The organism is Luteibacter sp. 621, from assembly GCF_050435445.1.
Lineage (GTDB): Bacteria > Pseudomonadota > Gammaproteobacteria > Xanthomonadales > Rhodanobacteraceae > Luteibacter.
The window spans coordinates 1-57,671 of record NZ_JBNDKI010000023.1; the positions used below are offsets into that span (position 1 = coordinate 1).

Below are 57,671 nucleotides of genomic sequence, written 5' to 3' on the forward strand. Positions count from 1 at the left end.
GCGGGGGGCGCCCCCCCCCCCCCGCCCCCCCCACCCCCCCCCCCCCCCCCCCCCCCCCCCCCGGGGGGGGGGGGGGGGGCGCGCGGGCGCGCGCCCCCCCCCCCCCCCCCCCCCCCCCCGCTCCTACAGGGCGGCACCTCAGCCGATCGCTGCGGCGCCGCCCCTGTTGCGGCGGTTACAGCCAGCGCTTGTAGCGGCGGATGTACAGGGTCTTCACCAGTTGGGTCAGCACGCAGTAGCTCACCAGGGTGAGCGCCAGCCAGCCGAAGTACGCGCCCGGCAACGGCATCATTCCGATTCGTGCGCCCAGAGGCGAGAACGGAATGTAGATGCCGATCACCATGATCAGGCCGGTGAGTGCGAGTACCGGCGCCGACGCCATGCTGCGCAGGAACGGGATGCGCCGCGTGCGGATCATGTGGACCACCAGCGTCTGCGACAGCAGGCCCTCGATGAACCAGCCCGACTGGAACAGCGACTGGTGGGCCACGTCGTTGGCGCCGAACACATGCCACATCAGCCAGAACGTCGTGATATCGAACACCGAGCTCACCGGGCCGATCCAGGCCATGAAACGCCCGATGTCACCCGCATCCCACTTGCGTGGCACGCGCAGGTATTCCTCATCCATGCGATCGAACGGGATAGAAAGCTGCGACAGGTCGTACAGCAGGTTCTGCACCAGGATCTGCAACGGCAGCATGGGCAGGAACGGCAGGAACGCACTAGCCACCAGCACGCTGAACACGTTGCCGAAATTCGAGCTGGCGGTCATCTTGATGTACTTCATGATGTTGCCAAAGGTGACGCGGCCTTCGACCACGCCCTCTTCCAGCACCATCAGGTTCTTTTCCAGCAGGATGATATCCGCCGATTCCTTCGCGATATCGGTGGCGGTATCCACCGAAATGCCCACGTCGGCATCGCGCAGCGCCGGCGCATCGTTGATGCCATCGCCAAGGAAACCGACGGTGTGGCCACGGCGCTGCAGCGCCTTCACCACGCGCGCCTTCTGTACCGGCGACATCTTGGCGAAGATGGTCGTCGTCTCGACCATGGCATCCAGCGCATCGTCATCCAGTTGCTCGATGTCGCGGCCCAGCGCGGTGCCCGCCACGTCAAGGCCCACCTCGGCGCAGATCTTCCTCGTCACTGCCTCGTTATCGCCCGTGATCACCTTCACGGCCACGCCGTGGTGGTTAAGGGCACGGATGGCGGTGGCGGCCGAGTCCTTCGGCGGGTCGAGGAACGCAAGGCAGCCGACAGCAGTGAGACCGGATTCGTCAGCGACGCCATAGGCACGGTCGCCGATCGGATCGCGGCGCACGGCCACGATCAGCACGCGCAGGCCGTCCTCGTTGAGCCGGCGGGTCATGGCGCGGATCTCGGCGCGCTTCTCGTCCGTCATGGGTTCGACGACGCCACCGATCCGTGCTTCGGTGCACGTGGCGAGCATCTCTTCCACCGCGCCCTTGCAGACCAGCAGCTGCTCGTACTCGCCATCGGTCACCACCACCGACATGCGCCGGCGCTGGAAATCGAAGGGGATTTCATCAACGATGCGGAAGCGGTGAGCGATGGTCTCCAGATCGCGGTGGGCGAGCACCGCCTTGTCCATGAGGTTGCGCAGGCCGGTCTGGAAGCGGCTATTGAGGTAGCCCCACTCCAGGGCCTCATCAGAATCATCGCCGGCCAGGTCGACATGGCGCTCGAGCACGATCTTGTCCAACGTGAGCGTGCCGGTCTTGTCGGTGCACAGCACGTCCATGGCGCCGAAGTTCTGGATCGCGTTCAGGCGCTTCACCACGACCTTGCGCTTCGACATGGCGATCGCGCCCTTGCCGAGGTTGGCAGTGACGATCAGCGGCAGCATTTCCGGGGTGAGGCCCACGGCCACGGAAAGGCCGAACATGAAGGCATCCAGCCAGTTGTGCTTATCGAAGCCGTTGATGAAGAAAACGATGGGCACCATCACCGCCATGAAGCGGATCAGCAGCCAGCTCACCGAAGAGATGCCCTTGTCGAAGCTGGTCTGCACGCGCTCGCCCGACAGCGTGCGCGCCAGCGAGCCCAGGTACGTGCGCGCGCCCGTCGCCAACACCACCGCGGTGGCGGTGCCGGAAACGACGTTCGTGCCCATGTAGCAGACCGTGGGCAGGTCGAGCGGGCCACCGGCCTCACCGGCGATGGCTGCATTGGGCGCCGCCTTCTCCACGGGGATCGATTCCCCGGTGAGGATGGCCTGGCTGATGAACAGATCCTTCGCTGCGATCAGGCGAAGGTCGGCCGGGATCATGTCGCCGGCGCCGAGGTGGACGATATCGCCCACCACCAGTTCTTCCACCGGCACTTCGATCCGCTCGGAATGCCCATCCTCCGCACGGCGGGTGACCGATGCGGTATTGCGCACCATCGCCTTCAGCTTCTCGGCCGCCTGCGAGGAACGGTATTCCTGGGTAAACGAGAGGACGACGCTGATGCCTACCATCACCGCGATGATGATGGGGCCGGTGAGGTCATCCGGCTCGGTCACCAGCTGGACCACGGCCAGCACCAGCAACACGATGATGAACGGGTTCTTGAAGGCGTGCAGCAACTGGATCGACCAGTGCGGCGGCTTCTCGTGGCCCACTTCATTAATGCCATCGCGATCGAGGCGCTCGGCGATGGCCTCCTCGTCGAGGCCATCGATGCGGGAATCCAGCGCGCGCAAAAGCTCATCCGCCGGACGGAAGGCGTCAGCGGTCGCGTTGGTGAAGGTTTTGGCGGCGACGGCCGCCTGCGAGGTGTGGATCTTCATGGCTCGCTACCTGTCCGGTACATGGAACCCCGGTGGGCGCGAGCGGCTTGCGGCCGCGGTTAGCCGAAAGCAGGCGCACCGGCCCGGAGCCGACGTACGGAATTCTCGTTGAACGTGATGACAGACCGCGTATGCGGCGTCGTAGTGTCTATGTCGCTTTTCATGGCTGCGGCAGTTTGCCGTCAACCGGTTTCAACGAGCTTTCGGCCGTATCGAGCGAACGCGGGACCGTGATCGTGCGCTTCACCGGCTGGGCGGTGGCACGGCGGCGGGCGAGAGCGAAGGCGAGACGGCGCCCGAACATGCGCGGGCTGGTCTTGTCGAGCTGAAGGTTCATGGCTCAATCCTCGAATAACGGTAGCCAACGGCTACCGACGAGGAGAGCCGGACTTTCCCTAGTAGCGGAAAGCGCCAGCCGACCGGGTGCGGTCGCCGTGGGCGATGTCGATGTCTGACGCCGGGACCCGAAGCGAGCGGATGCCGGCGCGTGTACTAGGGTGAACGTCCATATGCCTGGATAAGCTAAGGAGGGTGCCGCCCGGCACAAGCAGCCCGGGAAGCCGGACAATTGTCGCGCCGCAGCGCGACAGGGTCAAGCCGGAAGTGGCCGGTTTTCGGCGATTCCTGCTTCGTACTCGGCTGCCTCGGCCAGCAGCCATTCACGCAGCCGGCCGAAGCCCACATGCGGCTCGGAGCGCTTGGGGTACACCAGGTAATAGGCCTCGGCCACGCGCATGCGTTCCTTGCAAAGCACGGTCAGCGCGCCGCATTCGATCAGCGAGCGGGCCATGACCAGCCGGCCCAGCGCCACGCCCAGCCCCTCCAGCACCGCGCGCTGCAGGTGCTCGGTGTTATCGAAGCGGGCCACGTAGCGTGAAGGCAGCGGCATGCCGAATTGTTCGGCCCAATCGTTCCAGCGCCCCGACGGATCACCCAGCAAAGGCCAGCCCTTCAGCGAGGTATCCGGCAGGCCACCCATCTTGCGCACCAGCGAGGGGCTGGCGATGGGCACGATGAATTCGCCGAACAGGCGCTCAGCCTTGGTGCGGGGCCACGAGCCCAGCCCGTAACGGAAGGCCCCATCAATGGTCAGCTCGCGGTCGAAATCCACCACGCCCACGGACGAATGCAGGCTGAGCTCCAGTTCCGGGTGCGCGGATACCAGCCGCGGCAGCCGGGGCACCAGCCAACTGGAGGCGACCGATGGCAGCACGCTCAGCGTGATTGAATCCTGGTGACGCCCCTGGAAGCGCCCGAGCGCGTGCTCGATCCCCTCGAAGTGGTGGCCAATGGCCTCGAGCAGGTTGGCGCCATCGGCCGTGAGTGTCACGCCGCGCGGCCCGCGATCGAACAGGGAGCGGCCAAGCCGCTCCTCCAGGTTGCGGATCTGGTGGCTGAGGGCGCTGACGGTGAGGTTCAGCTGCTCGGCGGCGCGCGCGAGCTTGCCCGTCCTGGCGACGAGCACGAACCCCTGGAGCAGACCGAGCGGCAGACGGGACACGTGAATTTCCCTCAAGTCCAGGTTGCAAACATATCGCTTTTTCAAGGCTCGCGAAAAGGCCAACCTTTAGCCCACCACAAGTCGCAGCAAACTGCGGCCTGCCAACCGACCAGGAGGGTGTCATGGCTTCGATCTTCACTGGCCTCGCCTTTATGCACGGCCATATCGTCAATAAGGAACTGGTGCTTGCGCTGGGTGCGCCGGAGCGCAAGGCCGACACGGGTAAAGGCCGTGCGGCAACCGCGGATGCGGCCGCCGCGCCCGTGGCGCGTCCTGCGAGCCACCCTGCCCGGGCAAACCCGGCCACCGGTCCCGCCGTATCCGGGGCCTGCTGCTGAGGCACAGCGTCGCGGTTGACGTGCTTGCCACCTTGCGTGGGCCATGATGGGGTTTTCGCCCATGGAGGCCCACGCATGCAGCTTCGCCCACTCGGCCGCTCCCCCCTCAAGGTCGCTCCCCTCGCCTTCGGCGGCAACGTCTTCGGATGGAGTGCCGATCAGGCACGCTCGTTCGAGTTGCTGGATGCCTTTGTCGACCACGGCTTCAACCTCGTCGATACCGCCGATGTGTATTCCGCCTGGGTGGAAGGCAACGAAGGTGGCGAATCCGAGACCATCATCGGGCGCTGGCTCAAGCAAAGCGGCAAGCGCGACAAGGTGCTGATCGCCACCAAGGTGGCCAAGTGGAAGCGCTATCCCGGCCTGTCGCCCACCAACATCCGCGAAGCCGTGGAAGATTCACTGCGCCGCCTGCAGACAGACCATATCGACCTGTACCAGGCCCACGAAGACGATCCGAAAGTGCCGCTCGAAGAAACCCTGCGTGCTTTCGACGACCTCGTGACCGCGGGCAAGGTCCGCGTCATCGGCGCCTCGAACTACGAGGCACCGCGCCTTGCTGATGCACTCGCAACCAGCAAGGCCAAGGGCCTGGCACGCTACGAGTCGCTACAGCCCGAATACAACCTGATGGACCGTAAGGGCTTCGAAGGCGCGTTGCAGCCGCTGTGCGTGCAGGAAGACGTGGGCGTGATCAGTTATTACTCGCTGGCCAGCGGGTTCCTCAGCGGCAAGTACCGCAGCGAAGCAGACCTGGCCAAGAGCAAGGCGCGTGCGGCCAAGGTAAAGAACTACCTTACCGGTCGCGGCATGCGTGTACTCGCCGCGCTTGACCAGGTTGCGGATGCGCATGGCGCGACACCTGCGCAGGTCTCGCTCGCCTGGGTGATGGCGCAGCCTTCCATCGCCGCGGCGATCGCCAGCGCCACGACGGTGGAACAGCTGGCTGAACTGGCGCGCGCCGCCTCGCTGCAGCTCACCGGCGAACAGTTGGATGCGCTCAAGGCGGCGAGCGACGCCTGATGGGATCAGGCCAATGCTGAGGTCGATCGCTGCCGGCACCTACAGAACACCGCACGACTTGCCCGCATGATGCGTGGGCCGGAAGGAATCCGGCCCCTCACCTCAAGGAAGAGCCCATGCGATCCATCAAGACGCTTTACCGGCGCGCACTACTCGGCGGCACACTGGCCCTGGTGGCGACTGCCGCCCAGGCCGGTAGCAACGCAACCCTGTTGTGCCACTACAAGAAGCTCGGCGACCCGACCGGGGCCGCCACCGGCACCATCGACACAGGACAGGTGCTGCCCGGCAACTGGCAACACGACCGCCTCTTCAGCTGGAGCAACCTGTTCCGTACGCCCGTCGCGCCAGCCAAGCTGAACGCACTGTGCGAGCAGCACCTCAAGGGTACGGCCGATTTTCATCGCCTGATCGGCATGGCGGCCGCCGGTGCGCGAGGCGCAAGCGATTACGCTTACCCCCTCTGGCATGAGGGCGACCTTCGCCCGGGCGAACCGGTGGAACGCATCGTGTCGTTCGGCGACAGCCTTACCGATACCGGGAACATGCACACGGCATCACGCCAGGCGCTGGAGTTCGTGCCCAAGGGCAAAACCTTGCCTTCCGCCTCATGGTTCGCCGGCCGCTTCAGCAACGGCCCCACCTGGGTCGAATACCTCGCATCTCGCAACGGCCTCGCCCTCACCAACTGGGCCGTCGGCGGCGCACAGACCCGTGATGCACAGTTCGGTTTGATCCATGGCATTGGCCGGCAGATCAAGAGCTTCTTCGAGCACATGGATAGCGAGACGGATTACGACCCCTCGCGCACGCTGTTCACCTTCATGGTCGCTGGCAACGACTTCGTCAACGACAGCAAATACGCCACGCAGATCGTCCAGGAGCAGCGCGAATCACTGATGCAGCTTGTGCGGCATGGCGCACGCAAGGTGCTGGTGGTGAACCTGCCGGATGTCACCAGGGCGCCGGTATTCCGCATGGGGCGGAAGGACGCGTCGGATGTACTTACCCGCGTCAACGTGTACAACTCTGCGCTTTCCAGCGTCGTGAGTGGCGTTATCCGCCAGGCCGGCGAAGAAGGGCTCGCCCAGCCGGGCGAACTGCAGATCCGCATCGTCGATGCACGCTCGCGCTTCGACGACGTGCTTGCGCACCCGGAACAGTACAAGTTCAGTAACGCAACCGATTCCTGCCTGAAGATCGATTCGGAAAGCGCGCTTTCCTACATACAGGAACAGATCCCCCGCAAGTACTGCGAGGCCGGCCGCTTCGTCTTTTGGGATACGTTGCACCCGACGACCCGCATGCATGAGCTTATGTCGGGATGGGCGGCGGAGAGTGCGCCGCGAGATTGGGGCCTGAGGTAGCGGCCATCGCGCGTAAGCACGCTCCTACAGCTGGTGCGCCGCCCGGTGGGGGCGTGCTTGCGCGGACAACGACTCGCCCGCAGCGACAAAAACGACCCAAATCAGTGAAGTGAGAACCGTGTCGCATGCATAGCACTTGACCAGTGCGCGATCGGTCACAACCAAAAACGCCCCGATGTATTGCAATGCAACCTGCGCCATGCGAGATTCTCCGCGTCCAGACAGGGGGCTGCCTGGACGGCATGTGGACATTCCAGCATGTGTGTCGCTGCAGCGTATGCCTGCAGGCTTCGCCGTGCCTCGATGCCACACCACACAGGATCCCCCTGAATAGCACGATGAACGCTGCGCCGGCTCAATCCCGCGCGGCACGGAAGGTTCAGGGAGAACGAAGGGTGATATCAGCTCGGTCCATGTGGCAAGCCATGCTTGCCCTCCTCGCTTGTGCCGCCATGGGCTGCGCGCATGCTGAGGTCAACACCGTCTTCTTCGCAGGAGTGGCCTTCACGGGCGATGCAGCGGCCGTCGCCCGCGACTTCCCGCACATCAAGCCTTTGCTCGACGGCGACGGAGCACGCGACGTTAACGGCGCGATACGTCAGCAACTTCGCACCCATCCGACCCCTGTGACCGTCTCGTTCGATTCGCTTGGATCGATCCGCGATGCACGACAATCCACAGCGCTCGCGCTCGCTATCGACCGCGAGACGACATCCGTGGAACAGGTTGGCGCACTTTACAAGGTCAGACTCGAGGTAGCCGCACAGGCTCTTTTCTTCGATTTCAAGGAGAAGCAAGTCCTCGGTGGCATCCCGCTCGTACTCGATCTCGTCGATGTACGCGCAACCAGGCCTGACGACGCAGAGATCTCGGCAAGCTTCCGCCGCCTGTTACTCGATCCTTCATCGACAACCTCGCTCGCCGCCGAATTCGTGGCCGCACTTGGCCGGAGTAGCATACCGAGCGCGGCGAGCCGGCACCTTCGCGTGACGAGCGTGACCCTCGCCGACAAGGCTCTTGAGTACATCCACACAACGTCACCAAGTACAAATGACGACGCGTTGCGAGCCTCGATCGCGCAGGAGTTCGGGAAATATCTCGGCGCCAACCAGCACGTGTCGATACTTCCCTATCGCTCCAACGCCGCCATAGGATCAAGCATGGCGGCACGGTTCGTCGAGGGCGAGTCGTACGACCTGAAGATTCCTGAGGCGGATTATGAAGTTAGCCTCGACATCGCTGGCTTCAAGAAGATCCAGCAGGGCAGCAGCAACGTCAACACGATCTTCATTTACGGCTCCTTCGTCGACATCACGGTACGAGAGCCGCTTTCCGGCAAGGTCTACTTCCAGCAACGCGTCAAACAGGGCGCAACCAAGGACGTGCCGGTAACGCAGGCGAACGTGGACGATTGGGCGGCCACATGGGAGTCCCTGCTTCTCCTCTTCAACAACTTCACCCAGGCGGTGTCGGTACCAGGATCACCATGGACCAAGTCGGCCCTTCCTGAGGGTGCCGCCCCGCGCGCGCAACTGTCCTCACTCGCCGACCTTATCAAGGCATCCCGATGATTCTTCGAAAGCTAGCATTACTTCTCTCCCTCGCCATTTCGTACACCTCACCGGCATTTGCACAATCGGCCGAGTCGAAGGGGCAGGGATCAGTCACTTATGGCTGGCACCTTTCCGCCGATGACCGCCAGACCGCCCTACACAAGGCCAAGGTGAATGCGGTGGAGCGGTACATTGCGGACACCAACGCCGCGCGCTCACGTGTATTCGACCAGCAACGCGAGCGGATCGAAGCACACATTGACGACTATGTTCTGGGAGCGACCGTGCTTTCGGAGGACGATGCGAAATCGAGCAAGACCTACAGCACAGTCGTTCGTGCAGATATCAACAGCACGCGCCTTTTGAACGACCTCGGTGGCGGTTCGGCAAACGCCGCAGCGGTAAGCTCCACCAATCACCAGACGCTGACCTTCCTGTTCATGTCGCGCTCGCAGGCCAGCGTGCAGTCCTTCGATGCCAAGGTTTACAAGCGGGCGGATGCCGACACCTCTTACAAGAAGACAACTCACGAGGGCGAGTCGGTCCGCGCCAGCAGCGTGGGCACGAGCGATGGCGTTGATGAACATGCCAGCGTCGCGATGACCACGGGCGGTAGCACGACGCGTAAGGCGGACAAGGTGGATTGGGCCGTCACACAGAGCGGCGACATCAACACCGCGATGACCGGCATCTTCGCCGATGCGGGCTACGACGTCGTGGAGGCCGATCAGGTCGAAGGGGCAAGTAACGGGCTGCTTAGCATCGCTCGCATTCGCGATGCGTACAGCCACGGCGATGACCTTCCCTCCCAGATGACACGTGATGCGACCCAGGGGGTGCAGCAAGCCGGCATCGGCCTGCTGGCACTTGGGACGCTGGATGTAGGCATGCAGGATACCGACCCCGTCAGTGGTAATACCCGCGTGTATGTCACGGTGACCGGCAAGGTCTACAACGTCAGTGGACGTTTCGCCCGGACGCTCTCATCGGTTGGCCCGGTGCAGTTCGCCGGCCTGGGTCCTGACGCATCCGTCGCGCGAACCAACGCGCTCAAGCTCGCGTCGCAAAAGGCCGCGCAGCAGATGGTCGACGAACTCAACAACAAGGGCATCCATTGATGCCCGCTTCACCAGTCAACACTAAACGACAAGGACTCGCCATGCGTACGATGACCAAGACCACTCTTTCCCTGCTGCTGGCCGCCACCTGTTCCAGCGCCCTGGCCGGCGCATTCCCGATCAAGCTTCCGTTGGGCAAGGATTCGGCCGCAACGAATGCCGCGGCGAACGACGCCGCGGGTGATCCGGAGGTTGCGCAGGACGGCATGGTGAAGACCTTCGTCGCGTCGCAGCTCGAGGTTCTTGCAGCCCAGCACGAGCTGGCCTTGGCGTACGACCTGAAGGACCAGGCCGCGATCCTGGAGTCCGAGCAGACGAGCCTATCGTCGGGCGGCACGCTGGAAGCGAAGGCCCTGCAGACGAGCATGGAGCGCTCGGAAGCGGCAAACGCGGCCATCGCCGAGAGGCAGGCGCAGCAGGCAACGTTGACGGACGAGGGCAAGCAGCACTATGTGAATAGCCTTCCGCACTTTGCCAAGGGCGTGCTCGGCACGCGCCAGCTCGTCAGTGAGGTCGCCCACTTCAGCTCATCGGTAAAGTCGTCGGCAACGGGCGGCGGCATTATGGGCCTCGGTGCGGGCATGACCAAGTTGAAGGCGGGCATGGTGATCGCCAAGGGGACGCCGTCGTACTCGAAGAGTGTGTTCGACATGTTCCGCAAGACGCTCTCCATCAGCCAGAGCAATGGAGTGAAGGCACCCGCCGATGCGACCGCCGCGCTGTCGGGTCTCGCTCCCTGATGTACGGCAAGCACCCGATTCGTTCGGCGCTTATGCGAGGCGGCCTTACGGCCGCCTTCGCTGTCGTCGCGGCATGCCACAAGGACGAACCACCAGCACAGGCTCAAACACCTGCCCCGGCGGCAGCTGCTTCGGTCAAGGCCACCGCACCCACCAGCGCACCCGCTCGACCTGACTTTGGCGGTGTGGCGAGCGAGCACGTTGAGGCGACAGGCGCGGGACCGACTCTAGAAGCCGCCGTGGATAGCGCAATTCGTAGTGCTATCGAGCAGGTCAACGGCAAATCGATGGCCAGCGGCTCGGCATCCCTGGACTACACGGCACAGCTCCACGCCAATGGCCAACAACTCGATGTGCACTCGAGTCAATTTGCCGATTGGCTTTCCAGCCAGTCCCACGGAGTCGTTTCACGGTTTCGCATCCTGTCGCAACAGCAAGTGAACCAGCCCACGGCGACCGACGAGCAGCACCTTGCCGCTTCCCAGGGCGAGAGCTGGAACAAGGGGAGTGTCAAGGCATCAGAAGAAGCCAGCGCTGAAGGCCATGCACGTGCCGAGGCCGGCGATGCCATGGCCAGTGCCGACGGAAAGCAGAGCGCATCGGCGAGCATCACGGGCGAATGGGACCAGCATCAGGGTGCAAGCCAGGTGGACTACACCCGGAAGCACACCGATTTCGCCAGCCATTGGGAAGTGCGTGTTGCCGCCGATGTGGCTACGTATCGGGAGTCCACCTCGGCAAAGCTCACCCGCGTGGTCATTGCAATGCCACGCACAAGGCAGCCTGCCTTCCGTGTTGGTGACATGGACGTCTCAGCCGACGACGTTGGGGCGCAAATACGCAGCTCCCTCAGCGACGGCTTGGTACAGACTCACCGCTTCACCGTGCTTGATCGCGATGCGGGGGCAGAGATTGGGCAGGAGATCGATCTGATCAACTCCGGGCAGGCCAGGCTGGAGGATACAGCGCGCCTGGGGCACCAGCTGGCAACCGACCTGATCGTCATCCCGTCGATCGATCGATTCGAGTATGCGCGGCACGAGCGTCAGCTCCGGCTCAGCGATCGCACCCTGGCAAGCTACGCCGGGGGCGCCGCACTGTCGTTCCGTGTCGTCAACGCGGTGACTGGGCAGGTCGTCATGTCCAAAGCGTTCACCTATACCCTGCCCGACACTGCACCGACCACATTGGGCGCTTCAGCCAATGGCCCAAAGCTCGCCTCCCTGGTGATGGACAGCCTGAGGCATGACATCGTCCAGGCCATCTTGCAGAACACGTTTCCGCTGACGGTTCTCCAGGCTGACGGAAAAGACCTCGTGATTAATCAGGGCGGTGATAACGTGCGCGTCGGTACCACGTACCAGGCCGTCACGATGGGTAAGGAAGTGATCGATCCGCAGTCGGGTCAGTCGCTAGGGCGATCGGACAAGCCGTGCTGCACGGTAGTCATCGATCGCGTCACGTCCACCATGTCATATGGGCACATCGTGGAAGATGGCGTGAATACCAGCGGCTTCGTTCAAGGGTCCATGGAGCTTCGCGAGGAAGTACCCGCTATACCCTCAGGCAAGGCAGTACGAACAGAAGTGGCCTCGCGCGATACGGTCAGGAAGACCTCGCGCCCCGACAAGGCCGCAGATAAGCCGAAAGAAGATCAGAACTGGTAAGACAAAAAAAGGGGCCACTCACGTGGCCCCTTTTTTTCCCACAAGTGGAAAGAAACCTTGTAGGAGCGCGCTTGCGCGCGATGGGTGTTACGGGCGTTAGCGACGCAGCCCGTCGATCACGCCATTGAACGTCGCACTCGGACGCATGGCCGCACTGACCAGCGCCATGTCCGGGTGGTAGTAGCCCTTGATCTCGACAGGCTTGCCCTGGGCGCCATTGAGCTCACCCACGATCTTGCTTTCGTTCTCGGCCAGGGCCTTGGCTACCGGCGCGAACTTCGCTTTCAGGTCGGCATCGTCATCCTGCGCCGCCAGGGCTTCCGCCCAGTACATGGCCAGGTAGAAGTGGCTGCCGCGGTTGTCGATCTCACCGACCTTGCGGGCCGGCGACTTGTTGCTGTCGAGGAAGCGGCCGTTGGCCTGGTCCAGCGTCTTGGCCAGCACGCGGGCGTGCTTGTTGTCGTAGCGCTCGGCCAGGTGCTCGAGGGAGGCGGCCAGGGCAAGGAATTCGCCCAGTGAATCCCAGCGCAGGTAGTCCTCTTCCACGAACTGCTGCACGTGCTTCGGCGCCGAACCACCCGCGCCAGTCTCGAACAGGCCACCACCGGCCATCAGCGGCACGATGGAGAGCATCTTGGCCGAGGTGCCCAGCTCCATGATCGGGAACAGGTCGGTGAGGTAATCGCGCAGGACGTTGCCGGTCACCGAGATGGTGTCCTGACCCTTGCGGATGCGCTCGAGCGAGAACTTCGTGGCTTCTTCCGGTGCAAGGATGCGCAGGTCGAGGCCCGAGGTATCGTGATCCTTGAGGTAACGCTCAACCTTGGCGATCACCTGTGCATCGTGCGCACGGTTCTTATCCAGCCAGAACACCGCCGGGGTGCCCGACAGGCGGGCACGCTGCACGGCCAGCTTCACCCAATCCTGGATCGGCGCATCCTTGGTCTGGCACATGCGCCAGATATCGCCCTGCTCCACCACGTGCTCGAACACGACGCTGCCATCCTCGGCCACGACGCGCACGCTGCCGTCGGCCGGGATCTGGAAGGTCTTGTCGTGCGAGCCGTATTCTTCAGCCTTCTGCGCCATCAGGCCCACGTTGGGCACGCTGCCCATGGTGGCCGGATCGAACGCACCGTTGGCGATGCAATCCTCGATCACGACCGCATAGACACCGGCGTAGCTGCGATCCGGGATCACGGCCTTGGCATCCTGCAGCTTGCCCTCGGCGTTCCACATGCCGCCGCTGTCGCGGATCATCGCCGGCATGGAGGCGTCGATGATGACATCGCTGGGTACGTGCAGGTTGGTGATGCCCTTGTCGGAGTTCACCATGGCCAGTGCCGGGCGGTGGGCATACTCGGCCTTCAGGTCAGCTTCGATCGCTTCGCGGGTGGCGGCATCGAGCTTGCCCAGGCGGGCGTACAGGTCGCCGATACCGTTGTTCGCATCGAACCCCACCTGCTTCAGCGCATCGGCGTGCTTCGCCAGCACATCCTTGTAGAACTCGCGCACGGCAATGCCGAACATGATGGGGTCGGAGACCTTCATCATGGTGGCCTTCAGGTGCAGCGAGAACAGCACACCCTTCGCCTTCGCATCGTCGATCTGCGCGGTGATGAAAGCGGCCAGCTTGTTCTTGCTCATCACGGCGGCATCGACGATTTCGCCGGCCTTTACCGCGACCTTTTCCTTCAGCACCCTGGTGTCGCCGTCCTCGCCCACGAATTCAATGCGCAGGTTGCCGGCGTTGCCGATGGTGGCCGACTTTTCGCTGCCGTAGAAATCGCCGCCATCCATGTGCGCAACATGCGACTTCGAATCGGGCGACCACTTGCCCATGCGATGCGGGTGCTTGCGGGCGTAGTTCTTGACCGAGAGCGGCGCACGGCGATCGGAATTGCCTTCGCGCAGCACGGGATTCACGGCGCTTCCCATGGCCTTGCCATAGCGCGCATTGATGTCCTTGTCGGCGTCGGTGGAGGGTGCGTCCACGTAATCCGGCAGGTCGTAACCCTGACCCTGCAGTTCCTTGATGGCGGCCTTCATCTGCGGCACGGAGGCGCTGATGTTCGGCAGCTTGATGATGTTGGCTTCCGGCGTGGTCGCCAGGTTGCCCAGTTCGGTCAGGTGATCGCCTACGCGCTGTGCGTCGGTAAGGCGCTCGGGGAACTGGGCCAGGATGCGGCCAGCCAGGGAGATATCGCGGGTTTCAACCGCCACGCCCGCCGTACCGGCGAACGCTTCGATGATCGGCAGGAACGACGCGGTGGCCAGGAACGGCGCTTCGTCGGTGAGCGTGTAGATGATCTTGGGCGACTGGGACATGGAAACGAGCCTTTTGCCTGAGGGGACCCGGACGAGCGGGAAACCTCACCATTGTGGCCCGGATGGGGTGGCCCGGCAAAGCCACCCCCGCGCATGACACCTTTGCTGCTGGTGCAACATGGGTTTCGGCGAGCACCCATCGCGGGCCCTCAGGCCTGCGCGGCACGCAGCGCCTTGCGCTCCTTGCGACGGGCCTTGCGCGCCTTCCAGCGGTCCGACAGGCACGCGAAGATGACATACAGCGCCGGGGTGGAAAGCAGCGTCAGGCTCTGCGAGATCAGCAGGCCACCGATCATGGCGATACCCAGCGGGCGGCGCAGCTCCGAGCCCTCGCCCAGGCCGATGGCCAGGGGCAGCGCGGCCAGGATCGCCACCATGGTGGTCATCATGATCGGGCGGAAGCGGACCAGGCAGGCCTCGCGGATGGCGTCCTTCGGGTTCGAGGCATGATCGCGCTGCGCCACGAGCGCGAAGTCGATCATCATGATCGCGTTCTTCTTCACGATACCGATGAGCAGCACCAGGGCAATCATCGCCACCACGGACAACTCGGTATCGGTGATGACCAGCGCCGCCAGGGCGCCTACACCTGCGGCCGGCAGCGTCGAGAGGATCGTCACCGGGTGGATCAGGCTCTCGTAAAGCATACCCATCAACAGGTACACCACGATGATCGCGGCAAGGATCAGCAACGGCATGTCGCTTTGCGACTGCTGGAAGCGGCGGAAATCACTGCCGGCATCCAGCCGGATATCGCCAGGCATGCGCATCCCATCGATGGTCTTCTGAATCACCACCATGGCCTCACCCATGCTCGCACCCGGCGCGAGATTGAAACTCACGCCCATGCTCGTGTACTGGTCCTCGTGCACGATCTGGCTGGGCGCCAGGCCTGGCACCTGCTTGGTCACTGCAGAGATCGGCACCATCGCGCCGTTATCGGAACGGACGTAGATCTGGTTCAGCGCCTCCGGCGTTGCCGCCAGCGTAGGTAGCGCATTCACGATGACGCGGTACTGGTTGATATCCGAATAGATGGTGGAGACCGCGCGCTGGCCGAACGCGTTGTACAACGCACCATCGATGTTGCCGATGGAAACACCAAGGCGCGCCGCGGTATCGCGATCGATCACCATGTTCTGCCGCAACCCCTGCGCATCGATGTCGCTACCGACGTCCTTCAGGATCGGGTTCTTTTTCAACGCTTCCACGAGCTTGGGCAACCACTCCTGCAGCTCGGCCAGGTCGTTGCCTTTCAGCGATACCGAATACTGGCCGCCCTGCGAGGTGCCGCCACCACCACCCGTGGGTAGATCCTGGATGGGGCGCAGGCGCAGGTTGAGGTCCGGGTATTTGTTGGCCTTGGCCGAGAGGCGATCCACCACGTCGAACGTGGTGTCCTTGCGGCCTTCGGCAACGGTCTTCAGTTCAATATTGAAGTTACCGGTCGAGCCGGTACGGCTCGTACCCAGGCGCGAGCCTACCGATTTCACGTCCGGATCTTCCAGCAACATGTCGGTGAGGCGGGCCTGGCGCACCTTCATCTCGCCAAACGACACGGTAGAACTGGAGGTGGCGCGCGCAGCCAGCAGGCCGGTGTCCTGCGGGGGGAAGAAGCCGCCCTTCACCATGCCGAACAGCATGATGGTCGCAGCGATAAGGGCCAGCGGCGTCAGCGCCATGAGCAAGGCATGGCGTAAGGTCCAGTCCAGGCACACACGGTAGAAGGCCAGCAGGCGATCCTGCGCACGCTCCAGCCAGCGGCCCAGGCGCGATTCCGGCTCATCGGACGCGTGCGCGGTAAGGAAATGCGCGCACAGCGAAGGCGTCAGGGTCAGCGATACCAACATCGACACCACGATGGCAGCGATGAGCGTGATCGTGAACTCCTTGAAGAACATCCCGATGATGCCGGGCGCCAGCAACAACGGGATGAACACCGCGATCAGCGAGCCGGTGATCGAGACGATGGTGAAGCCGATTTCGCGGGCACCGAGCAGCGCCGCTTCAAATCGCGGTATGCCCTCATCCATGTGGCGGATGACGTTTTCAATCACCACAATGGCGTCGTCGACCACGAAGCCGATGGCGATGACGAGCGCCAGCAGCGTGAGGTTGTTCAGCGTATAGCCAAACGCGTACATCACGATGAAGCCACCCGCCAGCGAAAGCGGCACCGCCAGGCCTGCGATCACCGTGGGTGCCAGGCGGCGCAGGAACAGCGCCATGGTCATGATCACCATGCACAGGCTGATCATCAGCGTGGCCTGCACCTCATGCAGCGAGGCGCGGATCGTCGGGGTGCCGTCGAAGAACGAATGCAGGCGCACACCGTTGGGCAACCAGGCCTGCATCGTGGGCATCATGCCCTTGATGCGGTCCACGGTCTCGATGACGTTGGCATCCGGCTTGCGGTACACGTACATCAGGATGCCGGGCTTACCGTTGAACCAGGCGGCCTGGTAGGCATCCTGCTGGCCGTCGTACACCTTGGCCACGTCAGAGAGGTGGATGGGCGTGCCGTTGTTCACGCCAATCACCAGCTTCGCGAACTCATCGGCGTGGTGCAGCGAATCGTTGGCGATGACGGCCATGGTCGTCTTGCCATTGGACAGGAAGCCCTGGGGCGAAGTGACGTTGGCGGCCGTGAGTGCATTACGCAGCTGGTCGGGCGACAGACCCATGGCGTTCAGTGCGCGCAAGTTCACATCCACGCGAATGGCCGGCGTAGCACTGCCCGCGATATCGACCGAGGCGATACCTTCCTGCTGGCGCAAGCGCTGGGCAAGGATCGAATCAGCGACGTTATACAGATCGGTCGGCGCCACCGTATCGGAAGTGAGCGCGAGCACCACCACCGGGTCGTCGTTCGGGTTGGCCTTCTGGTACGACGGCGCGTTGAGCAGGCCCGTGGGCAAATCCGGCTGGGCGGCATTGATCGCGGACTGCACATCGCGGGCCGCGGCATCGATATTGGTACCGTTCTGGAAGAACAGCAGCACGAACGCGCTACCCTCCGAACTGTTCGAGCGCATGCTCTCCACGCCCGGCACCTGGCCCAGGTGTCGCTCCAGCGGCGCCGCCACCGTAGAAGCCATGGTGCTGGCATCCGCGCCGCTTTGCTGGGCCTGCACGAAGATGGCCGGGAACTGGATATTGGGCAGCGCCGCGACGCCCAGCAGCGAATAGCAGATCAAGCCGACCACGAACACACCGATCGCAAGCAGCGAGGTGCCGATGGGACGGCGAATGAACGGGCCGGAAATATTCATCGAGCGAAGGGCTTTACCTGGCAGGAATGGGCGTCGCGGAATCCGTTCCTAACGCTTGACCCGGAAAAAGGTTTCGCCGGGCGGTGATCCGTCCGGCGAAAAGAGAGTGAGCCATGGTGTCCAGGCCCGGCCTGCATCAGTCCGCAGGCCGCACTTGGGCGTGGTGCGCCAGGGCGCGTTGTCGCTTGCGCTCAGCCAACCAATCGGAGAACCGTTCCATGTACAGGTAGATCACCGGGGTGGTGTACAGGGTGACCAGCTGCGAGAGCAGCAGGCCGCCCACGATCGATACGCCCAGCGGCTTGCGCAGTTCCGAACCGATACCGTTGCCCAGTGCCAGCGGCAGCGCACCCAGCAACGCCGCGGCGGTGGTCATCATGATCGGGCGGAAACGCAGCAGGCATGCGCGGCGGATCGCATCGGTCGCATTCATGCCGGTGCGCTTCGCCTCGATCGCGAAGTCAATCATCATGATTGCGTTTTTCTTAACGATACCGATCAGCAACACGATGCCCACGATGCCATCAACCGAAAGCGTCATGCCGCACATCAGCAGCGCGAGCAGCGCGCCCACGCCGGCCGGCGGCAGGGTCGAGATGATCGTCAACGGGTGGATGTAGCTCTCATAGAGCACGCCCAGCACGATGTAGATCACGATGATCGAGGCCAGCAGCAGGAGCACCTCGTCACCCACCGACGAGGAGAACTCCGCGGCCTTGCCGATGAACTGCCCGCGCACCTGCGGCGGGAAGTTCAGCGTCTGCTCCACCTCGTGGATAGCCGCCACCGCCTCGGAGAGCGAGTAGCCCTGCGCCAGGTTGAACGAGATCGTCACCGCCGGCAGCTGCTGCAGGTGGCTCACCACCAACGGTGCCGTAGTGACCTGGGCGCTGGCCAGCGAGGCGATGGGGATCGTGCCGCCGGCGCCGATCTGGAAGCCGACGTTACCGGTGTTGCCAATACCCGCCGGCGTGGCCGAGTTGCTCGAAGCAAGCTGGCCGAAGCTGGTGGCATTCGAACCCGTAAGCGCGCCGTTGCCGTTGCTCTTCACCGTCAGCTTGTTGAGCAGGTCGGCGCTGTTGCGGAACTCAGGCGAAACCTCCAGCACCACGCGGTACTGGTTGAGCTGGGTGAAGATGGTGGAGATCTGGCGCTGGCCGAAGGCGTCGTACAGGGTATCGTCGATCGTCTGCACCGGCACGCCCAGGCGGCTGGCGGTGTCGCGATCGATCGTGAGCTTCAGCGCGGTGCCCTGGTCGGCCAGGTTGTTGTCCACATCCGCCAGCTCCTTGCGCTTGCGCAGTGCCGCGGTCATCTGCTGCGCGTAGCCCGCGACCTCGGTGGAGTTCACATCCGACAGCGAGTACTGGTATTCCGTCGCCGACACCTGGCTATCCAGGGTCACGTCCTGCACCGGCTTCAGGTACAGCGCCACGCCGGCGATGTGGGAAGCGGCCTGCTGCAAGCGCGGCAGCACCTCGTCGAGGCCATCGCGGTTTCCGCGATCCTTCAGCACCAGCGAAATCTGGCCCTGGTTGAGCGTGGGGTTGACCGAGCCCGCACCGATGAAGGCTGCGACACCAGAGACCGCAGGGTCCTTGGCCAGTGCATCGGCCACGGCCTTGGTGCGCTGTTCCATCTGCGGGAATGCGACGTTCTGATCGGCCTGGACGACGGCGGTGACCAGACCCGTATCCTGCTCGGGCAGCAGGCCCTTGGGAATAACGATATAGAGCACCACGGTGAGCGCCACGCTCAGCGCGGCAATCGTCATGGTCAGCGGCCGGTGCGCCAGCACCCAATCCAGGCTGCTGCCATAGCCTTCCACGATGCGCGACCACGCGGTGTGCTTGCCCGATGCCGTGGCGTGCTCATGCGCGTCATCGGCATCCGGCAGCTGGTCGGCCTTCAGCAGGTACGCGCACATCATGGGGGTGAGCGTCAGCGAAACCAGCATGGAGATGGCCACCGCGATGGTGAGCACCCAGGCGAATTCGTGGAACAGGCGGCCGGTCACGCCCGGCATCAGCAGCAGCGGCAGGAACACGGCGATCAGCGAGACGGTCAGCGACAGCACCGTGAAGCCGATTTCCTTGGCACCCACTTCGGCGGCCGTCTTCGCATCCTGGCCCTGCTCGATGTAGCGCACGATGTTTTCGATCATCACGATCGCATCGTCCACCACGAAACCCGTGGCCACCGCCAACGCCATGAGCGACAGGTTATCCAGCGACATGCCGGCAAAGGCCATGACGCCAAACGTGCCCATGAGCGAGAGCGGCACCGCCACGGACGGGATGACCGTCGCCCACAAGCGGCGCAGGAAAACGAAGATGACCGCCACCACGAGGCAGATGGTGAGGATGAGCGTGAACTGCACATCCTCCACCGAGGCACGGATGGTGATGGTGCGGTCGGAGAACACCTTCAGGTGCACGTCGGCCGGCAGCACCTTCTGCAGGTCGGGAATCGTCTGGCGGATCGACTGCACCGTCTGCACGATGTTCGCGCCAGGCTGGCGGCGGATATCGAGCAGCACCGCCGGCTTGCCGTTGGCCCACGCGGCGAGCTGGTCGTTCTCCACGCCATCGATGACGTTCGCGACATCCTTCAGGCGCACCGGCGAATCGTTGGTGTAGCTGATGATGGTGTCTTTGTAATCGGCGGCCGTGGCCAGCTGGTCGTTGGTGCCGATGCTGTAGGACTGGGTCTTGCCGTTCAGCGTGCCCTTGGGCGCGTTCACGTTCGCCTGGGTCAGCGAACTGCGCACGTCTTCCATGGTCAGGCCAAGGTTGGCCAGCTGCGCGGGGTTGACCTGGATACGCACCGCAGGTCGCACATTGCCCGCGATGGAGACCAGGCCCACGCCCTGAACCTGGGCGAGCTTCTGCGCGATGATCGAGTCCGCGTAGTTATTCACATCGCGCAGCTGCACCGTATCGGAGGTGAGCATCAGCGTCATGATCGGCGCATCGGCCGGGTTCACGCGGTTATAGACAGGCGGGTAAGGCAGGTTGTTCGGCAGCGTGCCGCGGGCCTGGTTGATCGCCGCCTGCACGTCCTGCGCCGCGATATCGATATCGCGATCCATGTTGAACTGAAGCACGATCGTCGACAGGCCCGCCGACGAGTCGGAACTCATCATGTTCAGGCCGGAGATCTGGCCGAAGTTGCGCTCCAGCGGCGTGGTGATAAGCGCGGCCATGGTGCTGGCCGAAGCACCGGGATACTGGGTGGTCACGACGAGGCTGGGCGCGTCGATTTCAGGCAGCGCCGATACCGGCAACTGCCGGTAGCCGAGAATGCCGAGCAGCAGCACGGCCACCATCAGGAGCGAGGTGGCGATGGGCCGGCGAATGAAGAGTGTCGAGAAACCCACGGTTCAGTCCTGGTGTCTGGGCCAGCAATGGCCCGTTGGCGGCGCGCCCCTCATGGATGCGCCGCGCGTGTCGAAGTTAGCCGCCGCGGCGGCCGCCGCCCGGGTGGGCCTTCTTGTCCTTCGACTTCGACAGTTCTTCAGCCGTCGGCGCGGCCGGCACCTGGCCCGGGGCCAGCGGCTGCACCTTGGAACCCGGCTTCAGGCGGAACTGGCCTTCGGTAACGACCTTATCGCCCAGCTTCAGGCCGGTGATCATGACGTGGCTATCGCCCACTTCCGAGGCCGTCTGCACCGATTCCATCTTGACCGTGTTATCGCCCTGTACGAGGTACACGTAATCGCCATCGGGGCCACGCTGCACCGCCTGGGCCGGAATGACGAGGCCATTCTTCACGGTGCGCACCTTCAGGCGCGCATTCACGAACTGACCCGGCCACAGCTCGGTCTTCTGGTTATCGAACAGGCCACGAAGGCGGAACGTGCCGGTGGTGGTATCGATGGTGTTGTTGATGACCTCCAGGTGGCCGCTGGTCACCACGTGCGCGTCGATGCGGTCAAGCGCATCGACGACGAGCGGCGAGCCCGGGTTCTCGGCCATACCCGTGCGCACCATGTCGAGGTTCTTCTCCGGCAGGGTGAACGTGACATAGATCGGGTGCACCTCGGTCAGCGTCACGATGGACGTGGAGGTGGTGACGATATTGCCCACGTCGACGCCGCGGATGCCGGCAAGGCCGGTGATCGGGGCGATGACCTTGGTAAAGCCGAGCTGCACCTGGGCTGCCCGGATCGATGCCTGGTCGGCGACGACGGTCGCGTTGGACTGGTCCAGGGTGTTCTTCAGGTTATCCAGGTCCTGTTTGGATACGTACTGCTGGCCACCCTTGCTCACGAGGTTCTGCGAACGCTCCAGGTTGTTCTTGGCGGTGGCGGCCAGTGCCTGGTCCTGCTTCAGCTTGGCCAGGGCCTGGTCGTACTGCGACTGGATGGTGCGCGGATCGATCTCCGCCAGCACGTCACCCTGCTTCACCTCCTGGCCCTCGGTGAAGTTCAGCTTCATGAGCTGACCGCCCACCTGCGGGCTCACCGTGACCTGGTTGCGCGCCTGAACCGTACCCGTGGCGCTGAGGTACACCGGCACATCCTGGGCCGCGACAGGCACCACCGTCACCGGGACCGGCGGCTGATCCTTACCCTGCCCGTCGCCATTGGCCTGGGCGGATGCGTCCTGCGCATTTGCACCACCCTTGTGCATACGGGGAAGGACGACGACGACGGCAATCACCACAACGACGATGACCGCCAGCGCGATTTTCCAAAAACGCGACATGTAAAGCTCCCAATGAGAATCCGGTCGATGGCGCCGCACTGCGACCAGGTGCGCCTCGCGCCGCGGGCTTTATACCCTGAAAACGTGAAGGTTCGGCGGCGACAATATAGGTGTACGGGAACGGGATTGAACAATGCCGGTTGACAGGGGTACACCATGACTGACGGCATGCTACCCATGGCTTCCGGCCCCGTTTGAGGCCATCCGCAGGCAGCCGTGGGGCAGGCCGCTGACGAATGCGAAGGTTCCGTTATACTCGGGCGGTTCGATCGCTGTAAGGCAGCAGGCAAGCCGGAGCCCGGGGAGGGGGACGGCATACCCAACATCGATGGGAGTCAATGCGTGAGTGGTTCTCCGAGCAAGTCCGACCAGAACTTCGTCCGTCAATTCTCGTGGCTTACGGCCGGCTTAAGTATTCTCGCCCTTGTGCTGATGGTGCTCGCTTACGCCATCTACTCGAATATTCCCAAGGAGCAGGACCCCGCCGTGGCCAAGCGCACGGAGGCCCGGATCGCTCCGGTGGGTGCCGTTTACGCGGGTGACACCGGCCGGGCGGCCATGCTCGCCGCGCAGGAAGCCGCCGCCAAGGCAGCCGCCTCGCAGGTGGCCTACGGTGGCAGCACCGATGGCAAGACCATTTACGACAACCTCTGCCACAGCTGCCATACCGCGGGCGTGGCCGGGGCACCGAAGCTGGGCGACAAGGGCGCGTGGGCTGCCCGTATCGCTGAGGGAACGGCCACGCTGATCAAGCACGCGATCGAGGGCTATACAGGCCCCGACGGCAACCACATGCCCCCGAAGGGTGGTAACCCGGCGTTGACCGATGAGCAGGTCACCAACACCGTGAAGTGGATGACCGACCAGGCCAAATAAGGCTGCGGGCGGCCCACCGCCCGCTCCAGCGCTGAATTCCGACGGGCGCTGATCCGGCTTGCGCTGACCGGGCTGACCGGGCTGACCGGGCTGACCGGGCTGACGCTGACACTGTAGGAGCGTGCTTGCACGCGAAAAGCCAACGGAGCGATGAAGCGGGGGCTTACCAAGCTAGCGGCCCGCCACCCACTCCTGCGCAAACGCCTGAAGCTGCGGGAAAAACCGCCCAAACACCTCACGCAGGGCGGCGTCGTGCTCCACCAGCAGCGGCACGGACTCCGCCACCGGGTTGGCCCGCGACAAGCGCCGCGAGAGCCCGCCCAGTGCCGCCGCCACCCGTTCCAGCTGCGCGTACCCAGCCGGTAAGTCATTGGCATCCATATAAGAAAGAAACCGCTTCAGCCCATCGGGCAGAAGCGGCCCGGCGGCGTGCAGTTCCTCGCGCAGACCGGTGGAAAACCCGGAAAGGGGCGTCGCGCTGTAGCGGGCGAAGTCCCGGGCCAGGCAATGGTCGAACCACACATCCAGGAAGATGCCTGCGTAACGGCGGAACGGGGCCGGAAACAGCTCCCGGGCCGCACGGACATCCGGATGGGTATCCGTATAGCCGTCGATTGCCCGGTGCAGGTAGATGCCATCGCGCACCCGCTCCGGTAGCGACGCATCCGGCGTGCCGCGGACAAAATCCCCCATGACCCCGCCCAGGCGCAGGCCAGCATCGTTCCCCGCCAACAGGGCATGGGCAAGAACGTTCACGCGGCGGCCCGGGCACGACCGACACAACCAGCGGTTATCATGGCGGGCATGACTGATCTTCTACCTACAGCGCCGGACACTTTCCCGGACGAAACGCTGAGCTTCGCGCTGGCCGGGCCCGCAGGCAAGCTCGAATGCGAGGCCAAGGCCGCGACCGAGGGCCGCAGGGAGGCCATCGCGGTCATCTGCCACCCGCTCTCCACAGATGGCGGCAGCATGCACAACAAGGTGGTCACCATGGTCGAGCGCTCGCTGCGCGAGTCCGGCGTGGATACCGTGATTTTCAACTTCCGCAGTGTGGGCCGCTCCGAGGGGGCCTTCGATAGTGGCCACGGTGAGAGCGACGACCTGGCCGCCGTGGTGACCTGGGCGCGCAAGGTGCGGCCAGGCGCGAAACTGTGGCTGGCCGGCTTCTCGTTCGGCAGCTACGTGACCCTGCGCAACGCCGTGACGCTGGGCGCCGATGCCCTGATCAGCATCGCCCCGCCCGCCGCCGGTCGCGGCTGGGATTTCTCGCCCATCGAGCTGCCATCGTGCCCGTGGCTGGTGGTGATGGGTGATGCGGATGAAATCGTGGAACCGCAGGCCGTGTACGACTGGGTGGAGAGCCTCCCGGAAGACAAGCGGCCCGTGCTGGTGAAGATGGAAGAGACCAGCCACTTCTTCCACCGCCGCCTCATGGACCTGCGCGGCGTGATCAAGAACGCGGTCAGGCTATGGCCGCCGGCACCGGCGCCTGTTGACGCATGAGCTGCACGGAACTGACCCCCGGCGAGCGCTACCGGGATGGCGTCACGGGCCATCGGTGGGAATCCGATCCGGCCCAGCTGGCGGTGATCGCGCAATTCGATCGCCTGCATGGCGAGCTGTGCAAACCGGTCGAGGCCCAGGGCAATGGCCTGTTCGGCCGGCTCAAATCGATGCTCGGCGGCGATGCGCCCCGGGAGCCGGTACGGGGGCTCTACCTGTGGGGCAGCGTGGGCCGGGGCAAGACGTTCCTGATGGACCTGTTCGTATCCAGCCTCTCGCCTGGACTTGCACTGCGCCGGCACTTCCACCGCTTCATGCAGGAAACACACGCCACACTACGCGAACTCGGTGAGCGGCAGAACCCGCTGGATGAGGTCGCAGCGCGCATCGCGGCGAAGCACCGCGTGCTGTGCCTGGATGAGTTCATGGTGACCGATATCGGCGATGCCATGATCCTCGCCGGATTGCTCGATGGCCTTTTCTCGCGTGGCGTCACGCTGGTCACCACGTCGAACACGGTGCCGGCGAACCTTTACAAGGACGGCCTGCAACGCGCGCGTTTCCTCCCGGCCATCGCCGCGCTGGAAAAGCATTGCGTCGTGCACGAAATCGCCTCGCCACGCGACTGGCGCCTGCGCACCTTAAGCCAGGCATCGGTGTACCTGGTGCCCCCCGGCCCGGAAGCCGAACGCTCGCTTGCGAAAATCTTCACCACGCAGGCGCAGGGCGACACGGAAGATGGCGGTACGCTCAACGTAAATGGCCGTGAGATTCCGGTGCGCCGACGCGCCGCGAACGTGATCTGGTTTGATTTCGCCGCGTTGTGTGAAGGCCCGCGCGCCGTGCCCGACTACATCGAGCTGGCTCGAACCTACCCGACGGTCATCGTCTCTGGCGTACCTCAGTTCAACGATTTCACCGAGAACGAGGCCAAGCGTTTCGTCCTGCTGGTAGACGAGTTCTACGATCGCCACGTAAAGTTGGCGCTATCGGCCGCGGCGCCCATCACCGAGCTTTACGATGGCAAGCGTGTCCGCGCCGAATTTGGCCGGACCGAGTCGCGCCTGATCGAGATGCAGAGCGAGGACTACCTGGGGCGCGAGCACCACCCCTAAGTTGACGTGGGCGCGACCGTCTGTCGCGAACATGTCACGAGACCGATGCTTTCCGGGCGGGAATGCCGCGCCACTTCAAACGAGAAACGCCCATGAAACATTGCGAACTGGTTCCCGGTAAGGGTATCCGCCACGGCGATCACGACATCTTTTTCGGCCTGCGGCGCAACGCGGTGCGCAAGGTGCTCGGCAAGCCGGTGCCCAACGACTCGATGTGGAACGACGAGGATGAATACGAGGTCGATGGCGACGAGTGGCTTCGCCTGCGCTACCTCGACGACACGCTGTGCGATATCGAAGTGCTCGGTGGCTCGCTGGCGCACGACGGGGTGGAGCTGAAGCACACCGACATCCGCACACTCAAGGCGGGGCTCAACAACTGCGGCATCGCTGTCGATGACCTCACCGAGTGGCTCAGTGAAGGCCGCGACTGTGTCGACCTGCAGATCGTGGTCGCCACCGGCGATGATATCGGTGAGCCCGGTGGTGACAAGATCGCGTGGGTGATCACCAGCGTCGATTTCAAGGTCGAATAAATGACCGCACGCCGCCATGGGTTCCGGCTCGCGGCGGCGCTCTCCGTCGCCGCCATGCTGGCAGGCTGCGCCAGTGGCCCGCAGGTGGCACCGCAGCGCAGCCCGCTCGCACACTGGTCGCCTTCGCCCAACTTCAACGCGCGCAAGGCACAGCTAATCGTGCTGCACCACACGTCCATTGGCGATACCGAGGCGGCGCTACGCGTCCTGAAAACGCATAACAGCCAGGGCCCGGTAAGCGCACATTACCTGGTGGAAATGGATGGCCGCATCGACCAGCTGGTGGATGAGGGCGACCGCGCCTGGCAGGCAGGCGCATCGCGCTGGGCAGGGATGACGGATCTCAACTCGTCGTCCATCGGCATCGAAATCGATAACGACGGGCACTCGCCCTTCACGCAAGCGCAGATCGATGCGTTGATCCGCCTGCTGGCCGATATCACCACGCGCCTGGGCATACCGCGTACCGCGATCGTGGGCCACGGCGATATCGCGCCAGGCCGCAAGGATGATCCCAGCGTTCAGTTCCCGTGGGACCGCCTGGCCAGTTACGGCTTCGGGTTGTGGTTCGATGCACCGCTCACGCCCGCACCGCCCGGCTTCGATACCCTCGCAGCCATGCGCCTGGTGGGTTACGACGTCTCCGTGCCGCGCGATGCGATCATCGCCTTCCATCGCCACTACCGGGCGATGGAAACCGAGTCGCTCGACAGCACCGATGCCGCCATCCTCTACTCGCTACAGCGCAAGCTGATGGCGCCGCGTCAGTAAGCAAACGTCCGGAAGGCGTCTATCGTCCGCTCGACACCTTCATCGTCGATGTCCAGATGCGTGACCAGCCGGATCGACGGGAGGTAGCCGATGCTGAGCCGGATGCCCTTCGCGGCCGTGTGCTTCGCCAGGTCCTGCAGGCGCGCGGCAGGGACATCTACGAACACCATATTCGTGTGGCAGCCCTGCAGGGTAAGGCCTTCGATCGAACCCAGTGCCTCGGCCAGCCGTTTCGCGCGGGCATGATCGTCGGCCAGGCGCTCCACGTGGTGATCCAGCGCGTGCATGGCCGCCGCGGCCAGCATGCCCGCCTGGCGCCAGCCACCACCGGCGACCTTGCGCCAGCGGCGCGCGCGGTCGATCAGCTTCACATCGCCCAGCAGCACGGAGCCGACCGGCGCGCCCAGGCCTTTTGAAAGGCATACGGAAACGCTATCGAAACCGGCTGCGACCTCGCGCGCCGGGCGACCGTAGGCGATGGCGGCGTTGTAGAGGCGCGCTCCATCGAGATGGAATCCTAGGCCTCTTCGCGTTGCGACCTCGCGGGCGGCGGCCAGGTAGTCGAACGGCAGCGCGCGACCATGCCACGTGTTTTCCAGCGCCAGCAGCTTTGACCGCGCGAAGTGCGGATCAACCGGCTTAATGGCCGCCTCGACCTTGTCCAGCGGCAGCGTGCCATCGGCGGCCTGCGGGATGGGTTGCGGCTGGATGGAACCGAGCACCGCCGCACCACCGCCTTCGAAACGGTACGTGTGGGCATCAGCTCCCACGATGTACTCGTCGCCGCGCTCGCAGTGGCTCATCAGCGCCAGCAGGTTGCTCTGCGTACCGGTGGGCACGAACAGCGCTGCCGCGAAGCCCAGGTCCGCCGCCAGCCTGTCCTGCAGGGCGTTCACGGTGGGATCTTCGCCGTAGACGTCGTCACCAACGGGGGCGCGCAGCATCGCTTCGCGCATGGCATCGGTGGGCTGGGTGACGGTATCGCTGCGCAGGTCGATCGTTCGCATGGGGTGCCGTGTCGCGTTGGGGGGCCAGCGGTGGATGGTACGCCAGCCCGTTCACGATTCCGTAGCCCAAACCACGCCATGCTTATACGCATGATCACGATCGTCATGGGCGTATCCGGCAGTGGCAAGAGCACCGTAGGGGGCGACCTGGCGGCGCACCTGGGCCTGCCCTTTATTGATGGCGACAGCCTGCACCCGGCCGCCAACCGGGAAAAAATGGCGCAGGGCATCCCGCTGAACGATGCCGACCGCCAACCATGGCTCGAAGCCATCGTCGCGGTAATGAACGAGCACCGCGAACGCCATCAGTCGCTGGTGATCGCCTGCTCAGCGTTGAAGCGCCGCTATCGCGATTTCTTGCGGGGCAGCCTGCGCGATGTCCGTTTCGTCTACCTGCACGGCACGCGCGAGTTGCTTGAAGAACGCCTGCGCGAGCGCAGTGCGCACTTCTTCAACCCCGTGCTGCTGGATAGCCAACTGGCCACGCTGGAGGAACCCACGCACACCGAGGCGGCGTGGGTGGAAATCACCGACCCGCCTGCACGCATCGTGGAGAAAGTGATCCGCGCGGGATGTGCCGAGGCGCGTCAGGCAGCTCGGTAATCCGAGGGTGGCTTGCCCAGCGCACGGCGGAACATCGTGGAAAAGCTGGTAGCGCTCTCATAACCAAGGTCCAGGGCGACCTCGGTGACGGCTTCATTCGCGGCAAGGCGCGGCAAGGCGGCCAGCAGGCACGCCTGCTGCCGCCATTGCGCGAAACTCATGCCCGTTTCCCGGCGAAACAGCCGGGTGAAGCTGCGCCGGTGCATCCCGAGGCGATCGGCCCAGGCATCGATACCTTCGACGACATTGGGGTGCTCGAGAAACCGCGCGCAGAGTGCAGCAAGGCCGGGATCGCTGGGTAACGGCAGATCGAGGGGAACGCGAGGCGCACGCCCTATCTCTTCGACGAGCAAGGCCATGAGCAAGCCATCCCGACCGCTGGTGTCGTATTCACGGGGCACGTGGACGGCCTCGACCAACAGCGCACGCAGCAACGGCGAGACGGCGATGACGCGACACGCCGCGCCGGCGGCGCCGGTGACCTCAGGTTCGATGTAAACGCTCCGCGTGTTCACGGCCCCGATCATCCGCACCGCATGCGGTATCTCCGAGGGAATCCACACGGCGCGTTCGGGTGGCGCGATCCACGCGCCGAACGGCGTGGTGACAGCGACCGTGCCCTTCGAGGCATACAGGAGTTGGCCGCGCCGGTGCTGGTGGGTCGGCAGTTCGAACGATGCCGGATAGGCATTGCCGCGCGATACCACCGGCCGGGGCGTGGCCTCAAAAACCGCTGCGTCGCTGGCTGACATGGGCGCTGTCCCAAACTCAAAGGCTTCTGACCCGCATTCTAGCGCGGGACACCCCTTGGCGTGGTTTCATAAGCCACCCCACCCCAGGACCGCACGATGCAAGCCCCGGCCAACACGGCGGCGCAGGCGACCAGCCCTGCCGCCCCTACCGTCTACGGCGTGATCTTCGCCATCAGCTTCTGCCATCTGCTGAACGACATGATGCAGTCGTTGCTTCCGGCCATCTACCCCGGCCTGAAGAGCGATTTCCAGCTCGACTTCGGCCAGATCGGCTTGATCACCCTGACCTACCAGATCACCGCCTCGATCCTGCAGCCGCTGATTGGCCTCTACGCCGATCGCCGCCCCACGCCCCTCGCGCTGCCAGGCGGCACACTGTTCTCGCTGGCCGGCCTGCTGGTGCTATCGCAGGCACATGCCTACCCCGTACTGCTGGGTGGCGCGGCGCTGCTGGGCATGGGCTCCTCGGTGTTCCACCCGGAATCGTCGCGCGTGGCGCGCATGGCATCGGGCGGCAAGCACGGCCTGGCCCAGTCGCTGTTCCAGGTAGGCGGCAATGCCGGGCAGGCCCTCGGGCCCCTGGCCGCGGCGATCGTCGTGGTGCGCTGGGGCCAGTCGAGCCTGGGCTTCTTCGCCCTGCTCGCCCTGCTCTCGTGCGCCATTCTGTGGAACGTCAGCCAGTGGTATCGCTACCATGGCCTGCCGCGCCTGAAGGCATCGCATGCCGCGCATGCGCACAGTGCACCGCCGGCGCGCGATGCCACCCGCGGCATCCTGGTACTGCTTGCACTGATCTTTTCCAAGTACGTGTACCTGTCCAGCCTGACCAGCTATTTCACCTTCTACCTGATCCACAAGTTCAGCGTGTCGGTGGAAACCGCGCAGTTGCACCTGTTCGTGTTCCTCGGTGCGGTCGCCGTGGGCACGATCCTGGGCGGCCCGGTGGGCGACCGCATTGGCCGCAAGCGGGTCATCTGGTTCTCCATCCTGGGCACGCTGCCGTTCACGTTGCTGCTGCCGCATGCCAGCCTGTTCTGGACGGCGCCGCTCACGGTGGCCATCGGCTTGATCCTCGCTTCGGCCTTCCCTGCGATCGTGGTGTTCGCGCAGGAACTGGTACCCGGCAAGGTCGGCATGATCTCCGGCCTGTTCTTTGGCTTCTCGTTCGGCATGGGCGGCATTGGCGCCGCGGTGCTGGGTGAGCTAGCCGACCATTACGGCATTGAGGCGGTGTACCAGATCTGTGCGTTCCTGCCGCTGATCGGGCTGCTGGCGGCGTTTTTGCCGAATCCTAAAAAGTAGCGTTGTCCCGAGCGTGAATCGCGCGCAAGTGCGCTCCTACAGGAGGAGCGCACTTGCGTCGCGCCGCTTTTATTTGGGCAACGCGTACGCGATCACCCAATCGCCCTGCTTCGTGCCCAGCGAACCATGGCCACCCGCCACCACCAGCACATACTGGCGGCCCGTGCTGTCCGCGTAGCTCATGGGTGTCGCCTGGCCGCCAGCGGGCAAGCGCGCTTCCCAAAGCTTGCGGCCGGTACGTACATCGTAGGCACGCACGTAGTCATCCAGCGTCCCGCTCAGGAAGGTCACGCCACCGGCGGTCGTCACCATGCCGCCCATGCTGGGCACACCCAGCGGCATCGGGATCGGCAGCGGAGCGCTGTCCACGATCGTGCCGTTACGGTGCTTCCACAACGTCTTGCCCGTGCGCAGGTCCACGCCCGCCACATAACCCCACGGCGGCGCCTGGCACGGAATCCCCAATGGGGACAGGAACGCGGAGAGCTCGATGGCATAGGGGATACCTTCGGCCTTCTTGATGCCCTCTGTCTCGCTCTTGGGCGCAGTCACCTCCATGTGCGCCAGTTGCTCCTTGGGAATGAGCTTCGACTGGAACGCCATGTAACTGGGGTTGGCCAGCAGTAACTGGCGTGTGGGATCGACAGACACGCCACCCCAGTCGAACACGCCGAAGTTACCGGGGAACACGAGCGAACCCTGCAGCGATGGTGGGGTATGCATGCCCTCGTAGCGCAACGAGCGGAAGCGTACGCGGCACCAGAGCATGTCGAACGGCGTGGTGCCCCACATATCCGCTTCGCGAACATCGGGCGGCGCCATGTTCAGATCGGACATGGGCTGCGTAGGTGATGTGTGATCGCCGGCCACGGCGCCCTGCGGACGCGGCACCTCGCGAATGGGAATGATCGGCGTGCCATCGCGGCGATCGAGCACGTACAGGCTGCCCTGCTTGGTCGACGCGATGATCGCGGGTTTCACGCCGTTATCGGTGGTGAGATCGACGAGCGTGGGCTGGCCGCCCACATCCATGTCCCACAGATCGTGATGGGTGAACTGGTAGTTCCACTTTACTTTGCCCGTGGCGATATCGAGCGCGACCAGGCCCGCGCCGAATTTCTCCGAGGTTGGCGTACGGCGGCCCGCGAATTGATCCGGGGTCTGGTTGCCCATCGGCAGGTACACCATGCCCAGGTTCTCATCCACGCTAAACAGCGACCACATGTTGGGCGAGTTGCGGGTGTAGGTCTCGCCTGGCGCGATGGGCGCCGTGTCGTCAGGGCGGCCCGGATCCCAGTTCCATACCAGGTGGCCATCATGCACATCGTAGGCGCGGATGACGCCGGACGGCTCGTTGGTCGATTCGTTATCGGTGACATGCCCCCCGATAATGACCAGGTCTTTCGTCACTGCCGGCGGTGAGGTCGAGTAGTAGCCGCCCGGGGTGAACGGCCCGATGTTGGCACGAAGGTCCACCGTGCCCTTGTTACCGAAGTCATCGCAGACCTGGCCGTTATCAGCGTTGATCGCGATAAGCCGCGCGTCAGCGGTGGGCAGGAACAGGCGGCGCGGGCAGGTGCCGGCCGCAAGCACGTTAGCGGGCAGCGGTGCCGTGGAAGCGGGTGCCGGTACACCCGGAGCGGTCGTAGCGGGTGCCGGGATCAATGCCGCCGCGTAACGCGCATCGTCGTGATAGGAGACGCCGCGGCACGTCATGTGTTCCCAGTGCTTGAAGCCCACCGGGCTCTGGATCTTCGGATCGAACTCCCACTTCTTCGCACCGGTCGCGGCGTCCACGGCGATGACACGGCTGTGCGGCGTGCAAAGGTAAACGGTATCGCCGATCTTCAGCGGCGTGTTTTCCGCCGTCGTCTCCGTCGGGTCATCCGGGCCGGGCAAGTCACCGGTCTGGATCTTCCACGCCACCTGCAGCTGCCCGACGTTCTCGGGGGTGATCTGCTTGAGCGGCGAGTAGCGCTGGCCCCAGGGCGAGCTGCCGTAATCGGTCCAGTCACCATCAGCGCGCGCGGCACGGTCGCCTTGGGGGCCGGAGATATCGGCCATCGGTAGTTCGCCGACCAGATCGGGCTCGGGCCGGAACACGCCGACCAGCCCGATTACCGCCACGACAAGCAGGCCCAGGAACAGGAAGCCGCCACCTGTTCCTCGCGCCGTATCAAGGTATGGGTCACGGCCGAGGCCACGGCGCGGCCATGGCAGGAGGAGCCAAAGGCCAAGCACGAACCAGACGTCCAGGCGCGGCAACAGCAGCCACCAGGAAAAGCCGACCTCCCACACTGCCCAGGCGGCGGTGCCGAGCAGGAACAGCGTGTAAAGCGGCACGGCGAAGCGCACGCGGACGAGCAGCAAGAGCGCAACCAGCAGAAGCAACACGCCCGACGCGAGGTAGTAGACCGAGCCGCCCTCGTTAAAGAGCCGGATGCCGCCGATGAGCATGCCCGCGCCGCATACGGCAAAGACGAACGCCGAGAACAGCGTGGCCGGGTGAAACCTTCTTATCCTTCTCACGTGTCTGACCTCGCAACGGACGGCACCCACCCCGCCTCGTAGACTGTGATCGGGCGCGTGAAGCCGTGGTGCAGGTGACCGTGGGTCAGGCCTGCGCCAAACCGGCCAGCTCGGCCTCCATGGCCTGGCGCATCAGGTATTTCTGCACCTTTCCCGTCACCGTCATGGGGAAGCTATCGACGAAGCGCACGTAATGCGGGACCTTGAAGTAGGCGAGATGTCGCCGGCAATAGTCCTGGATGGCAGCCTCGGTGGCCGTGGCACCGTCGCGCAGGCGCACCCACGCACAGACCTGTTCGCCGAATTTCTCGTCGGGCACGCCGAACACCTGCACGTCCTGGATATCGGGATGGCCATACAGGAACTCCTCGATCTCACGCGGGTAGATGTTCTCGCCGCCGCGGATGATCATGTCCTTCAGGCGACCCACGATCGTGCAATACCCCTCGTCATCAATGACCGCCAGGTCGCCGGTATGCATCCAGCGTGCATCATCGAGCGCCATACGCGTATTGGCTTCATCGTTCCAGTAGCCACGCATGACCGAATAGCCGCGGGTGAGCAGCTCGCCCGTGCTGCCACGGGGCACCACGCGGCCACTTTCATCCACGATTTTCACTTCAACGTGCGGATGGATACGACCCACGGTGGAAACACGACGCTCCAGCGGATCATCCGCCACGGTCTGGAAGCTGACCGGGCTCGTTTCGGTCATGCCATAGGCGATGGTGACTTCCGCCATGTGCATATCGCGCACGACGCGTCGCATCACCTCGATAGGGCAAGGCGATCCGGCCATGATGCCCGTGCGCAGGCTGCTGAGATCGAACTCGCGGAAGCGCGGATGCTCCAACTCCGCGATAAACATGGTCGGCACGCCGTGCAGGCCCGTACAGCGTTCCTCGGCAACGGTCTCCAGCGTGGCCAACGCGTCAAAGCCCTCGCCGGGAATGACCATGCAGGCGCCATGCGTCACGCAGGCCAGGTTGCCCAGCACCATGCCAAAGCAGTGATAGAACGGCACCGGGATACAAAGCCGGTCCTGTTCGGTGAGGTGCATGGCCTCGCCAATGAAGAACCCATTGTTCACGATGTTGTGATGGGTGAGCGTCGCGCCTTTTGGGGCACCGGTAGTACCCGAGGTGAACTGGATATTCACCGGGTCATCGAAGGAGAGTTCGGCTTCGATCGCGGCAAGCCGTGCCTTCGCATTTGCATCCGCGGTGATATCGGCCCAGCGCAACGTACCGGGCGCCGCGGCATCATCCAGAAGGATGACGTGGCGCAGATCAGGGAGCGCGGCGGCGCGCAGGCCGCCGGGCGACGACGCCGGCAGCTCGGGGGCGAGGCCCTGGAGGATGTCGAGATAACGCGAGGTCTTGAACGCCCGGGGCAGGATCAGCGCGCGGCAACCGACCTTGTTCAGCGAGTACGCCAGTTCGTGCGAGCGGTACGCCGGGTTGATATTGACGAGGATCAACCCGGCTTTCGGTGCGGCGAACTGGGCCACGACCCATTCCGCCCGGTTGGGCGCCCAGATGCCTATCCGGTCGCCCGGATCCAGGCCCAGCGCCAGCAGCCCGGCGGCCACGCGCTCCACCTCGGCGTGGAACTCGCGGTAGCTCCAGCGGATGTTTTGCTGGCGTACCACCAACGCCGGCCGCTCCGGCCATGCCGCAACGATGCGATCGAGCAGTGCCCCGACTGTTTCGCCGATCAGCGGGGTGGCGCTGGCGCCGTTGACGTAACTGGGGGCGGTGGCGGTCATGGAACATCCCGGGACGGTGTTAGCCCGAGGATATGCCATCGCGCGCAACCAGTGCGGCGATCACCTGATCCAGCGACGTCTCGCCTTTAACCGCGCCCACCCTGAAATCGATCCATCCTTCATTAAACCCATCGATCATGCGCATGCGTGGCGCGGGGTTCTTCATACCCTGCTCGCGGAATCGGCCTTCCCACGCGTCACGCGGTACAGCGCGGGCAACCACGTCGCGGTGCAGCGTCCTTGCGAGCGATGCGGCGACATCATCGGGGCTGACCCGAACCGGGCCCTCCAGCTCCACGACCCGCACGCCTTCCCAGCGCTCACGCAATAGCTTCGCGGCAAGGCGGCCGATGTCGCGGGTGGCGACCATGGCGATGCGGCGATCGAGCGGCTGCAGGTAGCTATCGATCACCCCGGTGTCGCGCGCCTGGACAATGTCCCACTGCGCGTTCTCCATGAACCATGCCGCACGCAGGAAGGCGACAGGCATGGGCAGTTCGCCGAGCGCCTGCTCCATCCGGCCGAGTTGCGAGAGCAGGTTCTCATGCGGTGCATCCGCGCCAATGGTGGAAAGCACGACGACGCGATCAGGGCGGCTCGCCAGCAACGCATCCCTGATCGAGGTGATGGTGCGGTTCGATTCAGGGAAGCCCGGCGAAGGATCGAACAGCGGCGGCAACAGGATGAAGACCGCTTCGGCACCTTCAAACGCGCGAGTCAGTGCCGGCGTGTCATCGAGTTCCGCGATGGCCGCATGCACGAAGCGACTGGCCTTGGCGGTATCGCGCACGATGGCGCGGAAGGGTGCTTCGGTGGCACGCAGGGCCTCGGCAAGCGAGGCCCCGACCTGGCCGGTGATACCGGTGATGGCGTACATGGGTGGCTCCGTCGGTTCATGGGGACGGAGCACAGCGTAGGGACGGCAGCGCCGTGACTGAAGCGACTCAGTCGCAGCTCATCACTGACTAAAGATCACCAATGGCGATCAGGCGAACTCCGCCCAGGCATCCGCAGCCTCGGTGGCCTTCGTTTCACCAAAGCGCAGATCCTGCGCGGCCGGGGCACGGGCCTCGACCGGCTTGCCACCATCCACGGTAAAGAAGGCGACCTGCTCGCGCAGCGACTGGGCCTGGTCCTGCATGGATTTCGCCGCGGCCGCGGCCTCTTCCACCAGTGCAGCGTTTTCCTGGGTGACCTGGTCGATCTGCGCGATGGCGACGTTCACCTGGTCCACGCCCGCCGATTGCTCGGCGCTGGCCGCCGCGATCTCGGCGACGATATCCGTCACCTTCTTCACGCTGCCGACGATGTCGCGCAGGGCACCGGCCGAGCGCTCCACGAGCTCCGAACCTGCCTCGACACGCTCGCTGCTTTCCACGATCAGCGCCTTGATCTCCTTCGAGGCTGAAGCGCTGGACTGCGCCAGGCGGCGCACTTCGCTGGCCACCACGGCGAAGCCGCGGCCCTGCTCACCGGCACGCGCGGCTTCGACGGCCGCATTCAGCGCCAGCAGGTTGGTCTGGAAAGCGATCTCATCGATCATGCCCACGATATCAGCGATGCGACGGCTGGAATCACCGATGTCGTGCATGGCGCTCATGGCCTGCGCCATCACTTCGCCGCCCTTCTCCGCTTCGCCGCGCGCGTGGCGCGACAGGCGATCGGCGGCGGTGGCGTTCTCCGCATTCTGCTTCACCGTCGCGGTCATCTCCTCCATGGAGGCGGCGGTCTCCTCCAGGCTGGAGGCCTGTTCCTGCGTACGGTGGGAAAGATCGTCATTGCCGCGGGCAATTTCACCGGCCGTGGTGGAGACCACGTGGGCACCCTGTTGCACTTCCGCAACTATCGCGGCCAACGTGCCGCGCATGCGTTCCAGCGCACCGAGCAGGCTATCCGCAACCACCGGCTCGCCCTGCTCCTGGCGCAGGTCGCCTCCGGCGATACGGCTGGCGATGCGGTGCGCTTCGCGCGGCTCGCCACCAATGGTGGCGCGGATGCTGCGCATGGAGAACCACACCACGAACAGCGCCAGTGCAGCGATCAGGCCGGATTTCGCCAGGTCCTTTTCCAGCTGCAGGCGGAACGCCGCATCGATATCGGTGAAGTACGCACCGGAAATGAAGTGCAGGTCCCACGGCTTGTACAGCTGCGAATAGCTGATCTTGTCGCGGAGTTCCTTCGTCTTCGGCATGACCTGCGTGTAGCGGGTCAGGCCGTGCCCGTCCTTCGCATCCGCCTCCAGCATGGCCACATAGTGGTGGAAGCCGTTGCCATCCACGTCGTCGCGGATATTCTGGCCGACCTCGTCGTGGCGCAGGGGATGCATGCGCATGGCCAGCGAGGAATCGAAGGCGAATACATATCCGCTGCCGTTGGCCCAACGCATGGATTCAATATCGCGCAAGGCATTGACGCGTGCTTCCGCATCGCTCATCTCGCCCTTTTCGGCGCGGGCGTGGTACGCCTCGGCAATGGCACTGGCCGCTGCCACGTGCTGCCCAAGGGTATCCTCCAGCCCAAGCATCTGGGCACGGCGGCTTTCGATACCGGACATCACCGACTGGCCCACCAGGCCCAGCACTACGATGGACATCACCATCCACACCCGCGTGTTCAGCGTGGTGCGGCCAAACCAGTTCGTTACAGCCGACATACTGCGTACACCCTCGAAAAAGATCCCCGTGGGCGCCTTATCGGCAAAAACATGCGCGGCTTTATGACAACCGGATGAATCTCATCGGCCGTGATCTGCTAAGGCAACGCAAGGTGGTATCGGCCGCTCGCCAGCACCCGGTGCGCATGCCCGGGCAGGCCCACGTCGGCCTCCGTGCCTACAGGCACCAGCACGTCCGCCTCGATGCCTTCCGGACTTTTGCGCCACGCCACCGATGCTTCGCCATAAGGGGTCATGACCGCGGCGGAGGCATGCTCGAGGCTCCCGGTGAGCGCGGGCTGCACCGCGAAGCGACGCCAGCCCGCCTCCAGCGGCCTCAGCCCGGCCACATCTTCAAACAGCCAGTCGTCCACGGTGCCAAGGAAATAGTGGCCCCGCGACCGTGACGCGAGCTTCCAGTGCTCCCAAAGGCTGGTGGCCCCGTTGGCTCGCCAGAAACCCCAGCTGGGGAACGTCACCTGAGTGGCGATCGCCCACGCTTCGTCGGCATGGCCGGTGGCGGTCAGCACGGGCAGGATCAGCTTCGTCGCGAGTGCGCCCGTGTCGAGATGATCGCCGCGCGCCCGGGCATCGGCGGCCACGCCCGCGGCGACGCGCTGGCGCAGGTCGTCGGGAACCAGGCCGAACGCGAGTGCCAGCAGATTGTGCGCCTGGCGATAGCCCTGGTCGCCCTCACCACGGTAGGTGGCCGTTGCACCGTCAAGGAAGCGCGCGTTGAAGGCGGCCCGTACCTCGTCGGCCATGCGGTCGAAACGCGCGGCCTCGTCAGGGTGGCCGGTCAGGCGCTGCATATCGGCGACCACGCGCTCCATGCGGTAAAGGTAGGCCGTGGCCGCCACCCGCTTGTCTTCCGGTGCGTTCTCGCCCGAAGGATCCGTTTCAGGGCTCACCCAGTCACCGAGCTCCGTGTTCGCTATGCCACCTGGCGAGCGCGCATGTTCCATGGCGACGTAGCGCGCCATGCCTTCGAGGTGCTCATCGATGGGCGCGCGATCACCCGTCGCCATGTAGATCGACCACGGCACCAGCACGTACGCCGAGTGCCAGGTTGGCGCATGCACATCCAGCGCCCAGCCCGCGTTGGGCGCGGTGACGAGTGGCGCGCCGTCGGTCCCGCGCGTGTCGGCGATATCACGGACCCATTTGGTGAGCAACGCGCCGGCATCGACATTACGCAGGAACATGTCGGCACCGAGCATGCCATCGCCCGTCCACCCGTTCTTCTCGTACATGGGCGTATCGGTGGGGATGCCATGCAGGTTGTTGAGCAGGGTGTCTACCGTGGCGCGGTGGATCCAGTTGAGCAGGTCGTTAGAGCTGTCGAAGCGGCCGGTGATCGCAACGTCGGTGTGCACGATGCTGGCTTTCACCGCCGCGAGGTCGGGCTTACCCGGCCAGCCATCCACCTGCACGTAGCGAAAGCCCTTGTAGGAGAACCGGGCATGCCACTGCGTACGCCCCTCGCCGAGCGTCAGGTGATCGGTCTGGAATCCGTGCTTGAAGTAGTGGTGTTCGTCACGCGCATCGACCGTGCCGTCGGGAAGCAGCTTCTCGCCGTAACGCGCGGTAATCGTCGTCCCGGCCGGGCCCGTCACATCAAAGTCGGCCCAGCCTGCGATAACCCGCGGGAACGCGAACACGAACGTACCGGGCTTCGGTTCGGTGATCTCGACCGCATTGAGCACCTGGGTTACCCAGATGGGTTGCTCCGTCTGCGCCACCAGGCGGCCGGCCGGCGCCGGTAGCTCGGTCGCGGGCGCCCACGCGGTGGGCACTGCCTTCTGCGCGTCGTAGTCTTCGCCACCGTACAGGTCATCCAGGCGCGTGGGGCCATCGGCAAGCTGCCACTGCGTATCGGTCGGGACCCGCTCGATGTGGCCATCGCCGTAGCGGATAACCAGCACCGCACGTACCCGCGGCTGGCCGTGCCAGGGCGCGCGCTCCCAATGCCATACGTTCGGGTTGGTCATGCCGTAGAAGCCACGGCCCAGTTCAGCGGCCAGCTCGTGCTCACCTGGAGCCAACGCAACATCAGTCGCGGTGACTTCCACACGCTTCGCATAATCCGTAAAGCCAGGCGAGAGCACGGCATCGCTGGCCGGTTTGCCATCCACCTGCATGGCCGCGTAGCCACCCGCTGCCACGTACAACGTGGCCCGTGCGACATCGGCACCGACATGGAACGTGCGCCGCAACAGGGGCGCGGGAAGGCTTGCCGCGTCAGCCTTGCCAATCCAGCGTGCGCCGGCCCAGCCGGCTTCATCCAGCGCCGTGCCGAATGACGACGCGCCGGTGGCCGTACCCTCAGAGGTCTTCACCTCCACGCGCCAGTCGTAACGTTCGCCGGGTACCAGCGCAGGGCCCGCATACACCACGTCGAACGATTGGGCCGAGCGGATCTCGCCGCTGTCCCACACGCGCTTGCCGCCCCGGCTTACCTGAAGGCGGTAGCCGATCTGCGCGGTGCCATTCTTTTCGGCATGGATCACCCACGAGAACCGCGGTGTCGCTGCATCGACATAGAGGGGAGTATCGGTCCGCTCCACCTGCAACCGTTCGAGCGCGGCGGCGTGGGCAAAAGCAGGAGCGAACAGCAGGGCAAGGACCAGGGCGCGTGGGGACAAGGCGTGGAATCCGTAAGGCGGGGCACGAAGCTTTGAGCATACCCGCACACATCGGCCTAACGCGTGCGGGGCTACACAGTACCCACCCCAAGCCAACCGGAGCCACCGTCATGAAGACCCGTATCGCCGGCCTCGCCCTGGGCCTCGCCATCGCCAGCACCGCTGCCACCGCCGGGCAACTCGACAAGCTCGGTAGTCTCGGCGGCCTCGCCGGTGGTGGTGGCAGCCTCACGTCGGGCAGCGCCGGCAATGCCGCAGGCATCATCCAGTACTGCATCAACAACAATTACCTGGGCGGCAATTCAGGGGCCGCCGGTGTGAAGGACAAGCTGCTCGGGAGCCTTACGGGGGACCAGCATGCGGCCGGTACCGACGCGGGCGGCGCATCGGGCACCGATATGCTGGGCAAGCTGAGCGCCAAGCCCAAGGACAGTACCAAGAGCACCGCCGCGGGATCGCAGGACAAGGGCTACCTGGATGGCGCCAAGGGCCTGCTCACCACGGGCGATGGCAAGCAGGTGAACCTTACCGGCGGCGATAGCGGCAACAGCAGTGACATGAAGGGCCAGCTGGTGCACAAGGCCTGCGATGCGGTCTTGAAGCAGGGCAAGAAGATGGCGGGAGTGTAGACGGCCTTTCAGGCCCGCGTGATGCGCCCGATCGCATCGGTGAGATCCGCCACGCCGTAAGGCTTGACGATCACCGCCGTACGGCCGTCGCGCACCACGCCGTTCGCGGTCTGGTCGCCCGTGGCGAACAACACCGGCAGCTCCGGCTGCGCTTCGCGCATGCGTTGGGCCACTTCCACGCCGGACATGCCCGGCAGACCCACGTCGGCCAGCAATACATCGATCACCTCGCTGGCGTGCACGCGGATCGCCTCATTGCCGTCGCCGGCTTCGAACACCGTATGTCCGCGGCTTTCCAGCATCTCCGCAATACTCATGCGGATCAGTACGTCGTCTTCCACCACCAGCACGCGCAGGGTTTTCGGTGCATTCGGTACAGGTGCCGCGGCCGCGAGCGTTGCGCCCGCCGGTTGCGGGTTGGCATGCCGGCGCTGGGCCAGCACGTGGCGCACGCGGCGGGCCAGGGCTTCACGCGTATACGGCTTGCTCAGCAACTCGACGCCTTCATCCAGGCGGCCACCATGGACAATGGCGTTTTCGGTGTAGCCCGAGGTAAACAACACGGCCAGCCCAGGCTGACGCTCCGCAGCCTTGCGTGCCAGTTCGGGGCTGCGCATAGGGCCGGGCATCACCACATCGGTGAACAGCAGATCCACCGCGATCCCGCTGTCGATGATGGAAAGCGCGCTTTCGGCATCACGTGCCTTGAGCACGCGATAGCCGAGGTCGACAAGCATCACCACCACGGTCTCGCGCACATCATCGTCATCTTCCGCGACAAGGATGGTTTCATTGCCGCCACGTACGCCGCCCTCGTCCGTCCCGACCGGCCGGTCTTCGCCCTGCATGGAACGCGGCAGGTAAATCTTTACCGTCGTGCCGTGTCCCGGCTCGCTGTAGATCTTCACATGGCCGCCAGACTGTTTGACGAAGCCGTAAACCATCGACAGGCCCAGGCCGGTGCCCTGGCCCTCCGGCTTGGTGGTGAAGAACGGCTCGAACACCTGCGCCAGCACATCCGGTGCAATGCCCGTGCCGGTGTCGGTGACCGCCAACATGACGTACTGGCCCGGTTTCAGATCGCCGTGGGCCCGGGCGTAGGCCTCGTCGAGCAACGTGTTGCCTGCCTCGATCGTGAGCCTGCCCTGCCCACCCATCGCGTCGCGCGCATTGATGGCCAGGTTAAGCAGCGCGTTCTCGACATTGCCCACGTCCACCTGGGTGTTCCAGAGCCCACCAGCGATCACCGTCTCCACTTCGATCGCCTCACCGAGCGACCGGCGCAACAGGTCATCCATCTCGCGGACGAACCGGCCGATGTTCACCACTTTGGGGGCCAGCGGCTGGCGCCGGCCGAATGCCAGGAGCTGTGCGGCCAGGCGCGAGCCGCGGTCCACGCCGGCCATGGCGTTCGCCACGCGGCGCTCGGCACGTGCATTGCCGGCGACATCGGTGGCAAGCAGCTGCAGGTTGCCGCTGATCACCTGCAGCAGGTTATTGAAGTCGTGCGCCACGCCACCGGTGAGCTTCCCGATCGCGTCCATCTTCTGTGCCTGGCGCAGCTGGTCCTGGGTGATGTCGGCCGAGCCGTCACCACCCGGCCCCATCCAGGCCTGGTCGGCATTGCCAGGGCGGAACGTGGCGAGGATGACCGCCTCACCCACCGCCGGGCTGCTCCAGGTTTCCAGTGACACGCGCCACGGCAGGTTGTCGGACGCAGCAACCTCAAGGTCACGAATGCCGCGCGCACCGATCGCCGCAAGCACGGCCTCGATGGCTTCGCGGCCCGCCGGGCTCCAGAACGCGAGGAACGAGTGCCCGCGCAGGCGTTCGCGCGCCCACGCATTTGCGTGCAGCATCGTTCCCGAGGGCGAAAGCGCCACCAGGCCAAAGGGCACCGCATCAAGCGATTGGTTGAGCAGTGCGTGGTCTTGCAGCGTGAACGTCGATGGCATCGAACCGCGTGGTCCTTAGGATGGTGGCTTGGAACGGGCCCGAATCTTAGCCTCGGGCCGCAATCGCTTATGTGTAGACGCTCTTCACATGCCAGGACAGGTATTGATCAAGGCGTGATCAGGGGCTTCGCCAGCGCATTCACGCAACCCATTGAGCAGGAAGCGCATTGGAAAAAATACCCTATATCTTGTGTTGACCTGCCCTGGTCCCAGCTATATCGTGTGTCCCGTTGGTGTCCGAGGCGGCGCGACTGCCCGTCGGACTTAAAAGGGAATCCGGTGTAAATCCGGAACTGCCCCGCAGCGGTAAGTGGAAACGACCCCGTTCAAAGCACTGGCCCTTCGGGGGCTGGGAAGCGACGGGTAGGCAGGGCGGCATGCCGCCCTACGTCCACGAAGTCCGAAGACCTGCCAGCAGCCATGCCCGAAGGGCATGGTTCGTGGTGACGGCTTCCGCGGGGAGGCACGTCGCGGACCGAAGCCCCACGCGCGGCTTCGTCCCCGGCTTTCCCGTCCTTGCCTACCCACATCAAGCCCCGTCCGAGGGAACGGGAGTCTGGACCAGGCCCTGGGGCACGCCAAGCATGACGACGATGGATTCCGCAGCGCGCGAGCGCACCGAGACGGCCGATGCGGCCGCCACCCCCACTACCAGCACCGACAAGGCCCCCGCAGCGGGCTACCGCCAGGACGCCCCACCGGCGTTCGCCCTTACCCCGCCACACAACCCCGGCCAGATGCGCGTGACGAAGCGCAACGGTGGCCAGGAAACCGTGGATGTGAACAAGATCGTGCGCGCGGTGACGCGCAGCGCCGATGGCCTGTTCGCGGTCGATCCCATGCGCGTGGCGCTGAAGACGATCGGCGGCCTGTACGACGGCGCCACCACCCAGGAGCTCGACCAGCTTTCCATCCGCACCTCCGCGGCGCTCACCGCCGAGGAGCCGGAATACGGCCAGCTCGCCGCGCGCCTGCTCTCCGCCTTCATCGACAAGGAAGTGAGCGGCCAGGAGATCCAGTCGTTCTCGCAATCGATCAACATCGGCGGTGAGCTTGGCATCCTCAACGAGCGCCTGCGCGCGTTCGTGACCGCCAACGCACGCAAGCTCAACGATGCGATCGACCTGAACGCCTCGCGCCGCTTCGAATACTTCGGCCTGCGCACGGTGTACGACCGTTACCTGCTGCGCCACCCGACCAAGCGCCACGTCATCGAGACCCCGCAGTATTTCTTCATGCGCATCGCCTGCGCACTCGGCGGCAACGATGTGGCCGAGACGCTGGAGCTGTACCGCATGCTCTCGTCGCTCGAGTACCTGGCCAGCTCGCCCACGCTGTTCAACGCCGGCACGGCGCACGAGCAGCTGTCGTCGTGCTTCCTGCTCGATTCGCCGCAGGATGACCTGGCATCGATCTATTCGAAGTATGGCGACGTGGCCCAGCTCTCGAAGTTCGCTGGTGGTATTGGCCTGGCCTACTCGCGCATCCGTTCGCGCGGCTCGCTCATCCGCGGCACCAACGGCCACTCCAACGGCCTGGTGCCCTGGCTGAAGACCCTCGATGCCTCGGTCGCCGCGGTGAACCAGGGTGGCAAACGCAAGGGCGCCGCCTGCGTGTACCTGGAAAGCTGGCACGCGGATATCGAGGAATTCCTCGAATTGCGCGAAAACACCGGTGACGACGCCCGCCGCACCCATAACCTGAACTTGGCCAACTGGGTGCCCGACCTGTTCATGCGCCGCGTCGAGACCGATGGCGACTGGTCGCTGTTCGATCCAAAGATCGTGCCGCACTTCGTCGATACCTGGGGCGCCACGTTCGAGGCCGCGTACGAAAAGGCCGAGGCCGAGGGCCTGGCCAGCAAGCAGGTGAAGGCGCGCGAGCTATACGCCCGCATGCTGCGTTCGCTGGCGCAGACCGGCAACGGCTGGATGACCTTCAAGGATCGCTCCAACGCCACCAGCAACCAGACGGCAAAGCCCGAGAACGTCATCCACCTCTCGAACCTGTGCACCGAGATTCTCGAGGTGACCAACGAGGGCGAGACCGCGGTGTGCAACCTGGGTTCGGTGAACCTCGCCCGCCACGTCGTGGATGGTGCGTTTGATTTCGAGAAGCTGGCCAGCACCGTGCGCACCGCCGTGCGCCAGCTCAACCGCGTGATCGACCTGAATTTCTACCCGATCGATACCGCGCGCACCGCGAACATGAAGTGGCGCCCGGTGGGCCTGGGCGTGATGGGCCTGCAGGATGTGTTCTTCAAGCTGCGCCTGCGCTTTGATTCGGATGAAGCCCGCGAGCTGTCCACGCGCATCTCGGAAGAGATCTACTTCCACGCGCTGTCGCAGTCCAACGAGATCGCCGAGCGCGACGGTGCCCACCCGGGCTTCGACGAGAGCCGCGCCGCCAACGGCGAGCTCCAGTTCGATTACTGGCCCGCCGCTACGCCGAACGGCAAGGATGGCCGTTGGGCCGAGCTGCGCGAGAAGGTGAAGACGCACGGCCTGCGCAACTCGCTGCTCATCGCCATCGCGCCGACCGCCACCATCGCGTCCATCGCCGGTTGCTACGAGTGCATCGAGCCGCAGGTCTCCAACCTGTTCAAGCGCGAAACGCTCTCGGGCGATTTCCTGGTGGTGAACCGCCACCTGGTCGAAGAGCTGAAGACGCTGGGCCTGTGGACCGCCGATATCCGCGACCAGATCAAGCTGGCCGAAGGTTCGGTGCAAGGTATCAACGTCATCCCGGCCGAGTTGCGCGCGATCTACCGCACCGTATGGGAGCTGCCGCAGAAGGCCCTGATCGACCTGGCCGCCGCCCGCGGTGCCTATATCGACCAGAGCCAGTCGCTGAACCTGTTCATGGAAAACCCGAACATCGGCCAGCTCTCGTCCATGTACATGTACGCGTGGAAGTCCGGCGTCAAGACCACCTACTACCTGCGCTCGCGCCCCGCTACCCGCATTGCGAAGACGACGGTGAGCGCCGCTGCTGCCGCACCGGTCGCGCCGGTGGTGAACACGCAGGAACAGGCCGAAGCCGCGGTGTTCTGCTCGCTCGAGAACCCCGAGTATTGCGAAGCCTGCCAGTAACACACCACCTGGCGCCGCGCGCTCACGCGCTGGCGCTTGCCCTGTAGGAGCGCGCTTGCGCGCGATGGGGGATTGCCGCGAGCGCCCATCGCGCGCAAGCGCGCTCCTACAGTCGATCACCGAATAACAAGAGGCACCTTATGTCCGCTCATCCCATCACCCGTGACGCGCACCTGCTCGATCCGGGCTTCGAACTGACGCTGCGCCCCATGCGTTACCCGAAGTTCTACGAGATGTACCGCGCAGCCATCCGCAATACGTGGACGGTGGAAGAAGTGGATTTCTCGCTCGATGTCACCGATCTCAAATCGAAGATGTCCGATGCGGATCGCCACCTGATCCACCGCCTGGTCGCGTTCTTCGCCACGGGCGACACCATCGTCTCGAACAACCTGGTGCTGAACCTTTACCAGCACGTGAACTCCCCCGAAGCGCGCATGTTCCTGTCGCGCCAACTGTATGAAGAAGCGCTGCACGTGCAGTTCTACCTCACGCTGCTCGATACCTACATCCCGGATCCATCGGAGCGGAACAAGGCGTTCGCGGCGATCGAGAACATTCCCTCGATCCGCCAGAAGGGCGAGTTCTGCTTCAAGTGGATCGACTCGATCCAGGATATCCACCGCCTGGAAACGCGCGAACACCGCCGCCAGTTCCTGCTGAACCTGATCTGCTTTGCCGCGTGCATCGAAGGCCTGTTCTTCTTCGCCGCGTTCGCCTACGTGTACTACCTGCGCTCACGCGGCCTGCTGCACGGGCTGGCCTCAGGTACCAACTGGGTGTTCCGCGACGAATCCGGGCACATGGCCTTCGCCTTCGACGTGGTCCGCACGGTCCGCGAAGAAGAGCCGGATCTCTTCGATGATGAGATGCGCCGCCAGGTCGAGGAAATGCTGGAAGACGCGATCGCCTGCGAAACCCAGTTCGCCGCCGACGTGCTTTCGGGCGGTGTGGCTGGCCTGTCGGTGAACGACATGCGCCAGTACCTCGAATACTGCGCCGACCAGCGCCTGGTCCAGCTCGACATGCCGAAGAAGTACGGCGCAAAGAACCCGTTTGACTTCATGGACTTGCAGGACGTTCAGGAACTCACCAATTTCTTCGAACGCCGCGTTTCGTCGTACCAGGTGGGCGTCCAGGGCGAAGTCGCCTTCGACCAGTCGTTCTGACGGTCAGACGAAACCGGCTGTTGTAGGAGCGCGCTTGCGCGCGATCGGGCCCGCCGCAAGCATCCATCGCGCGCAAGCGCGCTCCTACACAAACCGGGCCCAGCCAAAATTTGCTGCAATGCAGTAAAATGGGGACATCATGAACAAGACCGCCACCATGCTCCCCATTGCCCGCCCGACCGAGGCCCGTGTCCTCGAGATCGTCTTCCCGGACCACACCAACCACCTGGGCACGCTGTTCGGCGGCCAGGCGCTGGCGTGGATGGATAAGGCGGCCTTCCTCGCGGCTTCGCGTTACTCGCGCAAGATCGTGGTCACCGCCCGCTCCGAGCAGGTCGATTTCCACGTGCCGGTCCGCAAGGGCCAGATGGTCGAGCTCATCGCCATCGTGGTCTCCGTGGGCCGCACCTCCATGAACGTGGACGTGGCCATGTACACCGAAGACCTGATCACCGGCGAGCGTGAGCTGTGCACCCGCGGCACGTTCGTCATGATCGCGCTGGACGAGAACCACAAGCCCACCGCGGTCGAGTCGCTGCCCGCTCAGGGCTAAGTCGTCGCAAGATCTTTTGTGGCCGAAGGGCTGGTGCGTTGCCGCACCGGCCCTTCCTGCATGTGGGGCCCGGATTCGCTGCGCCGCCGCAGCCACGCTGGACAAAGGTCGTGTTGCGCACGGGGCGACAACGTGGTTTTACATCGCGGTATCCGTCGCCAAAAACCGGAGCACCGCCATGACCAGGCTCGAACAGCAGCACCTCGCCGTGCAGGTTCCCTTCAAGCAGCGCTACGGCAACTATATCGGCGGGCAATGGGCCGCGCCGAAGAGTGGCCAGTACTTCGAGAACATCACGCCCATTACCGGCAAGGCGTTCTGCGAAATCCCCCGCTCCGATGCCGCTGATATCGATGCGGCCCTGGATGCGGCGCACGCCGCCAAGGACGCCTGGGGCCGCACCGCCGTCGCCGAGCGCGCGCGTATCCTGAACCTGATCGCCGACCGCATGGAGCAGAATCTCGAGCTGCTTGCGCACGCGGAAACCTGGGATAACGGCAAGCCCATCCGCGAGACCATGGCCGCCGACCTGCCGTTAGCCATCGACCACTTCCGCTACTTCGCCGGATGCATTCGCGCGCAGGAAGGCTCGATCGGCGAGATCGACGACGACACCGTGGCCTACCAGTTCCATGAGCCGCTGGGCGTCGTGGGGCAGATCATTCCGTGGAACTTCCCGCTGCTCATGGCGGCTTGGAAGATGGCGCCCGCCCTCGCCGCCGGCAACTGCATCGTATTAAAGCCTGCCGAACAGACCCCAGCCAGCATCCTGGTCTGGGCCGAACTGGTCGGCGACCTGCTCCCGCCCGGCGTACTGAACATCGTGAACGGTTTCGGCCTGGAAGCCGGCAAGCCGCTGGCCTCGTCCAACCGGATCGCCAAGATCGCCTTCACCGGGGAAACCACGACCGGCCGGCTGATCATGCAGTACGCCAGTCAGAACCTCATTCCGGTCACGCTTGAGCTGGGCGGCAAGTCGCCAAACATCTTCTTCGCGGATGTCGCGGCCGAAGACGACGATTTCTTTGACAAGGCGATTGAAGGTTTCGTCATGTTCGCGCTGAACCAGGGCGAGGTTTGCACCTGTCCCAGCCGCGCACTGATCCACGAATCCATCTACGACCGCTTCATGGAGCGTGCGCTCAAACGCGTCGACGCCATCAAGGTCGGCAATCCGCTGGATCCATCCACCATGATCGGTGCGCAGGCTTCCAGCGAGCAGTTGGAAAAGATCCTTTCGTACATCGATATCGGCAGGCAGGAGGGCGCCGAAGTGCTGATCGGTGGTGAACGCAATGCACTCGAGGGTGAGCTGGCCGAAGGCTATTACGTGAAGCCAACCGTGTTCCGTAGCCATAACCGCATGCGCATTTTCCAGGAAGAAATCTTCGGCCCGGTCGTTTCGGTCACCACGTTCAAGACCGACGAAGAAGCGCTGTCGATCGCCAACGACACGCTGTACGGCCTGGGTGCCGGTGTGTGGACGCGCGACGGTAACCGCGCGTACCGTTTCGGCCGCCACATCAAAGCCGGGCGCGTGTGGACCAACTGCTATCACGCCTACCCCGCGCACGCGGCATTCGGCGGTTACAAGCAGAGCGGCATCGGCCGCGAAACCCACCGCATGATGCTCGATCATTACCAGCAGACAAAGAACCTGCTGGTGAGTTACTCGCCGAAGAAGCTCGGGTTTTTCTGAGCGAAGGAGATAGCGACCGTGACAGACGTCGAGAAGGTCATTGCGACGCCAGCGGCGGTCGCTCTCATCGAAAAGCTGCGCGCCCGCCACGGCGCGCTGCTTTTCCATCAGTCCGGTGGTTGCTGCGATGGCTCATCGCCCATGTGCTACCCGCGGGATGATTTCATCGTGGGCGATCGCGACGTGCTGCTGGGCACGATCGGCGACGCCCCGTTCTACATGAGCCCCTCGCAATACGAATACTGGAAGCACACGCAGCTCATCATCGATGTGGTGCCGGGGCGCGGTGGCATGTTCTCCCTGGAGAACGGTGAAGGCGTCCGCTTCCTCACCCGCTCACGCCTGTTCACCGATGGCGAGGTCGAGGCGCTGGTAGCCGCCGGCCGCTTCTAAGCTGCCCGGTCTCCCCCGCCCTATATCTGACAGGCTCGTGCAGGAGCGCGCTTGCGCGCGATAAGGGCCGCGGCAACACCCATCGCGCGCCAGCGCGCTCCTACAGGGACCTGTCATCCAGCCGTAACAACGCAAAAGAGGGTTGACTTAGAGCGCACTCTAAGCCGTACGCTTCCCTCATGCCCACATCCCTGACCATCGCCGAGGCGGCTCTCGCCACCGGCCTGACCACCTATACGCTGCGTTATTACGAGCAGATCGGCCTGATCGACCCGGTACCCCGCCGGGGCGGCCAGCGGATCTACGGTGAGAACGACATGCGCCTCATCCAGTTCGTGCTGCGGCTGCGCGGCACGGGCATGCCCATGCGCGATATCCAGGAGTACGTACGCCTGCGCCGCCTGGGGGAAACCCAGGAAAGCATCGTAGGCCGGGGCGACCTGCTCGAGCGTCACGCCGCGCACCTGCGCGATGAGCTGGTATCGCTCACCGAAACCATCGCGCGGCTGGACGAGAAGATCGCCCTGTACCGCTCCATCTACGGTGCCGACGGCGCGCCTACGCCCGTAAAGAGCGACGCAGCCGGTGGCCCCGGTGACACCATCCCCACCCCCCGGAGGAAGCAAGCATGATCACCCGCAAACTTGGGTCAAACGGCCCCGATGTCTCGGCACAAGGCCTTGGCTGCATGGGCATGAGCGAGTTCTACGGCCCGGGCGATGACGCACAGAACGTCGCCACGCTGGAGCGCGCACTGGAACTCGGCATCACCTTCTGGGATACCTCCGACGCTTACGGCCCGCACACCAACGAAGAACTGATTGGGCGCGTGTTGCAGGGGCGCCGCGACAAGGTGTTCCTGGCTACGAAGTTCGGCATCGTGCGCGACCCGAGCAACCCCGCCGCGCGTGGCGTCAGCGGCCGCCCGGAGTACGTGCGCCAGTCGGTGGAAGGCAGCCTGCGCCGCCTGAAGACCGATTACATCGATCTGTACTACCAGCACCGCGTGGACCGCACCGTGCCGATCGAAGAGACCGTGGGTGCCATGGCCGAGCTGGTGAAGGAAGGCAAGGTGCGCCAACTGGGCCTGTCCGAAGCCTCCGCCGCCAGCATTGCCCGTGCGGCCAAGGTGCACCCGATCTCCGCGCTGCAAAGCGAGTATTCGCTGTGGACGCGCGACCCGGAAACCACCGGCACGCTGGCAGCCTGCCGCGAACACGGCATCGCGTTCGTGGCGTACAGCCCGCTGGGCCGCGGCTTCCTCACCGGCGCAATCACCAAGCCGGATGATTTTGCCGAGGACGACTACCGCCGCTACAACCCGCGCTTCACCGGCGAGAATTTCACGAAGAACCTGGCGATCGTGGAGAAGGTGAAGAGGTTCGCCGCCGACAAGGGCTGCACGCCCGGCCAGCTGGCCCTGGCCTGGGTGCTGGCGAAGGGGCAGGACATCCTGCCGATCCCGGGCACCAAGCGGGTGAAATACCTGGAAGAGAACGCGGCCGCCATGGATGTGAAGCTCAGCGACAGCGAGATCGCCGAGATCGATGCCGTGTTCCCGCCGGATTCGGCGGTGGGCGACCGCTACCAGACAAACATGATGGGTTCGATCAACGCCTGACCCGCGGCCGTATAATGGCGGTTTGTCCCACCCGGCAAACCGCCATGTCGTCCCCCGATCACTCGCCGCTGGGCAAGGCCACCACGTACGCTGACCGCTACGATGCCAGCCTGCTCTTCCCCATTCCCCGCCAGGCCAAGCGCGATGAGATCGGCGTGGATGGCGCCGCGTTGCCTTTCCACGGCATGGACATCTGGAACGGCTACGAGCTGAGCTGGCTGGATCCACGCGGCAAGCCCATGGTGGCGGTGGCGGAATTCCGCTTCCCGGCGACCACGCCCGACATCATCGAATCCAAGTCGTTCAAGCTGTACCTGAACAGCTTTGCCCAGGAGACGATCGCCAGCCGCGATGCGCTGCGCGACGCCCTGGTGCGCGATCTCTCGGCGGCGTCGGGCGGCCCGGTACGCGTGGTGCTGCATGCACCCGAAGAGCTGAACGGCGTGCCGCTGCACGAGCCGGAAGGCGTACTCCTGGATGACCAGGACCTCGATTTCGACAGCTATGGTCCGCCCCGGGCGGATTTCCTGAGCACCCACGAGGGTGATGCCCGCGAGGTGCTGGTTTCGCACCTGCTGCGCTCGAACTGCCCGGTCACCGGCCAGCCGGACTGGGGCAGTGTGCAGATCAGCTACACCGGGGCACCGATCGACCGCGCCGGCCTGCTGCGCTACCTGGTCTCGTTCCGTCGTCACACCGAATTCCACGAGCAGTGCGTCGAACGGATCTTCATGGATCTGCGCGAACGCTGCGCCCCGCGCGAGCTGGCCGTCTACGCCCGCTACACCCGCCGCGGGGGCCTGGATATCAACCCGTTCCGTAGCACCGATGCGGCCGCCGAGCCGGGTAATCCGCGCGGCGCCCGCCAATGATGAACCGTGCATTCATGCACTCTTCATTGGTCTTGCCTTTAGTTGTGTAGCCTGTAACCTGCCGCGGCCGAGGGTTTTGCCTCGACCCGACCATGCATTCGCCCTGTTCTATTTCCGGAATCCAGACATGAAGCTTTCCTTCCGCACGCCTGTCCTCGCCACGGCCACCCTCGCCGGCCTCCTGGTCCTCACCGCTTGCGGCAAGAAGGAAGAGCAGACCAACGCCCCGGCCGCCGCCTCGACGGCTGCTGCGCCGGCCGCCGCTCCGGCTGCCGCCAGCACGGCCCCGGCTGCGCCGGCCGCTGCCACCACCGCCGCCGCTGCCCCGGCCGCCCCGTCGGCCGCCCCGGCCCCGGCTGCCGCCCCGGCCGCCGCTGAATCGCTGAAGATCGGCTCGGTCACCCTGGGCAGCGCCGTGGGCGCCGACAAGAAGGTCGCCAAGGCCAAGACCGCCTTCGCGCCGAACGAAAAGACCATCTACGCCTCGGTCGCCACCGAAGGCACCACCGCCGGCGCCACGCTGAACGCCAAGTGGACCTTCCAGGATGGCGAAACCACCACCACCGTGAGCGACATCAGCCAGTCGATCAGCACGGATGGCCCGGCCGTCACCACGTTCAAGATCCAGAACCCGAACGAGTGGCCGGAAGGCAAGTACAAGGTTTCCATCTCGCTGAATGGCCAGCCGGCCGGCGACACGTCGTTCGACGTCAAGAAGAAGTAAGCAAGCGCCCCACACGAGAGGCAAAGAGGGCGCGGCTTTTGCCGCGCCCTTTTTTTGAGCGTTTTCGCTGCGTCGATCGCGTGCGAGCACGCTCCTACACACGACCTGCGCAGGCTCTTGTAGGAGCGCGCTTGCGCGCGATTCAGCGCACAGGCCGGTCGAGCAACCGGTTCAACAACGGATAGCTCAACGCCTCCGGCTCGGCCTTTCCCATAAATGCCGCCGCCCCTTTCGCGGCACCCGCGTAGGCATCCAGCGCCAGCGCAATACCCGCGCTCAGCCGGCGCGCGCCGGCGTCATAAAGCTCGGCATGCGAAGGGAGCCCCGGCACCAGCATCACGTTCAACGGCATCTCACCCAGTGAGCTCGCCACACGGCGGATTTCATCCACCTTCGCGATGCCGGGCGCGAATAGCCCATCCGCCCCTGCTTCACGGAACAACCCGGCGCGACGCACGACTTCCCCTACCGCCTCATCGCCACTGGCGATCCCGCGCAGGTAAATATCCGTGCGCGCATTGATGTACAGGTCGCGGCCGCCGAGCGCGGCGCGAATCGCCCGAAGCTTCGCCGTGAGTTCGGAAGGATCACGCCCCGCGTCTTCGATGTTGATGCCAGCCACACCCGCATCGACCAGCGAGGCAACAAACCGCCCTACCTCGTCGGGGTCCGTTGAACCGCCTTCTTCGATATCCGCACTGAGCGGCACGGCCAGCACGCGTGCGATGCGCGCCGTAGCCGCCAGGATCTCGCTGGCCGGCAGCTTGTCCCCATCGGGCCAGCCACAGGCCCACGCAACGCCGGCGCTCGTCGTCGCCACGGCGGGCGCGCCGGCGTGCTGGATCGCGATGGCGCTGCCGGCGTCCCAGGCGTTGGGGAGTACTAGCAGGGCACCCGTGCGGTGCAGGTCTCGGAAGCGCGAAGCACTCATGGCAGAGCATCCCTCGTGGAAGAGGGGCCAACGATCCTCCCCTGCCCCGGCGGCTGCAACGCCCGGCCAGGCAAAGGCCTTGTGACTACCTTGCAGAAATCGCTGGCGCGCCCAGTGCGTGTCACGACACGCCCATTCAGGCACCCGCAAGCTTACGGCTCGTGTAGGAGCGCGCTTGCGCGCGATAGGCCCCCCATCAGCCGAAAACCCTAAGTAAACCTACGGTTCGGTTCAGCCCCCGCGCAGCTATGTGAGCAATCCGCCAATACGCGGTGAGCCGTGACCTCACCGTGTGAAGACGGCTCTTTCAGGATCCCAATGCTCGAATGGCACCCAACCTGACGCGGCCAATGCCGTGCGGGCGTTGGCCAGTGAAGGCCGGCACTTTTGATCCGCTTCCCGCACCTCTCGAGGAGAACCCACATGCTTTATTGGGCCGTCGTCTTTTTCATCGTTGCCATTGTTGCTGCCATCTTCGGCTTTGGCGGTATCGCCGCCGGTGCTGCCAGCATCGCCAAGATCCTGTTCGTCGTGTTCCTGATCCTGTTCATCCTGTCGCTGCTGTTCGGCGGCCTGCGCCGCGGGCCTCGCTTGTAACGCGCTGTAACGCACACGCCCCATGGAACGCCCCGGCCACGCGCCGGGGCGTTTCTCTATCTACCGGAGTGGAAGCCATGCGCCTTGTTGCCTGTGCCGCCGTTGCCCTGCTTGCCGTGGCTGCCCACGCCCAACAGCCCGCAAAGATCTCCACGGCCGACACCGATTTCATCCGGCGTGCGAGCAGCGCGGGCCTGACCGAGATCGCCCTGGGCAAGCTCGCCGCGGAACAGGCATCCAGCGATTCGGTGAAGAAGTTCGCTGCGCGCATGGTCGAGGACCACACCCGCACCAACGAGGAGTTGGGCAAGTTGGCAGGCAGCAAGGGCGTGCAGGTAGCGCTCGCCCCGGAACCCGCGCAACAACAGGAAATCGACACGCTGAAGCATCTGGAAGGAGCGAAGTTCGATCGTGCCTATTCCGATGCCATGGTGCGCGACCACAAGCTCGCGACGGGGCTCTACCAGTTGGAGGCAGACAAGGGCGAGGACCCGGAGATTCGGGATTTTGCCCGCAAGCAGCTACCGGTGCTGAAGAAGCACGAGGACCTGGCGGACGACCTTCCGCCGTTCTGAGCAACCGCGGGCGACCGGCGTACACTTCGCCTTTTCGCCATCGGACGAACCGCCATGGGTGTGCCTTCGCTCTCGACGCTGGATGCCTTACCTCGTATCGATCTGCTGGATGGACCCACACCGATCCAGCGGCTGGAGCGCATCGAGCGGGCGCTGGCGCTGCCCGAGCGCGGCATTCGCCTTTACGCGAAGCGCGACGATCTCATGTCGCTGGGCGGCGGCGGGAACAAGCTACGCAAGCTGGAGTATCACATGGGCGGCGCGCTCGCCGAGGGCGTGGATACGGTGGTCAGCGTGGGCGGCGTGCAATCGAACCATGCGCGCCTTACCGCTGCCACATGCGCACGCCTTGGCCTCGCGTGCGAGCTGATCCTTGCGCGCATGGTGCCGCGCGATGGCGACGACTACGAGAAGAACGGCAACGTGCTACTCGATGAGCTTTTCGGCGCGAAGCCGGCGATCCTTCCGCGCGGAGAGAACGCGCTCGATCACGCGAACGCGCGCGCCGAAACGCTGCGCGCAGCCGGCCACAACGTGCTTGTGCTGCCCACCGGTGGTTCAACCCCGCTGGGGGCGTTGGGCTACGCCCGCTGCGCCCGTGAGATCGCGCGGCAGGAAGAAGCTCGCGGCAGCCGTTTCGATCGGGTCATCGTGCCCAACGGTAGCGCGGGGACGCAGGCGGGGCTGGTGGCCGGCTATGCGGCGATGGGAAGGGATACACGCACGATCCGCGCTTATGCCGTGCTCGCTACCGAGGAGCGCGCAAGGGAGGCGGCACGCGACCTGGCAAATGCGGCCCTTGGCCTGCTCGGCAACGAAGGCTCGCTCACGTCGGGCGATATCGAGGTCGATGGCAGTGAGCTGGGTGACGGTTACGGCGTGCCCACCGATGCCATGTTGGCCGCAGTCCGGCTTATGGCATCGCAGGAAGGCGTGTTGCTGGATCAGGTGTATTCGGGCAAGGCGTTTGCGGGGTTGCTGCGCGATTTACGCAGTGGCGTGGTTCGCGAGGGTGAGGATGTGTTGTTCGTGGTGACGGGTGGGACGCCGGGGTTGTTTGCGTATCGTGAGGTGTTTGGGTAATCGTGGATCGCGCGCAAGCGCGCTCCTACACAAGACCTGCGATCCATGATGCCTCAGGGTAAGGTCACCCGCGCGATCAACCCACCACCCGCGCGGTTCGCCAAGCGTAAATCGCCACCAATCGAGCGCATCAGCTGCACGGCGATCGCCAGGCCCAGGCCTGCGCCACCGGTATCACGGCTACGCGAACCCTCCAGCCGGTGGAAGGGCTGGGTGACGTTCTCCAGCTCGGATTCGGGAATACCCGGCCCGCGATCCGCCACGGTAATCGACAACACGCCCTCCGCGCTCCGGCAACTCGCCACCTCCGCAGTGCCGCCATACTTGATCGCGTTATCAATCAGGTTGGTCAACACGCGGCGCAGCGCACGCGGCCGCACCATGGCGGCACCATGCGCCAGCTCGTCCAGCACAACCGGCTGGCCCACGTCCTGGTAATCGAACACCAGGCTTTCGATAAAGGCCGCTGGGTCCATCTTCACCGGCGCTTCGTCGCCACCGTGCGCGCTACGCGCGTAGGCAACACCTTCGCGCACCAGGTGCTCCATCTCTGCCAGGTCATCCAGCAGGCGCTCGCGCTCCGGGGCGTCATCAAGCGATTCCACGCGTAAACGCATACGTGTGATCGGTGTCTGCAAATCATGAGAGATGGAAGCCAGGATATGCAGGCGCTCCTTCAGGTAACGGCCAATGCGATCCTGCATGGCGTTAAACGCCACCGCAGCCTTCGCGACTTCGGTGGGGCCCTCTTCGCTCATGTGGCTCGGGTCCGCGGTGGGCGACATGGATGCCGCGGCACTGGCGAGCTTCGCCAGCGGTCGCGTGGCGAGCCTTACCGCCAGCCACGTGGCGGCAAGCAGCACCACCATCTGCAACAGGAAGACGAACGGAAGCCAGTCGGCCATGGCCGGTGGATGGGGGTTCACCTCGAGGGTAAGCGGTGCGCCGTCGCGCAGCGTGAGGTGCACCTGGTAGCGCTCGGGCTTCATCGACACCGTTTGTGCGTGCACGCCGTAGGCCGCCCCCACCTCGCGGGTGATGCGCTGGGTGACGTCACGCGAGCGCTCGGTGGTGAGCGGCTGCCCGGGCTCACCGGGGCCCAGGATGAAGAAGTAGTTGTCGCGCCGAAGGCGTGGCAGCCACCGGGCGCGCTCATTCGCTGGCAACCGATCCAGGATGGCGACCGATGTGCCGACCTCATGTTCAAGCGTATTGAGCATGACCGTCGTCGCACTCTGGTAGCGCTCGATGGCCGAGAGTCCGAACGAAACACCATAGGCCAGCAACAGCCCGGAGAAG

Annotated in this window: 45 protein-coding genes and 1 riboswitch (1 of these 46 running past the window's edge); of the genes, 27 read left to right on the forward strand and 18 right to left on the reverse strand. The window is 64.7% G+C overall.

Translation table 11 applies throughout. The annotated features are described in order from the left end of the window. Positions 1–175 precede the first annotated feature (175 nt). The 3 genes from mgtA to ABIE56_RS19405 all read right to left on the reverse strand — a co-directional run bounded on the left by mgtA (position 176) and on the right by ABIE56_RS19405 (position 4,301). A complete protein-coding gene (gene mgtA / locus ABIE56_RS19395) occupies positions 176–2,800 on the reverse strand; it encodes a magnesium-translocating P-type ATPase (protein ID WP_429245450.1) in 2,625 nt (874 codons plus the stop codon). A gap of 160 nt (positions 2,801–2,960) precedes the next feature. Further along, entirely contained in the window at positions 2,961–3,137 is a 177-nt protein-coding gene (locus ABIE56_RS19400) for a hypothetical protein (protein WP_429245451.1), read from the reverse strand. 255 nt (positions 3,138–3,392) lie between these two features. Beyond that, positions 3,393–4,301: a LysR substrate-binding domain-containing protein gene (locus ABIE56_RS19405; protein WP_429245452.1), complete on the reverse strand. Its 909-nt coding sequence runs from the start codon at positions 4,299–4,301 to the stop codon at positions 3,393–3,395. 122 nt (positions 4,302–4,423) lie between these two features. Here ABIE56_RS19405 and ABIE56_RS19410 point away from each other — a divergent pair, with 122 nt between their 5' ends. The 7 genes from ABIE56_RS19410 (at position 4,424) to ABIE56_RS19440 (ending at position 12,107) form a co-directional block, all read left to right on the forward strand. Continuing rightward, positions 4,424–4,639 (forward strand): hypothetical protein, encoded by a 216-nt coding sequence (locus ABIE56_RS19410; RefSeq protein ID WP_429245453.1) that lies wholly within the window; start codon positions 4,424–4,426, stop codon positions 4,637–4,639. Between the two features lie 75 nt (positions 4,640–4,714). Then, positions 4,715–5,662, forward strand: a complete 948-nt coding sequence (locus ABIE56_RS19415; protein ID WP_429245454.1) for an aldo/keto reductase — start codon at positions 4,715–4,717, stop codon at positions 5,660–5,662. A gap of 116 nt (positions 5,663–5,778) precedes the next feature. Next, positions 5,779–7,029: an SGNH/GDSL hydrolase family protein gene (locus tag ABIE56_RS19420; protein WP_429245455.1), complete on the forward strand. Its 1,251-nt coding sequence runs from the start codon at positions 5,779–5,781 to the stop codon at positions 7,027–7,029. A gap of 425 nt (positions 7,030–7,454) precedes the next feature. Next, positions 7,455–8,600 (forward strand): hypothetical protein, encoded by a 1,146-nt coding sequence (locus ABIE56_RS19425; RefSeq protein ID WP_429245456.1) that lies wholly within the window; start codon positions 7,455–7,457, stop codon positions 8,598–8,600. After that, positions 8,597–9,700, forward strand: a complete 1,104-nt coding sequence (locus ABIE56_RS19430) for a hypothetical protein (protein ID WP_429245457.1) — start codon at positions 8,597–8,599, stop codon at positions 9,698–9,700. The genes ABIE56_RS19425 and ABIE56_RS19430 overlap by 4 nt, the downstream gene beginning before the upstream one ends. Positions 9,701–9,741: 41 nt before the next feature. Beyond that, the gene (locus ABIE56_RS19435) at positions 9,742–10,440 is read left to right on the forward strand and encodes a hypothetical protein (RefSeq protein ID WP_429245458.1); all 699 of its coding nucleotides are present in this window, start codon (positions 9,742–9,744) and stop codon (positions 10,438–10,440) included. Positions 10,441–10,679: 239 nt separating this feature from the next. Continuing rightward, positions 10,680–12,107, forward strand: a complete 1,428-nt coding sequence (locus tag ABIE56_RS19440) for a CsgG/HfaB family protein (RefSeq protein WP_429245459.1) — start codon at positions 10,680–10,682, stop codon at positions 12,105–12,107. 96 nt (positions 12,108–12,203) lie between these two features. Here the strand turns inward: ABIE56_RS19440 and ABIE56_RS19445 are convergent, their stop codons facing one another. From ABIE56_RS19445 to ABIE56_RS19460, 4 genes are all read right to left on the reverse strand, one after another. After that, positions 12,204–14,435 (reverse strand): NADP-dependent isocitrate dehydrogenase, encoded by a 2,232-nt coding sequence (locus ABIE56_RS19445; RefSeq protein ID WP_429245460.1) that lies wholly within the window; start codon positions 14,433–14,435, stop codon positions 12,204–12,206. 149 nt (positions 14,436–14,584) lie between these two features. Beyond that, a complete protein-coding gene (locus tag ABIE56_RS19450; protein ID WP_429245461.1) occupies positions 14,585–17,707 on the reverse strand; it encodes an efflux RND transporter permease subunit in 3,123 nt (1,040 codons plus the stop codon). Positions 17,708–17,843: 136 nt separating this feature from the next. Beyond that, complete coding sequence (locus tag ABIE56_RS19455) at positions 17,844–21,086, reverse strand: efflux RND transporter permease subunit (protein WP_429245462.1); 3,243 nt, start codon at positions 21,084–21,086, stop codon at positions 17,844–17,846. A gap of 76 nt (positions 21,087–21,162) precedes the next feature. Continuing rightward, complete coding sequence (locus ABIE56_RS19460; protein WP_429245463.1) at positions 21,163–22,416, reverse strand: efflux RND transporter periplasmic adaptor subunit; 1,254 nt, start codon at positions 22,414–22,416, stop codon at positions 21,163–21,165. Positions 22,417–22,758: 342 nt separating this feature from the next. On the opposite strand from ABIE56_RS19460, the gene ABIE56_RS19465 reads away from it, so the two are divergent. Then, the gene (locus ABIE56_RS19465) at positions 22,759–23,292 is read left to right on the forward strand and encodes a c-type cytochrome (RefSeq protein WP_429245464.1); all 534 of its coding nucleotides are present in this window, start codon (positions 22,759–22,761) and stop codon (positions 23,290–23,292) included. A 171-nt stretch (positions 23,293–23,463) separates the two neighbouring features. Here the strand turns inward: ABIE56_RS19465 and ABIE56_RS19470 are convergent, their stop codons facing one another. Next, positions 23,464–24,048 (reverse strand): ACP phosphodiesterase, encoded by a 585-nt coding sequence (locus ABIE56_RS19470; protein ID WP_429245465.1) that lies wholly within the window; start codon positions 24,046–24,048, stop codon positions 23,464–23,466. A 48-nt stretch (positions 24,049–24,096) separates the two neighbouring features. Here ABIE56_RS19470 and ABIE56_RS19475 point away from each other — a divergent pair, with 48 nt between their 5' ends. From ABIE56_RS19475 to ABIE56_RS19490, 4 genes are all read left to right on the forward strand, one after another. Then, a complete protein-coding gene (locus ABIE56_RS19475) occupies positions 24,097–24,798 on the forward strand; it encodes an alpha/beta hydrolase (RefSeq protein ID WP_429245466.1) in 702 nt (233 codons plus the stop codon). Continuing rightward, the gene (gene zapE, locus ABIE56_RS19480; RefSeq protein ID WP_429245467.1) at positions 24,795–25,913 is read left to right on the forward strand and encodes a cell division protein ZapE; all 1,119 of its coding nucleotides are present in this window, start codon (positions 24,795–24,797) and stop codon (positions 25,911–25,913) included. Before ABIE56_RS19475 ends, zapE begins: the two co-directional genes overlap by 4 nt. Before the next feature lie 92 nt (positions 25,914–26,005). Further along, positions 26,006–26,449, forward strand: coding sequence for a hypothetical protein (locus ABIE56_RS19485; RefSeq protein ID WP_429245468.1), 444 nt, complete (start codon positions 26,006–26,008; stop codon positions 26,447–26,449). Further along, positions 26,450–27,220: an N-acetylmuramoyl-L-alanine amidase gene (locus ABIE56_RS19490; RefSeq protein WP_429245469.1), complete on the forward strand. Its 771-nt coding sequence runs from the start codon at positions 26,450–26,452 to the stop codon at positions 27,218–27,220. Here ABIE56_RS19490 and ltaE read toward each other — a convergent pair. After that, positions 27,214–28,227 (reverse strand): low-specificity L-threonine aldolase, encoded by a 1,014-nt coding sequence (gene ltaE / locus ABIE56_RS19495; protein ID WP_429245470.1) that lies wholly within the window; start codon positions 28,225–28,227, stop codon positions 27,214–27,216. The genes ABIE56_RS19490 and ltaE overlap by 7 nt on opposite strands. Before the next feature lie 90 nt (positions 28,228–28,317). Here ltaE and ABIE56_RS19500 point away from each other — a divergent pair, with 90 nt between their 5' ends. After that, complete coding sequence (locus ABIE56_RS19500) at positions 28,318–28,830, forward strand: gluconokinase (RefSeq protein ID WP_429245471.1); 513 nt, start codon at positions 28,318–28,320, stop codon at positions 28,828–28,830. Here the strand turns inward: ABIE56_RS19500 and ABIE56_RS19505 are convergent. Further along, on the reverse strand, positions 28,815–29,582 hold the full coding sequence (locus ABIE56_RS19505; protein WP_429245472.1) for an AraC family transcriptional regulator: 768 nt from the start codon (positions 29,580–29,582) through the stop codon (positions 28,815–28,817). The two genes, ABIE56_RS19500 and ABIE56_RS19505, sit on opposite strands and share 16 nt — an antisense overlap. 96 nt (positions 29,583–29,678) lie before the next feature. On the opposite strand from ABIE56_RS19505, the gene ABIE56_RS19510 reads away from it, so the two are divergent. Further along, complete coding sequence (locus ABIE56_RS19510) at positions 29,679–30,884, forward strand: MFS transporter (protein WP_429245473.1); 1,206 nt, start codon at positions 29,679–29,681, stop codon at positions 30,882–30,884. Between the two features lie 69 nt (positions 30,885–30,953). On the opposite strand, the gene ABIE56_RS19515 is transcribed toward ABIE56_RS19510, so the two are convergent. The 5 genes from ABIE56_RS19515 to ABIE56_RS19535 form a co-directional block, all read right to left on the reverse strand. Beyond that, positions 30,954–33,413: a membrane-bound PQQ-dependent dehydrogenase, glucose/quinate/shikimate family gene (locus tag ABIE56_RS19515; protein ID WP_429245474.1), complete on the reverse strand. Its 2,460-nt coding sequence runs from the start codon at positions 33,411–33,413 to the stop codon at positions 30,954–30,956. A gap of 85 nt (positions 33,414–33,498) precedes the next feature. Further along, a complete protein-coding gene (locus ABIE56_RS19520) occupies positions 33,499–35,181 on the reverse strand; it encodes an AMP-binding protein (RefSeq protein WP_429245475.1) in 1,683 nt (560 codons plus the stop codon). A 19-nt stretch (positions 35,182–35,200) separates the two neighbouring features. After that, complete coding sequence (locus ABIE56_RS19525; protein WP_429245476.1) at positions 35,201–36,058, reverse strand: NAD(P)H-binding protein; 858 nt, start codon at positions 36,056–36,058, stop codon at positions 35,201–35,203. 108 nt (positions 36,059–36,166) lie between these two features. After that, positions 36,167–37,834 carry a methyl-accepting chemotaxis protein gene (locus ABIE56_RS19530; protein WP_429245477.1) on the reverse strand — a complete coding sequence of 556 codons (1,668 nt, stop codon included), beginning with the start codon at positions 37,832–37,834 and terminating at the stop codon, positions 36,167–36,169. Between the two features lie 98 nt (positions 37,835–37,932). Next, the gene (locus ABIE56_RS19535) at positions 37,933–40,479 is read right to left on the reverse strand and encodes a family 78 glycoside hydrolase catalytic domain (RefSeq protein WP_429245478.1); all 2,547 of its coding nucleotides are present in this window, start codon (positions 40,477–40,479) and stop codon (positions 37,933–37,935) included. Positions 40,480–40,589: 110 nt separating this feature from the next. Here ABIE56_RS19535 and ABIE56_RS19540 point away from each other — a divergent pair, with 110 nt between their 5' ends. Then, the gene (locus tag ABIE56_RS19540; protein WP_429245479.1) at positions 40,590–41,108 is read left to right on the forward strand and encodes a DUF2501 domain-containing protein; all 519 of its coding nucleotides are present in this window, start codon (positions 40,590–40,592) and stop codon (positions 41,106–41,108) included. 8 nt (positions 41,109–41,116) lie between these two features. Here the strand turns inward: ABIE56_RS19540 and ABIE56_RS19545 are convergent, their stop codons facing one another. After that, positions 41,117–43,063 carry a response regulator gene (locus ABIE56_RS19545; protein WP_429245480.1) on the reverse strand — a complete coding sequence of 649 codons (1,947 nt, stop codon included), beginning with the start codon at positions 43,061–43,063 and terminating at the stop codon, positions 41,117–41,119. A gap of 214 nt (positions 43,064–43,277) precedes the next feature. Next, positions 43,278–43,493, forward strand: a riboswitch (cobalamin riboswitch). A gap of 154 nt (positions 43,494–43,647) precedes the next feature. On the opposite strand from ABIE56_RS19545, the gene ABIE56_RS19550 reads away from it, so the two are divergent. The 9 genes from ABIE56_RS19550 (at position 43,648) to ABIE56_RS19590 (ending at position 53,186) form a co-directional block, all read left to right on the forward strand. Next, positions 43,648–46,155, forward strand: a complete 2,508-nt coding sequence (locus tag ABIE56_RS19550) for a ribonucleoside-diphosphate reductase subunit alpha (protein WP_429245481.1) — start codon at positions 43,648–43,650, stop codon at positions 46,153–46,155. Positions 46,156–46,295: 140 nt separating this feature from the next. Then, positions 46,296–47,324, forward strand: coding sequence for a ribonucleotide-diphosphate reductase subunit beta (locus ABIE56_RS19555; RefSeq protein ID WP_429245482.1), 1,029 nt, complete (start codon positions 46,296–46,298; stop codon positions 47,322–47,324). 139 nt (positions 47,325–47,463) lie between these two features. Then, entirely contained in the window at positions 47,464–47,877 is a 414-nt protein-coding gene (locus ABIE56_RS19560; RefSeq protein WP_247430412.1) for an acyl-CoA thioesterase, read from the forward strand. A 178-nt stretch (positions 47,878–48,055) separates the two neighbouring features. Further along, positions 48,056–49,576: an aldehyde dehydrogenase gene (adh, locus tag ABIE56_RS19565; RefSeq protein WP_429245483.1), complete on the forward strand. Its 1,521-nt coding sequence runs from the start codon at positions 48,056–48,058 to the stop codon at positions 49,574–49,576. Positions 49,577–49,594: 18 nt separating this feature from the next. After that, complete coding sequence (locus ABIE56_RS19570) at positions 49,595–49,969, forward strand: DUF779 domain-containing protein (RefSeq protein ID WP_429245484.1); 375 nt, start codon at positions 49,595–49,597, stop codon at positions 49,967–49,969. A 179-nt stretch (positions 49,970–50,148) separates the two neighbouring features. After that, on the forward strand, positions 50,149–50,601 hold the full coding sequence (locus ABIE56_RS19575) for a MerR family transcriptional regulator (RefSeq protein WP_429245485.1): 453 nt from the start codon (positions 50,149–50,151) through the stop codon (positions 50,599–50,601). Continuing rightward, entirely contained in the window at positions 50,598–51,590 is a 993-nt protein-coding gene (locus ABIE56_RS19580) for an aldo/keto reductase (RefSeq protein WP_429245486.1), read from the forward strand. The genes ABIE56_RS19575 and ABIE56_RS19580 overlap by 4 nt, the downstream gene beginning before the upstream one ends. Before the next feature lie 44 nt (positions 51,591–51,634). After that, positions 51,635–52,462, forward strand: coding sequence for an NADPH-dependent 7-cyano-7-deazaguanine reductase QueF (gene queF / locus ABIE56_RS19585; protein WP_429245487.1), 828 nt, complete (start codon positions 51,635–51,637; stop codon positions 52,460–52,462). A 127-nt stretch (positions 52,463–52,589) separates the two neighbouring features. Beyond that, positions 52,590–53,186, forward strand: coding sequence for a hypothetical protein (locus ABIE56_RS19590; RefSeq protein WP_429245488.1), 597 nt, complete (start codon positions 52,590–52,592; stop codon positions 53,184–53,186). Between the two features lie 142 nt (positions 53,187–53,328). Here the strand turns inward: ABIE56_RS19590 and ABIE56_RS19595 are convergent, their stop codons facing one another. Then, complete coding sequence (locus tag ABIE56_RS19595; RefSeq protein WP_429245489.1) at positions 53,329–54,117, reverse strand: isocitrate lyase/PEP mutase family protein; 789 nt, start codon at positions 54,115–54,117, stop codon at positions 53,329–53,331. A gap of 423 nt (positions 54,118–54,540) precedes the next feature. On the opposite strand from ABIE56_RS19595, the gene ABIE56_RS19600 reads away from it, so the two are divergent. The 3 genes from ABIE56_RS19600 (at position 54,541) to ABIE56_RS19610 (ending at position 56,372) form a co-directional block, all read left to right on the forward strand. Then, the gene (locus ABIE56_RS19600) at positions 54,541–54,714 is read left to right on the forward strand and encodes a DUF1328 family protein (protein WP_045831119.1); all 174 of its coding nucleotides are present in this window, start codon (positions 54,541–54,543) and stop codon (positions 54,712–54,714) included. A 77-nt stretch (positions 54,715–54,791) separates the two neighbouring features. After that, the gene (locus ABIE56_RS19605; RefSeq protein ID WP_429245490.1) at positions 54,792–55,289 is read left to right on the forward strand and encodes a DUF4142 domain-containing protein; all 498 of its coding nucleotides are present in this window, start codon (positions 54,792–54,794) and stop codon (positions 55,287–55,289) included. Positions 55,290–55,343: 54 nt separating this feature from the next. Then, positions 55,344–56,372, forward strand: a complete 1,029-nt coding sequence (locus ABIE56_RS19610) for a D-cysteine desulfhydrase family protein (RefSeq protein WP_429245491.1) — start codon at positions 55,344–55,346, stop codon at positions 56,370–56,372. A 53-nt stretch (positions 56,373–56,425) separates the two neighbouring features. On the opposite strand, the gene ABIE56_RS19615 is transcribed toward ABIE56_RS19610, so the two are convergent. Further along, positions 56,426–57,671 carry the 3' portion of a sensor histidine kinase gene (locus tag ABIE56_RS19615; RefSeq protein ID WP_429245492.1) on the reverse strand. 62 nt of this gene lie beyond the right edge of the window, so only the last 1,246 of its 1,308 coding nucleotides appear in the window; its start codon lies beyond the right edge, outside the window; it ends in the stop codon at positions 56,426–56,428.

Coding starts and splice junctions, on each gene's coding strand:
- mgtA (WP_429245450.1), bottom strand. CDS start 2,800: ATGAAGATCCACACCTCGCAGGCGGCCGTCGCCGCCAAAACCTTCACC.
- ABIE56_RS19400 (WP_429245451.1), bottom strand. CDS start 3,137: ATGAACCTTCAGCTCGACAAGACCAGCCCGCGCATGTTCGGGCGCCGT.
- ABIE56_RS19410 (WP_429245453.1), top strand. CDS start 4,424: ATGGCTTCGATCTTCACTGGCCTCGCCTTTATGCACGGCCATATCGTC.
- ABIE56_RS19415 (WP_429245454.1), top strand. CDS start 4,715: ATGCAGCTTCGCCCACTCGGCCGCTCCCCCCTCAAGGTCGCTCCCCTC.
- ABIE56_RS19420 (WP_429245455.1), top strand. CDS start 5,779: ATGCGATCCATCAAGACGCTTTACCGGCGCGCACTACTCGGCGGCACA.
- ABIE56_RS19425 (WP_429245456.1), top strand. CDS start 7,455: ATGCTTGCCCTCCTCGCTTGTGCCGCCATGGGCTGCGCGCATGCTGAG.
- ABIE56_RS19430 (WP_429245457.1), top strand. CDS start 8,597: ATGATTCTTCGAAAGCTAGCATTACTTCTCTCCCTCGCCATTTCGTAC.
- ABIE56_RS19435 (WP_429245458.1), top strand. CDS start 9,742: ATGCGTACGATGACCAAGACCACTCTTTCCCTGCTGCTGGCCGCCACC.
- ABIE56_RS19445 (WP_429245460.1), bottom strand. CDS start 14,435: ATGTCCCAGTCGCCCAAGATCATCTACACGCTCACCGACGAAGCGCCG.
- ABIE56_RS19450 (WP_429245461.1), bottom strand. CDS start 17,707: ATGAATATTTCCGGCCCGTTCATTCGCCGTCCCATCGGCACCTCGCTG.
- ABIE56_RS19460 (WP_429245463.1), bottom strand. CDS start 22,416: ATGTCGCGTTTTTGGAAAATCGCGCTGGCGGTCATCGTCGTTGTGGTG.
- ABIE56_RS19475 (WP_429245466.1), top strand. CDS start 24,097: ATGACTGATCTTCTACCTACAGCGCCGGACACTTTCCCGGACGAAACG.
- zapE (WP_429245467.1), top strand. CDS start 24,795: ATGAGCTGCACGGAACTGACCCCCGGCGAGCGCTACCGGGATGGCGTC.
- ABIE56_RS19485 (WP_429245468.1), top strand. CDS start 26,006: ATGAAACATTGCGAACTGGTTCCCGGTAAGGGTATCCGCCACGGCGAT.
- ABIE56_RS19490 (WP_429245469.1), top strand. CDS start 26,450: ATGACCGCACGCCGCCATGGGTTCCGGCTCGCGGCGGCGCTCTCCGTC.
- ltaE (WP_429245470.1), bottom strand. CDS start 28,227: ATGCGAACGATCGACCTGCGCAGCGATACCGTCACCCAGCCCACCGAT.
- ABIE56_RS19500 (WP_429245471.1), top strand. CDS start 28,318: ATGATCACGATCGTCATGGGCGTATCCGGCAGTGGCAAGAGCACCGTA.
- ABIE56_RS19505 (WP_429245472.1), bottom strand. CDS start 29,582: ATGTCAGCCAGCGACGCAGCGGTTTTTGAGGCCACGCCCCGGCCGGTG.
- ABIE56_RS19510 (WP_429245473.1), top strand. CDS start 29,679: ATGCAAGCCCCGGCCAACACGGCGGCGCAGGCGACCAGCCCTGCCGCC.
- ABIE56_RS19520 (WP_429245475.1), bottom strand. CDS start 35,181: ATGACCGCCACCGCCCCCAGTTACGTCAACGGCGCCAGCGCCACCCCG.
- ABIE56_RS19525 (WP_429245476.1), bottom strand. CDS start 36,058: ATGTACGCCATCACCGGTATCACCGGCCAGGTCGGGGCCTCGCTTGCC.
- ABIE56_RS19530 (WP_429245477.1), bottom strand. CDS start 37,834: ATGTCGGCTGTAACGAACTGGTTTGGCCGCACCACGCTGAACACGCGG.
- ABIE56_RS19540 (WP_429245479.1), top strand. CDS start 40,590: ATGAAGACCCGTATCGCCGGCCTCGCCCTGGGCCTCGCCATCGCCAGC.
- ABIE56_RS19545 (WP_429245480.1), bottom strand. CDS start 43,063: ATGCCATCGACGTTCACGCTGCAAGACCACGCACTGCTCAACCAATCG.
- ABIE56_RS19550 (WP_429245481.1), top strand. CDS start 43,648: ATGACGACGATGGATTCCGCAGCGCGCGAGCGCACCGAGACGGCCGAT.
- ABIE56_RS19555 (WP_429245482.1), top strand. CDS start 46,296: ATGTCCGCTCATCCCATCACCCGTGACGCGCACCTGCTCGATCCGGGC.
- ABIE56_RS19560 (WP_247430412.1), top strand. CDS start 47,464: ATGAACAAGACCGCCACCATGCTCCCCATTGCCCGCCCGACCGAGGCC.
- adh (WP_429245483.1), top strand. CDS start 48,056: ATGACCAGGCTCGAACAGCAGCACCTCGCCGTGCAGGTTCCCTTCAAG.
- ABIE56_RS19575 (WP_429245485.1), top strand. CDS start 50,149: ATGCCCACATCCCTGACCATCGCCGAGGCGGCTCTCGCCACCGGCCTG.
- ABIE56_RS19580 (WP_429245486.1), top strand. CDS start 50,598: ATGATCACCCGCAAACTTGGGTCAAACGGCCCCGATGTCTCGGCACAA.
- queF (WP_429245487.1), top strand. CDS start 51,635: ATGTCGTCCCCCGATCACTCGCCGCTGGGCAAGGCCACCACGTACGCT.
- ABIE56_RS19590 (WP_429245488.1), top strand. CDS start 52,590: ATGAAGCTTTCCTTCCGCACGCCTGTCCTCGCCACGGCCACCCTCGCC.
- ABIE56_RS19595 (WP_429245489.1), bottom strand. CDS start 54,117: ATGAGTGCTTCGCGCTTCCGAGACCTGCACCGCACGGGTGCCCTGCTA.
- ABIE56_RS19600 (WP_045831119.1), top strand. CDS start 54,541: ATGCTTTATTGGGCCGTCGTCTTTTTCATCGTTGCCATTGTTGCTGCC.
- ABIE56_RS19605 (WP_429245490.1), top strand. CDS start 54,792: ATGCGCCTTGTTGCCTGTGCCGCCGTTGCCCTGCTTGCCGTGGCTGCC.
- ABIE56_RS19610 (WP_429245491.1), top strand. CDS start 55,344: ATGGGTGTGCCTTCGCTCTCGACGCTGGATGCCTTACCTCGTATCGAT.